General features: G+C 65.5%; 56 protein-coding genes and 1 pseudogene (2 of these 57 cut by a window edge). 16 read left to right on the top strand and 41 right to left on the bottom strand.

Features of this window, described 5'->3' with window-relative positions:
• Window positions 1-386, bottom strand: partial view of a GntR family transcriptional regulator gene (locus AB0M74_RS11160; protein ID WP_364904756.1) — the 5' portion only. The gene continues 265 nt to the left of window position 1, outside the view; only the first 386 of its 651 coding nucleotides appear in the window; the start codon lies at window positions 384-386; its stop codon lies off the left edge, out of view.
• 90 nt (window positions 387-476) lie between these two features.
• On the opposite strand from AB0M74_RS11160, the gene AB0M74_RS11155 reads away from it, so the two are divergent.
• The gene (locus AB0M74_RS11155; RefSeq protein WP_364904753.1) at window positions 477-1,007 is read left to right on the top strand and encodes a PadR family transcriptional regulator; all 531 of its coding nucleotides are present in this window, start codon (window positions 477-479) and stop codon (window positions 1,005-1,007) included.
• Window positions 1,008-1,026: 19 nt separating this feature from the next.
• Here AB0M74_RS11155 and AB0M74_RS11150 read toward each other — a convergent pair whose 3' ends face one another.
• From AB0M74_RS11150 to AB0M74_RS11135, 4 genes are all read right to left on the bottom strand, one after another.
• Window positions 1,027-1,776 carry a cobalt-precorrin-6A reductase gene (locus AB0M74_RS11150; RefSeq protein ID WP_364904840.1) on the bottom strand — a complete coding sequence of 250 codons (750 nt, stop codon included), beginning with the start codon at window positions 1,774-1,776 and terminating at the stop codon, window positions 1,027-1,029.
• Window positions 1,773-2,366 carry a hypothetical protein gene (locus AB0M74_RS11145; protein ID WP_364904751.1) on the bottom strand — a complete coding sequence of 198 codons (594 nt, stop codon included), beginning with the start codon at window positions 2,364-2,366 and terminating at the stop codon, window positions 1,773-1,775. The genes AB0M74_RS11150 and AB0M74_RS11145 overlap by 4 nt, the downstream gene beginning before the upstream one ends.
• A 99-nt stretch (window positions 2,367-2,465) precedes the next feature.
• Complete coding sequence (cbiE, locus tag AB0M74_RS11140; protein WP_364904748.1) at window positions 2,466-3,722, bottom strand: precorrin-6y C5,15-methyltransferase (decarboxylating) subunit CbiE; 1,257 nt, start codon at window positions 3,720-3,722, stop codon at window positions 2,466-2,468.
• A 218-nt stretch (window positions 3,723-3,940) separates the two neighbouring features.
• Complete coding sequence (locus tag AB0M74_RS11135) at window positions 3,941-4,702, bottom strand: SDR family NAD(P)-dependent oxidoreductase (protein WP_364904746.1); 762 nt, start codon at window positions 4,700-4,702, stop codon at window positions 3,941-3,943.
• A gap of 155 nt (window positions 4,703-4,857) precedes the next feature.
• Here AB0M74_RS11135 and AB0M74_RS11130 point away from each other — a divergent pair, with 155 nt between their 5' ends.
• Complete coding sequence (locus tag AB0M74_RS11130) at window positions 4,858-5,265, top strand: PPOX class F420-dependent oxidoreductase (protein ID WP_364904744.1); 408 nt, start codon at window positions 4,858-4,860, stop codon at window positions 5,263-5,265.
• Window positions 5,266-5,324: 59 nt separating this feature from the next.
• Here the strand turns inward: AB0M74_RS11130 and AB0M74_RS11125 are convergent, their stop codons facing one another.
• The gene (locus tag AB0M74_RS11125; RefSeq protein WP_364904741.1) at window positions 5,325-6,452 is read right to left on the bottom strand and encodes a Xaa-Pro peptidase family protein; all 1,128 of its coding nucleotides are present in this window, start codon (window positions 6,450-6,452) and stop codon (window positions 5,325-5,327) included.
• A 283-nt stretch (window positions 6,453-6,735) separates the two neighbouring features.
• On the opposite strand from AB0M74_RS11125, the gene AB0M74_RS11120 reads away from it, so the two are divergent.
• Window positions 6,736-7,707 (top strand): 5'-3' exonuclease, encoded by a 972-nt coding sequence (locus AB0M74_RS11120; RefSeq protein WP_364904738.1) that lies wholly within the window; start codon window positions 6,736-6,738, stop codon window positions 7,705-7,707.
• A 134-nt stretch (window positions 7,708-7,841) separates the two neighbouring features.
• Here the strand turns inward: AB0M74_RS11120 and AB0M74_RS11115 are convergent, their stop codons facing one another.
• The 7 genes from AB0M74_RS11115 to AB0M74_RS11085 form a co-directional block, all read right to left on the bottom strand.
• Window positions 7,842-8,612 (bottom strand): DUF4333 domain-containing protein, encoded by a 771-nt coding sequence (locus AB0M74_RS11115; protein WP_364904735.1) that lies wholly within the window; start codon window positions 8,610-8,612, stop codon window positions 7,842-7,844.
• A gap of 150 nt (window positions 8,613-8,762) precedes the next feature.
• On the bottom strand, window positions 8,763-11,468 hold the full coding sequence (locus AB0M74_RS11110; RefSeq protein WP_364904732.1) for an RNA helicase: 2,706 nt from the start codon (window positions 11,466-11,468) through the stop codon (window positions 8,763-8,765).
• Window positions 11,469-11,470: 2 nt separating this feature from the next.
• Window positions 11,471-12,424: a twin-arginine translocase subunit TatC gene (gene tatC, locus AB0M74_RS11105; protein WP_364904729.1), complete on the bottom strand. Its 954-nt coding sequence runs from the start codon at window positions 12,422-12,424 to the stop codon at window positions 11,471-11,473.
• 117 nt (window positions 12,425-12,541) lie between these two features.
• Window positions 12,542-12,808, bottom strand: a complete 267-nt coding sequence (gene tatA / locus AB0M74_RS11100) for a Sec-independent protein translocase subunit TatA (protein ID WP_364904726.1) — start codon at window positions 12,806-12,808, stop codon at window positions 12,542-12,544.
• A gap of 87 nt (window positions 12,809-12,895) precedes the next feature.
• Window positions 12,896-13,924 (bottom strand): 2-dehydropantoate 2-reductase, encoded by a 1,029-nt coding sequence (locus AB0M74_RS11095; RefSeq protein ID WP_364904722.1) that lies wholly within the window; start codon window positions 13,922-13,924, stop codon window positions 12,896-12,898.
• The gene (locus AB0M74_RS11090; RefSeq protein ID WP_364904719.1) at window positions 13,921-14,910 is read right to left on the bottom strand and encodes a YafY family protein; all 990 of its coding nucleotides are present in this window, start codon (window positions 14,908-14,910) and stop codon (window positions 13,921-13,923) included. The genes AB0M74_RS11095 and AB0M74_RS11090 overlap by 4 nt, the downstream gene beginning before the upstream one ends.
• Window positions 14,907-15,902, bottom strand: a complete 996-nt coding sequence (locus AB0M74_RS11085) for a YafY family protein (protein ID WP_364904716.1) — start codon at window positions 15,900-15,902, stop codon at window positions 14,907-14,909. The genes AB0M74_RS11090 and AB0M74_RS11085 overlap by 4 nt, the downstream gene beginning before the upstream one ends.
• Before the next feature lie 80 nt (window positions 15,903-15,982).
• On the opposite strand from AB0M74_RS11085, the gene AB0M74_RS11080 reads away from it, so the two are divergent.
• Entirely contained in the window at window positions 15,983-16,279 is a 297-nt protein-coding gene (locus AB0M74_RS11080; RefSeq protein ID WP_364904713.1) for an MTH1187 family thiamine-binding protein, read from the top strand.
• A gap of 90 nt (window positions 16,280-16,369) precedes the next feature.
• On the opposite strand, the gene pafA is transcribed toward AB0M74_RS11080, so the two are convergent.
• The 5 genes from pafA to dop form a co-directional block, all read right to left on the bottom strand.
• Window positions 16,370-17,728, bottom strand: coding sequence for a Pup--protein ligase (gene pafA / locus AB0M74_RS11075; RefSeq protein WP_364904710.1), 1,359 nt, complete (start codon window positions 17,726-17,728; stop codon window positions 16,370-16,372).
• A 184-nt stretch (window positions 17,729-17,912) separates the two neighbouring features.
• Entirely contained in the window at window positions 17,913-18,698 is a 786-nt protein-coding gene (gene prcA, locus AB0M74_RS11070; RefSeq protein ID WP_364904707.1) for a proteasome subunit alpha, read from the bottom strand.
• A complete protein-coding gene (prcB, locus tag AB0M74_RS11065) occupies window positions 18,695-19,492 on the bottom strand; it encodes a proteasome subunit beta (protein ID WP_364904704.1) in 798 nt (265 codons plus the stop codon). The genes prcA and prcB overlap by 4 nt, the downstream gene beginning before the upstream one ends.
• Before the next feature lie 65 nt (window positions 19,493-19,557).
• Window positions 19,558-19,752, bottom strand: a complete 195-nt coding sequence (locus AB0M74_RS11060) for a ubiquitin-like protein Pup (RefSeq protein ID WP_019047503.1) — start codon at window positions 19,750-19,752, stop codon at window positions 19,558-19,560.
• 161 nt (window positions 19,753-19,913) lie between these two features.
• Window positions 19,914-21,413, bottom strand: coding sequence for a depupylase/deamidase Dop (gene dop, locus AB0M74_RS11055; protein ID WP_364904700.1), 1,500 nt, complete (start codon window positions 21,411-21,413; stop codon window positions 19,914-19,916).
• Between the two features lie 212 nt (window positions 21,414-21,625).
• On the opposite strand from dop, the gene AB0M74_RS11050 reads away from it, so the two are divergent.
• On the top strand, window positions 21,626-22,855 hold the full coding sequence (locus AB0M74_RS11050) for a DUF418 domain-containing protein (RefSeq protein ID WP_364904697.1): 1,230 nt from the start codon (window positions 21,626-21,628) through the stop codon (window positions 22,853-22,855).
• A 127-nt stretch (window positions 22,856-22,982) separates the two neighbouring features.
• Here the strand turns inward: AB0M74_RS11050 and AB0M74_RS11045 are convergent, their stop codons facing one another.
• Window positions 22,983-23,393 (bottom strand): hypothetical protein, encoded by a 411-nt coding sequence (locus AB0M74_RS11045; RefSeq protein WP_364904694.1) that lies wholly within the window; start codon window positions 23,391-23,393, stop codon window positions 22,983-22,985.
• A gap of 326 nt (window positions 23,394-23,719) precedes the next feature.
• Here AB0M74_RS11045 and AB0M74_RS11040 point away from each other — a divergent pair, with 326 nt between their 5' ends.
• Window positions 23,720-24,505, top strand: a complete 786-nt coding sequence (locus tag AB0M74_RS11040; RefSeq protein WP_364904691.1) for a hypothetical protein — start codon at window positions 23,720-23,722, stop codon at window positions 24,503-24,505.
• 14 nt (window positions 24,506-24,519) lie between these two features.
• A complete protein-coding gene (locus AB0M74_RS11035; protein WP_364904688.1) occupies window positions 24,520-25,047 on the top strand; it encodes an NUDIX domain-containing protein in 528 nt (175 codons plus the stop codon).
• Here the strand turns inward: AB0M74_RS11035 and AB0M74_RS11030 are convergent.
• Entirely contained in the window at window positions 25,018-25,188 is a 171-nt protein-coding gene (locus AB0M74_RS11030) for a hypothetical protein (protein WP_364904685.1), read from the bottom strand. The two genes, AB0M74_RS11035 and AB0M74_RS11030, sit on opposite strands and share 30 nt — an antisense overlap.
• A 300-nt stretch (window positions 25,189-25,488) precedes the next feature.
• On the opposite strand from AB0M74_RS11030, the gene AB0M74_RS11025 reads away from it, so the two are divergent.
• Window positions 25,489-26,301, top strand: a complete 813-nt coding sequence (locus tag AB0M74_RS11025) for an AraC family transcriptional regulator (RefSeq protein WP_364904682.1) — start codon at window positions 25,489-25,491, stop codon at window positions 26,299-26,301.
• A gap of 9 nt (window positions 26,302-26,310) precedes the next feature.
• Here AB0M74_RS11025 and AB0M74_RS11020 read toward each other — a convergent pair whose 3' ends face one another.
• A complete protein-coding gene (locus AB0M74_RS11020) occupies window positions 26,311-26,658 on the bottom strand; it encodes a hypothetical protein (RefSeq protein WP_364904679.1) in 348 nt (115 codons plus the stop codon).
• A gap of 781 nt (window positions 26,659-27,439) precedes the next feature.
• Between AB0M74_RS11020 and AB0M74_RS11015 the strand changes: the two genes are divergently transcribed.
• The gene (locus tag AB0M74_RS11015) at window positions 27,440-27,826 is read left to right on the top strand and encodes a hypothetical protein (RefSeq protein WP_364904677.1); all 387 of its coding nucleotides are present in this window, start codon (window positions 27,440-27,442) and stop codon (window positions 27,824-27,826) included.
• Window positions 27,827-27,844: 18 nt separating this feature from the next.
• Here the strand turns inward: AB0M74_RS11015 and AB0M74_RS11010 are convergent, their stop codons facing one another.
• Window positions 27,845-27,994: a hypothetical protein gene (locus AB0M74_RS11010; RefSeq protein WP_364904674.1), complete on the bottom strand. Its 150-nt coding sequence runs from the start codon at window positions 27,992-27,994 to the stop codon at window positions 27,845-27,847.
• A 151-nt stretch (window positions 27,995-28,145) separates the two neighbouring features.
• On the opposite strand from AB0M74_RS11010, the gene AB0M74_RS11005 reads away from it, so the two are divergent.
• Both AB0M74_RS11005 and AB0M74_RS11000 read left to right on the top strand, forming a co-directional pair.
• Window positions 28,146-28,964, top strand: a complete 819-nt coding sequence (locus AB0M74_RS11005; RefSeq protein WP_364904671.1) for an alpha/beta hydrolase — start codon at window positions 28,146-28,148, stop codon at window positions 28,962-28,964.
• Between the two features lie 70 nt (window positions 28,965-29,034).
• Complete coding sequence (locus tag AB0M74_RS11000; RefSeq protein ID WP_364904669.1) at window positions 29,035-30,201, top strand: AraC family transcriptional regulator ligand-binding domain-containing protein; 1,167 nt, start codon at window positions 29,035-29,037, stop codon at window positions 30,199-30,201.
• 157 nt (window positions 30,202-30,358) lie between these two features.
• On the opposite strand, the gene AB0M74_RS10995 is transcribed toward AB0M74_RS11000, so the two are convergent.
• Window positions 30,359-30,907 (bottom strand): hypothetical protein, encoded by a 549-nt coding sequence (locus AB0M74_RS10995; RefSeq protein WP_364904666.1) that lies wholly within the window; start codon window positions 30,905-30,907, stop codon window positions 30,359-30,361.
• 2,162 nt (window positions 30,908-33,069) lie between these two features.
• On the opposite strand from AB0M74_RS10995, the gene AB0M74_RS10990 reads away from it, so the two are divergent.
• Window positions 33,070-33,600 (top strand): NUDIX domain-containing protein, encoded by a 531-nt coding sequence (locus AB0M74_RS10990; RefSeq protein ID WP_364904663.1) that lies wholly within the window; start codon window positions 33,070-33,072, stop codon window positions 33,598-33,600.
• A 265-nt stretch (window positions 33,601-33,865) separates the two neighbouring features.
• Here the strand turns inward: AB0M74_RS10990 and AB0M74_RS10985 are convergent, their stop codons facing one another.
• The 11 genes from AB0M74_RS10985 to AB0M74_RS10935 all read right to left on the bottom strand — a co-directional run bounded on the left by AB0M74_RS10985 (window position 33,866) and on the right by AB0M74_RS10935 (window position 45,431).
• Window positions 33,866-34,546 (bottom strand): TIGR00266 family protein, encoded by a 681-nt coding sequence (locus AB0M74_RS10985; RefSeq protein ID WP_364904660.1) that lies wholly within the window; start codon window positions 34,544-34,546, stop codon window positions 33,866-33,868.
• 92 nt (window positions 34,547-34,638) lie between these two features.
• Window positions 34,639-35,007, bottom strand: coding sequence for an arsenate reductase family protein (locus AB0M74_RS10980; protein ID WP_364904657.1), 369 nt, complete (start codon window positions 35,005-35,007; stop codon window positions 34,639-34,641).
• A gap of 18 nt (window positions 35,008-35,025) precedes the next feature.
• Window positions 35,026-36,561: a glycosyltransferase family 39 protein gene (locus AB0M74_RS10975; RefSeq protein ID WP_364904654.1), complete on the bottom strand. Its 1,536-nt coding sequence runs from the start codon at window positions 36,559-36,561 to the stop codon at window positions 35,026-35,028.
• A 138-nt stretch (window positions 36,562-36,699) separates the two neighbouring features.
• Entirely contained in the window at window positions 36,700-38,094 is a 1,395-nt protein-coding gene (locus AB0M74_RS10970; RefSeq protein ID WP_364904837.1) for an aspartate aminotransferase family protein, read from the bottom strand.
• The gene (locus tag AB0M74_RS10965) at window positions 38,091-39,233 is read right to left on the bottom strand and encodes an ABC transporter substrate-binding protein (protein WP_364904651.1); all 1,143 of its coding nucleotides are present in this window, start codon (window positions 39,231-39,233) and stop codon (window positions 38,091-38,093) included. Before AB0M74_RS10965 ends, AB0M74_RS10970 begins: the two co-directional genes overlap by 4 nt.
• Window positions 39,230-40,024, bottom strand: a complete 795-nt coding sequence (locus AB0M74_RS10960; RefSeq protein WP_364904649.1) for an ABC transporter permease subunit — start codon at window positions 40,022-40,024, stop codon at window positions 39,230-39,232. Before AB0M74_RS10960 ends, AB0M74_RS10965 begins: the two co-directional genes overlap by 4 nt.
• A complete protein-coding gene (locus tag AB0M74_RS10955; RefSeq protein WP_364904646.1) occupies window positions 40,021-40,980 on the bottom strand; it encodes an ABC transporter ATP-binding protein in 960 nt (319 codons plus the stop codon). The genes AB0M74_RS10960 and AB0M74_RS10955 overlap by 4 nt, the downstream gene beginning before the upstream one ends.
• Window positions 40,977-41,864 carry an ABC transporter permease subunit gene (locus tag AB0M74_RS10950; protein ID WP_364904643.1) on the bottom strand — a complete coding sequence of 296 codons (888 nt, stop codon included), beginning with the start codon at window positions 41,862-41,864 and terminating at the stop codon, window positions 40,977-40,979. The genes AB0M74_RS10955 and AB0M74_RS10950 overlap by 4 nt, the downstream gene beginning before the upstream one ends.
• A gap of 201 nt (window positions 41,865-42,065) precedes the next feature.
• On the bottom strand, window positions 42,066-43,103 hold the full coding sequence (locus AB0M74_RS10945; protein WP_364904641.1) for a TIGR03842 family LLM class F420-dependent oxidoreductase: 1,038 nt from the start codon (window positions 43,101-43,103) through the stop codon (window positions 42,066-42,068).
• A gap of 50 nt (window positions 43,104-43,153) precedes the next feature.
• Window positions 43,154-44,575 (bottom strand): dihydropyrimidinase, encoded by a 1,422-nt coding sequence (gene hydA / locus AB0M74_RS10940; protein WP_364904638.1) that lies wholly within the window; start codon window positions 44,573-44,575, stop codon window positions 43,154-43,156.
• Window positions 44,576-44,591: 16 nt separating this feature from the next.
• On the bottom strand, window positions 44,592-45,431 hold the full coding sequence (locus AB0M74_RS10935) for a nitrilase-related carbon-nitrogen hydrolase (protein ID WP_364904635.1): 840 nt from the start codon (window positions 45,429-45,431) through the stop codon (window positions 44,592-44,594).
• Between the two features lie 122 nt (window positions 45,432-45,553).
• On the opposite strand from AB0M74_RS10935, the gene AB0M74_RS10930 reads away from it, so the two are divergent.
• Window positions 45,554-47,002 carry an aminotransferase class I/II-fold pyridoxal phosphate-dependent enzyme gene (locus AB0M74_RS10930; protein WP_364904632.1) on the top strand — a complete coding sequence of 483 codons (1,449 nt, stop codon included), beginning with the start codon at window positions 45,554-45,556 and terminating at the stop codon, window positions 47,000-47,002.
• A 139-nt stretch (window positions 47,003-47,141) separates the two neighbouring features.
• A complete protein-coding gene (locus AB0M74_RS10925) occupies window positions 47,142-47,885 on the top strand; it encodes a peptidylprolyl isomerase (RefSeq protein ID WP_364904629.1) in 744 nt (247 codons plus the stop codon).
• Window positions 47,886-48,173: 288 nt separating this feature from the next.
• Here the strand turns inward: AB0M74_RS10925 and AB0M74_RS10920 are convergent, their stop codons facing one another.
• The 5 genes and pseudogenes from AB0M74_RS10920 to AB0M74_RS10900 form a co-directional block, all read right to left on the bottom strand.
• The gene (locus AB0M74_RS10920) at window positions 48,174-49,697 is read right to left on the bottom strand and encodes a glycosyltransferase family 39 protein (RefSeq protein ID WP_364904627.1); all 1,524 of its coding nucleotides are present in this window, start codon (window positions 49,695-49,697) and stop codon (window positions 48,174-48,176) included.
• A complete protein-coding gene (locus tag AB0M74_RS10915) occupies window positions 49,690-50,325 on the bottom strand; it encodes a TetR family transcriptional regulator (RefSeq protein ID WP_364904624.1) in 636 nt (211 codons plus the stop codon). Before AB0M74_RS10915 ends, AB0M74_RS10920 begins: the two co-directional genes overlap by 8 nt.
• 22 nt (window positions 50,326-50,347) lie before the next feature.
• Window positions 50,348-50,730, bottom strand: a pseudogene (locus tag AB0M74_RS10910) (GNAT family N-acetyltransferase); the annotation flags it as partial.
• Entirely contained in the window at window positions 50,731-51,990 is a 1,260-nt protein-coding gene (locus AB0M74_RS10905; RefSeq protein WP_364904621.1) for a carboxylesterase family protein, read from the bottom strand.
• A complete protein-coding gene (locus tag AB0M74_RS10900) occupies window positions 51,987-52,853 on the bottom strand; it encodes a VOC family protein (RefSeq protein WP_364904619.1) in 867 nt (288 codons plus the stop codon). Before AB0M74_RS10900 ends, AB0M74_RS10905 begins: the two co-directional genes overlap by 4 nt.
• Before the next feature lie 85 nt (window positions 52,854-52,938).
• On the opposite strand from AB0M74_RS10900, the gene AB0M74_RS10895 reads away from it, so the two are divergent.
• Window positions 52,939-53,898: an AsnC family transcriptional regulator gene (locus AB0M74_RS10895; RefSeq protein ID WP_364904616.1), complete on the top strand. Its 960-nt coding sequence runs from the start codon at window positions 52,939-52,941 to the stop codon at window positions 53,896-53,898.
• Between the two features lie 55 nt (window positions 53,899-53,953).
• On the opposite strand, the gene arc is transcribed toward AB0M74_RS10895, so the two are convergent.
• Entirely contained in the window at window positions 53,954-55,714 is a 1,761-nt protein-coding gene (arc, locus tag AB0M74_RS10890) for a proteasome ATPase (protein ID WP_364904613.1), read from the bottom strand.
• Window positions 55,715-55,894: 180 nt separating this feature from the next.
• Between arc and AB0M74_RS10885 the strand changes: the two genes are divergently transcribed.
• Window positions 55,895-56,407: a hypothetical protein gene (locus AB0M74_RS10885; RefSeq protein WP_364904610.1), complete on the top strand. Its 513-nt coding sequence runs from the start codon at window positions 55,895-55,897 to the stop codon at window positions 56,405-56,407.
• A gap of 83 nt (window positions 56,408-56,490) precedes the next feature.
• Here the strand turns inward: AB0M74_RS10885 and AB0M74_RS10880 are convergent, their stop codons facing one another.
• Window positions 56,491-57,069, bottom strand: partial view of a tRNA (adenine-N1)-methyltransferase gene (locus AB0M74_RS10880; RefSeq protein WP_364904607.1) — the 3' portion only. 255 nt of this gene lie beyond the right edge of the window; only the last 579 of its 834 coding nucleotides appear in the window; its start codon lies off the right edge, out of view — the gene reads right to left on this strand; it ends in the stop codon at window positions 56,491-56,493.

Genomic DNA, 57,069 nt, shown 5'->3' with positions numbered 1-57,069 from the left:
AAACGCGCGAAATCCGCGATGTCGGCCAGTTCCCGCTGCCGGTCGAGCGACTCCCGCAGGGCTGTGTCGAGCGTCGATCGGTCGACGGCGACCAGTGCACGCACGGCCCCCGTCTCCACGACGTACCTGGCGTGGGCCACATGCTCGGCCTCTGCCGGCGGAATCGGTACTACCAGCGCACCGCGCTTGGGGTAGAGCTTCATCCACCCCTCCGCTTCGAGCCGCAGGAACGCCTCGCGAACCGGTGTCCTCGACATGCCGAGGTCTGCGGCGATCTCACCCTCGCTGATCAGCTCGCCGCCCGGCAGCATGCCCGTGAGAATGCGTTCTTTTACCTCATGAAATGCGCGCTCGGCCGATGAATACGTCTTAGACACAAGTTGCATCTTAGGCGTAGACCGGATCGCGCATTCGCCCGCCCGTTGCCAGTCGTATAATATTCCACTATGGAACGTTGAGAGCGAAGGAGCTGTCCGTTGACGAATACCGCGACACAACGCAAACCGCTGAATTCAACGGCGGCGTCACTCCTCGGGTTTCTGCACGAGGGCCCGATGTCGGGGTGGGATCTGGTGTCCACCGCCCAGGACCGTATCGGCGATTTCTGGACGATAACCCAGAGCCAGGTGTATCGCGAGTTGGCGTCGATGGATGCGTCTGGGCTGGTCGAGAAGGGCGAGACGGGCGCACGGGAGCGAACCCCTTATCAGATCACCGATGCGGGCCGGGAAGCATTCCTGGAGTGGATTGCCCGAGATCCGGGCGGCGAGACAATTCGAGTGCCCTTGCTGCTGACGATGTCCTTCGGAGAACACCTCGACCCCGATCACCTCGACCAGATGATTGCCGCGAACCGGGAGATCCACCAGCAACGACTCACCCGCTATCTCGCCCGGAACTGCACCGGGATGCCGCCGCACCAGCGGGCCACGCTGGAGTTCGGCATCGGCTACGAACGCGCGGTACTCGAATGGTTCGACCGCCTGCCGAGCCTCCTCGGCCGCTGACAGCACGGGTAAGCACCACTCAAGCGCGGGAAGCGGACTGGGTATCCAACCACTGCACGGCGTCCGAAACGTTTTCCGCGACTATCGCGTCGACCGGGAGCGCAGGACGGTCGATCATGACGACGGGAATACCCGCGCCCCGAGCCGCGACGAGTTTGGCGTCGGTTCGATCGCCCCCGCTGTCCTTGGTGACCAGCACGTCGATGCGATGCGATGCCAGCAATAGCGATTCGGTCTCGACCGCGAAAGGGCCACGTGCAAGCAGTACTTCGTGATGTGGCGGCAGGTCGCCCACCGGCGGGTCGATCGCGCGGATCAGAAACCACGGCTCGGTCAGGCCGGCGAAGGCACCGACCCCCTGCCGGCCGATCGTCAGGAATACTCGATCGCCCAGTCCCGCAACGGCGGCTGCGGCGGCCGCGAGATCCGGCACGCGGATCCAGCGGTCCCCCGGCCCCTCGGACCAGCCGGGCCGACGCACATGCAGCAGCGGCAGATCCGCACTCGCCGCCGCGGTGGCTGCATTCGCGCTGATCGTGGCCGCAAACGGATGAGTCGCGTCGACCACCATCTCAATTGCGTTGGCTATCAGCCACTGCCGGAGACCATCGGCGCCACCGAAGCCACCGATCCGCACCACACCTTCGGGCAACAGCGGATCACTGACGCGTCCGGCGAGTGAGGAAACGATGTCGAATCCTCGCCCGCCGGAAACGATTTCGGCGAGTTCCCTGGCTTCCCAGGTACCGCCGAGAATCAGGACTTTCAGGGCTGACCACTGAAGTAGGCGATGCCCGCGTTGATCAGGTTCGGTCCGCCCGCGATGAGCAGGCCGATGAGCGCACCGACCGGCAGGCCGATGCCGAAGAAGAAGAACCCGATCACGGCGCCGATGAGGGCGCCGAGCGACGCGCGCTGCAGTTCGGCGAAGAACCAGTCCTGCGACGCACTGATCTCCGCCGCGGACGGCGCGGCAGCGGTCGGCTTGACCTCCGGCGTCAGCGTCAGCCGCTGCGTCGAGGGGTCGATGGTGGCCGCGATCGGGATGAGGTCCCCGTTGCCCACCTTGGCCGCGAGCGGGATGGAGGTGACGACCGCGCCCGCCTCGTTCTTCACCGTGACGTACTTCTGGTCGGCATCGAGGCTGAACGCACCGCCGGTCAGAGTGGTCACGATCGACTTGTCGACGATTTGCACCGCATAGCCGACGGTCTGATCCTCGCCAGTGACGGTCGGCGAGGTTGTCTGGTTCTGCACCGCAGGCGCCGGGGCCGCAGGCGCAGCCCCGGATGTGCCGGCCGCGATACCCGTGGCGGCGATGGCCAACAGCGAGGTGGCGGCAAACTTCTTGTACTTCATCAATCTCCCAATCAGGAACCGGATTTCCGATCACGCTCGGATCTCGGGCCCGACCCTACCTGTTCACCTCGGTCTGCATCACCGTTCCGATCGAGGCTTTCACAGCGAGTCCTTGCGTTCTTTGCGCACCGACCACTGCGTCACCGGCAGTTGCGGACGCCATGCCGTGAACGTCCCCAATGGTTCCGCCCGGTAGATCTGAAACTTGCGCAATTCACCGCCGTGGGTCTTTGCCCAGGTCAGCAGCAACGCTTCCGACTCCGCGGTCACCGCGTTCGCCACGAGCCTGCCGCCATGGCGCAAGTACGACCAGCATGTCTCGAGTAGGCCATCCTGGGTGATCCCACCACCGACGAAAACCGCATCAGGAGAGGCCAATTCGGTCGATCCGACCTCAGTGCGCACCTCCCCGCGCACGACGACGTGCGGGACACCAAGGGCGAAGGCATTGTCGGCGATCTGCCGTCGCCGGTGCTCGAGCCGCTCGAAGGCGACCGCCCGGCAACTCGGGTGGGTACGACACCATTCGATGGCGATGCTGCCCGAGCCGCCGCCGACATCCCACAGCAGCTCTCCCGGTGCGGGCGCGAGGGCCGCGATGGTCAGCGCCCGCACTTCCGATTTGGTGAGTTGCCCGTCGCCACCGAACAGCGCGTCCGGGAGGCCGGGAATCCTCGTAGCACGCGAGCCCTTCGAATCCGCGACGCATTCGATCGCCACGACGTTCAGCGGATCGCCTGCAGGCAGGTCCCAGCTCTGTGCGGTGGCCGCCCGAACCCGCTCGTCCGGGCCACCCAGCTGCGCGAGCACCGTCACCGTAGACCCACCGAATCCATTGCCGCACAACAGCTCCGCGATCCGCCCCGGCGTATGCTCATCCGCACTGAGCACCAGCACCCGCCGCCGATCCGCCAGCTCCGGCAGTACCGTCTCCACCGGCCGGCCGACCGCGCTGACCACCGGCGCCTCGGCCAGCGCCCACCCCAACCGCGCACACGCCAACGCGGCCGACGAAGGTTGCGGCAGCACCCGCAACGCCGCAGCGCCGAACAACCGCGCCAGCGTCACCCCGATCCCGTAGAACATCGGATCGCCGCTGGCCAGCACACAGATCCGGGCGCCCGCGTACTGCTCGAACAGCCCAGGCAACGCAGGCACCAGCGGCGACGGCCACGCCACCCGCTCAACCGATGGATCCACTGGCACCAAGGCCAACTGGCGCTGCGCACCGAACAACACCACGCATCCGGCGATCGCCTCCCGGGCTGCCCGCCCGAGTCCGTCCCACCCGTCGGCTCCGATCCCGACGACCGATATCACCGGACCCGTCCATGACACGACGTTCGCCACGGACATCTCGGCATCGATACTCGTTGTGACAGAGAATATTTCGGCTGATTCGATCGGTTCGACCGCCGAGCGCTCCGCGCTCGACCCAGCGTCGGGCTCGCCACCCCGAGACGACGGGCGGGCCGATCCGGCAACCGGCATCGACGTACTCCCCGACCATGCCGTACCCAACGCCGCCTCCGGCTGATCGCTCCCAGACGATCCGGCCGCGGTTGTCGACCCGGTCACCGAGGCATCCGCCGCCACACTGCCTGTGGCAGCAGGCGCATGACAAAGAACACCGGTTGCAGTACCCGCGGGCACCACACCCGAACTGCGCGGCGACGGAGACCATCGACCACGGCCGCGGCGACCTGGTCCGGCGTGCTCGAGAACGGGGCCGCGTCCATGCCCTCGGTCATCCGTCCGATCACGAAGCCGGAGCGAACCAGCAGCAGGTGAACACCGCTGCCGTGCAACGCATCCGAAAGCCCTCCGGCGAAACCGTCGAGTCCGGCTTTGGCCGAGCCGTACACGTAGTTGGCCCGGCGCACCCGCACCCCCGCGACGGAACTGAACACGACGATCTGGCCGCTGCCCTGCGTGCGCAGCAGATTCGCCAGCGTGGTGAGCACACTGATCTGGGCGAGGAAATCGGTATGCACCACCGCGAGCGCATGCGCCGGATCGCGCTCGGCGCGCGCCTGCTCTCCCAGCACTCCGAACGCGAGCACGGTCACCCCGAGTCCGCCATGCTCCGCCGCAAGCTTCTCGAGCAACGCGGGGTGACTCGCCGTGTCATCGGCATCGAACTCGACGCAATGCACCGCCGTCGCGCCGGCAGCCAGCACGGCCGCGCTCTCCTCGGCCAACTCCCCGCTACGCCGCGCAGCGAGAATCACCACCCGCCCCGGCGCCAATCGCCGTGCCACCTCGAGCCCGATCTCACTGCGCCCGCCGAGCAACAGCACCGGTCCGTCGGCAATCCCGCCACCTCGCAATCCCATGCCCACAGTTTGCTCCCCCGCCACTACGCACTGTGCGCCGACCATCCGACAATGCGACAGCACGCTCGCGACCGGTGATTCCGTGTGACCACGGATTCGCGCTGTCACCGACGGGCGCCACCAGCTCCCACATCGACCACGACTACGGTCGTGGGATGCCGACCAGTACAGCACAGCTGTCCCCGACCGCGCTCGAGTTCGTCACCGAGCGGCATCTCGCGACACTCACCACGTTGCGAGCAGATGGCACCCCGCACGTTGTCGCGGTGGGGTTCACCTGGGATCCCGAGGCCGGGCTCGCGCGGGTGATCACCAACGACGGATCGGTGAAAGTGCGCAATGTGCGCCGATCAGGGTACGCGGCGGTCAGCCAAGTGGACGGTATTCGCTGGCTTACCCTCGAAGGCCCGGCCACCGTCCTCGACGACCCCGACAGCGTCGCCGAAGCAGTCGATCGCTACGCCGGACGCTACCGCGTGCCCCGGGAGAACCCGACCCGCGTGGTGATCGCGATTCAGGTGCAGCGAGTGTTGTCGAGCAGCACACTCACGACTCGGAGCTGAGGTGCGCAGACCTCGGGCGACTACCGGGTGACGCTGCCATGGACTACGGGTGCCCAGGACTACAACACCGTCAGCCCGTGTGGGCGATTGTTCATCGATTCGCAGCCGTCCTGGGTGACCACGACGATGTCTTCGATCCGGGCGCCCCATTCGTCACGGAAGTAAATGCCGGGTTCGATGCTGAATGCCATGCCCGGCTGCAGGATCAGGTCGTTGCCCGCGACGATGTAGGGCTCCTCGTGTACGGACAGGCCGATGCCGTGACCGGTGCGATGTAGGAAGGCAGAGCCGAAACCTGCGGCGGTCAAAGGGTTTCGCGCCGCGGCGTCGATCGATTCGGCCGTTACGCCGGGGCGGACCGCGGCGACCGCCAAGGCCTGGGCCTGTTCCAGCTCAGCGAATTGCGCCGCCACCTCCGAGCTCGGTTCGCCGAGCACGTAGGTGCGGGTCGAGTCGGAGTAGTAACCGGGCTCCACCGGACCACCGATATCGATCACGACCACGTCGCCCTGTTCGATGACCCGCTGCGACACCTCGTGGTGCGGGTCGGCGCCGTGCGGGCCGCTGCCCACGATGACGAACGCGGCAGCGGTGTGGCCCTCCTCGACGATCGCCGCAGCGATGTCGGCGCGCACCTCTGCCTCGGTGCGCCCGGCGCGCAGCCACTCACCCATCCTGGCGTGCACCCGATCGATCGCCGCTCCGGCCCTGCGCAGCGCGTCGATCTCCGCGGCGTCCTTGACCATGCGCAATTCACGTAGCACGGGCGTAGCCGAAACCGGTAGGCCGCTAAAGGATTCCGCCAACGGCAGCAGGTGCAGTGCGGGCATCGCATCGGTGACGGCGACCCGAGAACCGACGTGCAGCGCCGACTTCACCAACTGATACGGATCGGTGCCGTCGACCCAATCGAACACCGGCAAGCCGAGATCGCCCGCCGCCGAGCCCTCTAACGATGCCAGCTCCAACTTCGGGATCACCACCGAGGGCGCAGCACCATCGGCCGGGATCACCAGACAGGTGAGCCGCTCGAAGGATTCGGCCGCCGACCCGATCAGGTACCGCAAATCCGGTCCCGGCGTGATCAGGAGCGCATCCAGATGAGCGGCCCGCATCAGTTCGACGGCCCGCTCGAGCCGATTACCGTAGACATCCGCCGCGAATCGTGACTCCGTGTGCGAGCTCATACCCCTCGACGTTACCCGCCACAGCTGCCCGGCAGACCATTTACCCCGCTTCTGCGACCGCAGCCCCCGGTCGCGAGCTCACCGACCTGTGGCGGCGCAACACTGTTCATGGATCGTCGGCCCAGCGTACGACGACCATGTGTACGGCGAAGCCCGTTGCCACGGCTTCGACGCCGGTCTTACGCGCAGCGTCCACGCGTCAACCCTGGATTGCCGGTGCCGAAAGCCGAGTCGGTAGCGCAATCACGGAGGCTTGTCGGGATGGGCAGGTAGCCTCACCAGCGTGACTTCAGCCGCGACTTCCGGTGGACCCCTGCTGCTGCTCGACGGAGCGAGCCTATGGTTCCGCGCATTCCATGCGATCCCCGAGAAGATCACCGCACCCGACGGCCGATCGGTGAACGCGGTGCGTGGTTTCACCGACATGGTCGCGTCGCTCATCGGCAAGCATTCGCCGAGCAGGTTGGTTGTCTGTCTCGACCTGAACTGGCGGCCTGCTTTCCGAGTGGAGCTGGTGCCCTCCTACAAGGCGCACCGGCTCGACACATCGACGGACGCCGCTCCTGGCGCCGAGGAGGTGCCGGATCGGCTCACCCCGCAGGTCGAGATGATTCTGCAGGTGCTGGCCGCGGCAGGCATCGCGACCGGCGGCGCGGAGGGGCTGGAGGCCGACGACGTGCTCGGAACGCTCGCCACGCGGGAGCGCACCGACCCGGTAGTGGTCGTCAGCGGTGATCGTGACCTGCTGCAGTTGGTGCGCGACGAGCCCGCACCGCAGGTGCGGGTGCTCTATGCGGGTCGCGGACTGGCCAAGGCCGAACTGTTCGGTCCTGCCGAAGTCGCCGCGAAATACGGTGTACCCCTGGCGAATGCGGGACGAGCCTACGCGGACATGGCGACGTTGCGCGGTGACGCATCCGATGGCCTGCCCGGGGTGGCGGGCATCGGTGACAAGTCCGCCGCGCTCTTGATCTCCCGATTCGGTTCACTGGAGGCGCTGCAAACCGCCCTCGACGATCCGACCGCGGATCTTTCGCAGGGTGTGCGCGCCAAGCTGCGGGCCGCCGAAACATATCTGAAAGCCGCCGCTCCCGTAGTCCGCGTGGTCTGCGATGCCGATGTCGAGCTCTCCCGACCGGATACGCTCCCCACAACTCCTGCGGACCCGCAACGTCTGCGCGAACTGGCCACCGAATACAACGCCGAAAGCCCCATCGCGCGCCTGGTCACCGCCTTGACGGCCGCCGCCTCCTGACCTGCCGCACAGCGAATTCGGACGGAGTGCGCCTCCATGCCACGGCGGTAAAGGCTTGCGCCAGGCGGCATTCCGCCCGGGCTCGGTGACTCACCAGGCGCCCGCGCCGCAGCGCGAGCGTCCCGGTACCCGAGTCAGTTGGGACGGCCGACCTCGTAGGTGCCGTCGTCCTTGGTGATCTTGACGGTGACCTTCTTCTGCTCACCGCTGACCTTCAGGGTGCAAGTGAAGGTCGCGTCGACCTCGACCTTCTGGCCGGCGGGGCAGGACACATCAGCGACATCCTGGATGCCGTAGGAGTCCGAAAGCACCTTCTTGACGCCGTCCTGCACCGCGGCGTTGTCGAGCTCGTCCTTGCTGGTCAGCACCAGCACCAGCGCGATGATGGCACCGACCACGAGGACCGCGCCGACAGCGAGGCCGATGATCAGGCCCTTGCCCTTGCCACCGCTCTGTGTGGGGATCTGCTGACCCTGCTGACCCCATTGCGGTTGCTGACCCTGCTGACCCCATTGCGGCTGCTGGCCCTGCTGACCCCAGTCCTGCTGCGCAGGCTGCTGCGGCTGCTGCCCCCAGTCCTGCGGACCCGGCTGGCCAGGCTGCTGACCCCACTGCGGCTGATTCGGCTGGCTCGGTTGCTGGCCCCACTGCGGCTGATTCGGCTGGCTGGGCTGCTGGCCCCACTGCGGCTGATTCGGCTGGCTCGGTTGCTGACCCCACTGCGGCTGCGGAGGCTGCGACTGATCCCACTGCTGGGTCGGCGGCGCAGTCTGCGGCGTCTGCGGCTGGCCCCACGGCGACGGCGACGCGCCGCCGGGGGTCTGCTGTCCGCCCCACTGCTGGGTGGGGTCGTTGCGTCCCTCCCCGGGACCAGGGGCGTCGTTCGGTCCGTATGGGCCGCTCATCTGCTTGCCTCCACTCGCATCGTTGTACATACGGTAGCCCCCCGCGTGAGACTCGTCGCAGAACAGGACCAATCCCATTTCCGAACCGATCCTGTCCGACTCCTCCGCCACGGTCGGTACGCGAAAGAAATCAAATCACAATCGAATCGGCTACGCCGCGTCCACCGCAACGACACCCCGCCGGATTGCCCGCACCGCCTTCGCCGCGGTCCCGGCTATCTCCGGATCGTCGGCGGTGCTGTGGATCTGATCGAGCAGGTCGATCACCTGCCTGCACCAGCGCACGAAATCGCCCGCCGACAGCGGGGTGCCCCGATCGCCACTCGCCAGCAACGACTCGGCCAACCCATCGCCGTGCGCCCATTTGTACACACCGGTGACGAATCCGAGATCCGGTTCGCGGGTCGGCTGCAGCTTGTGGCGCGCCTCGTCCGAACGCAGCTGCGTCCACACACCGACCGTGCTGCCGACCGCCCGCCGGATCGGCTCCGTCGGTCCGCTCGCGCCGAGATATCCACCCTCCTGGCGTGATTCGTAGACCAGGATGGACACCACGGCGGCCAGTTCGGCGGCTCCGAGCCCACGCCACAGCCCTTGGCGCAGGCATTCGGCGACGAGCAGATCGCTTTCGGCATAGATCCTGGCCAGTCTGCGCCCCTCCGAGGTCACCTCGCCCTCGTGCACGAAACCGCGCTCTTCGAGCAGTGCGAGAATCCGATCGAAAGTACGGGCCAGCGAGTTGGTCGTCGCGGCAACCTTCTGGCGCATGGTCTCGGTCTCGCGCGCCAACCGGTTGTAGCGCTCGCCGACCCGGCTCATCTGCTCGCGATCGGCGCGGGTGTGCGCCGGATGCGCGCGCAGGCTGCGCCGCAGTGTGTCCAGGTCCCGATCCTCGGCCGCCTTGGAGCGCTGGCCACGCCGCTGGCGGCCAGGCACCGAGATTCCGGTGCTGCGCAGCGCCGAGGCCAAGTCACGGCGGATGCTCGCGGTCCGGTGATCGACCCGGCGAGGCAGACGCATATGACCGAGCGCCTTCGCGGGCACCGGGAAATCGGCAACCGACACCCGGCCCGCCCATTTGTCCTCGGTGAGCACCAGCGGGCGCGGGTCGCCCGGGGTCGCATCCGGCTCCAGGATGACCGCGAGCCCGGCCCGGCGCCCGGCCGGAATCGCCACCACATCACCGCGTCGCAGCGACGTCAGCGAGCTCACCGAAGCGCCGCGGCGGTCGGAGCGGTTCTGCTGTTCGAGCTGCCGTTCCCGTTGTTTGATCCGTTCGCGCAGCGATATGTATTCCAGGAACTCACCGTCCGCACCGCCGAGCTGGGTGCGCAGCTTGCGCAACTGGTCTTCGTTGCGTTCGATGCCGCGCACGAGCCCCACCACCGACCGGTCGGCCTGGAACTGCGCGAACGAGCGCTCGAGCAGGGCGCGAGCCTCCGCGGCGCCCATCCGGTCGATCAGGTTGATCGACATGTTGTAGCCGGGCCGGAACGAACTACGCAGCGGATAGGTCCTGGTCGAGGCGAGACCGGCCACCGCACTGGTGTCGACCTCCGGCTGCCACAGCACCACCGCGTGGCCCTCGACGTCGATGCCGCGGCGGCCCGCACGGCCGGTGAGCTGGGTGTATTCGCCAGGGGTCAGCTCGGCGTGCGACTCACCGTTGTACTTGACCAGGCGCTCGAGCACCACCGTGCGCGCGGGCATATTGATGCCCAATGCCAGTGTCTCCGTAGCGAATACGGCCCGCACGAGCCCACGTACGAACAATTCTTCGACGGTGTGCCGGAAGGCGGGCAGCATCCCGGCGTGATGCGCGGCAAGCCCGCGGTGCAGCGCCTCGCGCCATTCCCAGTAACCGAGCACCTCGAGATCGTCTTTCGGCAGATCTCCGGTGTGCTTCTCGATGATGGCGTCGATCGCGTCGGCCTCGTCGTCCCTGCTCAGGTCCAGCCGCGAACGCAGGCACTGCGCCAGCGCACCATCACAGCCCGCTCTGCTGAAAATGAAGGTGATCGCGGGCAGCAGCCCTTCGTCGTCGAGCTTGGCGAGCACTTCGGGCCGCGGCAGCGGGCGGAAGTCTCGGCGCGGCCCACCGCCGCGACTGTTGCGCGGTCCACCCCAGCTGTTCATCCGGTCCGCACTCTCACGCTGCCGGATATAGCGGACCAGATCTTCGTCGACGAGGATCTTCTGCTCGCTGGAATCGGTGTCGAACAGATCGAACATCCGCCGCCCGACCATCACGTGCTGCCACAGCGGTATCGGGCGGGTCTCATCGACCACCACGGCGGTGTCGCCCCGCACGGTCTCCATCCACGCGCCGAATTCCTCGGCGTTGCTGACCGTCGCCGACAAGCTGACCAGCCGCACATCAGGCGGCAGATGCAGGATGACCTCTTCCCACACCGCGCCGCGGAAGCGGTCCGCCAGATAGTGGACCTCGTCCATCACCACGAAGGCCAGTCCGCGCAGCGCATCCGAGGAGGCATAGAGCATGTTGCGCAGCACCTCGGTGGTCATCACCACCACCGGCGCATCCGGGTTGATCGACTGGTCTCCGGTGAGCAGACCCACCTGATCGCGGCCGTGCCGCTCGGTGAGATCGGCGAACTTCTGGTTGGACAGCGCCTTGATCGGCGTGGTGTAGAAGCACTTTCCGCCTGCGGCGAGCGCCAAGTGCACCGCGAATTCACCGACGACGGTTTTGCCTGCACCGGTCGGCGCACACACCAGGACGCCGTGCCCGCCCTCGAGGGCCGCACAGGCGTCGCGCTGAAATGGATCCAGGGTGAAACTCAGCTCGGCGGAAAACTTTGCCAGCTCGCCTACCTGCGACCGGTGATATGACACCGTCAGAGGGTATCGGAGTAGTCCGACATCGGTCGCCCGGATTTCTCCGTCGGTTCGACGATCGACTCGGCGGGCCGGATCGGCTCGGGGCCGCTGAGCGAGGAGGCTTCCTCGTCCGAGAGCGCCGCAAGACTTTCGCTTTCCTTGCGTGCACGACGCCGATCGTTGATCCGAGCGAACTGCACGGCCACCTCGAACAAGACTGTCAGCGCCAGGGCAAGCGCCAGCATCGAGAACGGGTCCTGCGGAGTCACGATGGCGGCAAAAACGAAGAGCCCGAAGATCAGTCCGCGCCGCCAGGCCTTCAATCGGGCGTAGGTCAGCACCCCGACCAGGTTCAATCCGACGATCAGCAACGGTGTTTCGAAGCTGATGCCGAAGATGATCAGCAGCTGAATGATGAATCCGAAATATTGCGAACCGCTCAGCGCTGTGATCTGCGCGTTGTTGCCGATGCTCAGCAGGAAGCTCAACGCATGGGCGACAACGACATACGCCAGCACCGCACCCGTGGCGAACAGCACGGTGCCCGACGCGACGAATCCGACCGCGTACCTGCGCTCCTTGGCGTACAGACCAGGGGTGATGAACGCCCACAACTGGTACAGCCAGATCGGCGCGGCAAGCACCACGCCCGCCGTCATACCCACTTTCAAACGCAGCATGAACTGCTCGAACGGGGCGGTCGCCAACAATCGGCAGGCGCCGTCCGGCGTGAGCGAGGCTCGGGAGGAGGCGGGCAGCGAACAGTACGGCCCGAGCAGAACGTCGCCGAGACTCTCGAGGCCGAAGATCGAATGCGAATACCAGAAGAAACCGAACAACGTGGTCAGCAGGACTGCGGCGATCGAAATCAGCAGTCGACTGCGCAGCTCTTGCAGATGCTCGACCAACGACATGGTGCCGTCGGGATTCGTCCTGCGTTTGCTGTGCCGAGGATCGAACGGGATTCGCATGGTGGTGTGTTGGCCCCTGGGTTGGTTGTGCCCGCGTCGGCGGCGGCGCCGCGGATTCGTCGGGCAGCAGCGCTATGCCCGGAGTGAGTGCGACTCACCCCGGCGCTGAAGCTCGACTCAGACCGACTTCGGCGTGGTGTGGGGCTCCGCGACGGTCGCCTGCGGTTGGGCGATGGTCGCCTGTGGCAGCTCCTGGACCGGTTGCTGAACCGGTGCCGCGCTCGCCGGCGCGGTGCTCTCGTTCTGCATCTGGCTGACCTCGCTCTTGAAGATGCGCAACGACCGGCCCAGGCTGCGGGCGGCGTCGGGCATCCGCTTCGCGCCGAAGAACATCACGAAGAGCCCGGCAATGATCAGCCAGTGCCAGATGCTCAGACTGCCCATGGTTAACCTCCCAAGAATGTGGTAGCTCTGATGCTACCGGACCATGACGTGGGCGAACTCCCGCGTCGACACTCGTTTGCCCAGCGTTCAACCCCTGCCGGTGGCAGCCGCAGCCTGCAACTGGTCCCACAGTTCGGGGCCCGTCCAGGTGCGCCGGTCGCCGTGTTCGGCAGCCACGATCAATTCGATCAGGCGTTGATTCACCGGTGTCGGTGTGCCGACCATGGCGCCGAGGCTCACAATTTCGCCGCACAGCCACGAAATCTCCGTCTTGCGGCCGAGCGCGAGATCATCGGCCATCGACGAGCGTGCGACCGGGTCGATGGCCAGCACCTGGCCCGCCACCCGGCGAAAGATCCCGTCCGGAGCGGTCAGCAGCCGCACCATGAGCTGCGGCGGCAGCGGGGTCAGCCTAGCCGGGCGAATTCGCGCTCGGTTCATCGCAGCCAGCGCTTCGCCCTGAGCGAGCGCCAGACAGCGGCGGTAGTTCCGGTCGGCGAGTTCTTCACGCAGCGGCCTGCCCGACAGTGCGTTGATGGGATTGTTCAGATTCAGCAGCAGCTTCGCCCACTGCACAGGCAGCAGGTCGGGATGACGGCGCAGCGGCAGCCCCGCCTGTGCGAAGAGCTCGACGAAGTGCGCCAATGTCGGATCGTCCTGCACAGCGAGCCCGCCGTCGGTGCCGCGATGAAAGTGTCCGTCCGTGTGATGGACGATGTTGAACATCACCATGCCCGCAAGCACCACGCAGGTGGGTAGGACATCCCGGATCACGGTGTCGTTGCCGATGCCGTTCTGCAGGCTCAACACCACGGTGCCCGGGCGAATCTTGCCCGCCAACTCGCGCACCGCCTCAGAAGTCGCCGCCGACTTCACGGTGACGAGCACCAGATCCGCTGACTCCACGTCCGTCGGCTCGGTGGCGACACGGAACCCGTCCGCGGCCACCACGTCCTCGCCGCCGTCGAGGTCGGTCAGGTGCAGCCCGGATCCGGTGATCTCATCGATCGCGCGACGTCTGCCGACAAACGTCACGTCCGCGCCTGCCGCCGCCAGCTTGCCGCCGACGAAGGTGCCGACGCTCCCGGCGCCGAGCACCATCACGTGACAGGTCACACCGGCCCGACTTCCGCTGATCCGGTTTCTTGATACGCCGCCAGCGCGGCATTCGAGCGCTCACGCACGGCGGCGACCAACTCGGGCGGCCCGAGCACCGTGACACCCGAGCCGAAGCCGAGCAGCAACCGCGCCATCCAATCCAAGGTGGCGAACCGCATGGTCGCCTCCAGACTGCCATCGGGATGCACGGCCAGCCGATGCATCGGATACTGATCGAGCACCCAGCCGTAGTCGCCGCGAATCCGTAAGCGGGCCAAGGGAACCGCGGGATCGTCCTGGAACAGATCGAGTGCGGCGGACTCTTCGGTCGCATGGCGGGGCGGGCGTGCCTGCTCAGCCAATTCGGTCGCTGCCTCGATCCGGTCGAACCGGAACAGCCGCACCCCTTCGGCCTGCCTGCACCACGCCTGAAGATAACTGTTGTTGTCCACCAAGACGATTCGAATGGGATCGACGACCCGTTCGGACACCACATCGCGACTGGCCGAGTAGTAGACCAGTCGCAACGCATGCTGACGAGCCAGCGCAGAGCGCACCGTCGCCACCGCGGGCGCCTCGACCGGCGCGCTCGACGACTCCCTCAGCCCCACGCCTTCGGCAGCTCCACCGTGGGAGATGGCCGATTCGATCTTCGCGATCGCCGCGTGCGCAGCGGTCGGATCGACCATGCCGGGCATGTCCACGATCGACCGTAAGGCGACAAGTAAGGCCGTGGCCTCGGTGGAGGTCAGCCGCAGCGGACGGTCGATGCCCGCCGAGAAGGTGACCTCGATGCTCTCCTCGGAGAACGACAGGTCGATCAGGTCACCGGGTCCGTATCCGGGCAGCCCGCACATCCACAGCTGATTCAGGTCGCCCATCAGCTGCTTGGTGGTGACGCCGAGATCGACAGCCGCCTCGGCGGCGCTGATGCCGGGATGGGCGATGAAATACGGGATCATGTTCAGCAACCGCGAAAGCCGAACCGACAACCGTGAGCTCACGCTGTCACCTCCGTGCGATCGAAAACCGACCGCAGCCTCGCGACGACATCGGCACGCAATTCCTCCGGCGCGAGCACCACCGCATCGGGTCCGAGACCGGTGATCAACCGTGCCAACCAGTCGCGGGAACGAACAGGCAGCTCCACCACGACACCGTGACGGGCACCGATCATCCGGTCGCCGGTGATCCGGCCGAGCCTGCGAATTTCCCTGCCGCGATCGTCGGCCACCCACACGGTGGCCGAGCCGGTCACCGGGGCGCTGCCGGTCACAGTGTCGACGATAGCGCGCAGGTCTACACCATCAGGCTTGCTGACCACATTCGGCGGGCCGTAGGCGGTCACATCGTCGCCGATCCGCGAGAGCCGGAAGCTACGCACCGCGTTCCGGTCCCGGTCATGGCCGACGAGATACCAGCGGCCGTGGTGGGTAACCACACCCCACGGCTCCACATCACGCATGAGATAGGGCGCGTTGACCGCGCCGCGGTGTTCGAACCGGACCGCCTGCCCGGCGTCGATGGCCGTGAGCAGTTTGCCGAGCACCGGTTCCGAGCCACGGGTCCGCGCCGGCACCGCGGGCACCGACGCCACCGCGGCATCGGTTTCGACGTGTATCCCGGCCGCGCGCAGTTTGAGCAGCGCGCCCTCGGCCGCCGCGGCGAGCTCCGGCGACTCCCACATCTGCACGGCGACCGCGACGGCCGCGGCCTCCTCGCTGGTCAGATCAATCTCGGGCAGCTCGTAGGCGTCGCGGTTGATCCGGTAGCCCTCCATCGTGGAGTACCGACTCACCGGCCCCACCTCGAGCGGAATGCCCAGGTCACGCAGCTCGTTCTTGTCCCTTTCGAACATCCGGCTGAACGCTTCGTCGCTGACCGACTCCTCGTAGCCGGCGACGTTGTCCCGAATCCGCTCCGCGGTCAAGAACTGCCGGGTCGACAGTAGCGCGATGACCAGATTCATCAGCCGCTCGACCTTGGATATCGCCACCCGAACAGGGTAATGGGCAGGGCGGCGCATCGGCGCGGCGGCGCACTATTCGCGCGCTACGGACGTGTCACACTTGTCGGATGATCGTCGCTTTCTCCGTGACTCCGCTCGGCACCGGCGTCGATGTCGGCCGTGCCGTGGCCGAGGCGGTCCGGGTGGTACGGGCCAGCGGACTGCCGAACCGCACCGACGCCATGTTCACCTCCATCGAGGGCGAATGGGACGAGGTGATGGATGTCGTGAGGCAGGCCACCGACGCCATCCTCGCGGTCGCGCCGCGGTGCAGCCTGGTGCTCAAAGCCGACATCCGGCCCGGCGTCACCGACGCGATGACCACGAAAGTCGAGAAGGTCGAGCGGTACCTGACCGAGTCCTAGCCACCGCTGTTCGCTTCGGCCACAAGAGTTTTCGTGGACAGCGAGCGGGGCTCGGGTTCCGAGGAACCCGGGCCCCGCTCCGGCTGCTCGCTACATCGAGGCGATGAGCCGATCGACACGCTCGTCGACCGAGCGGAACGGGTCCTTGCACAGCACGGTGCGCTGCGCCTGGTCGTTCAGCTTCAAGTGCACCCAGTCGACGGTGAAGTCGCGACCCGCCTCCTGCGCGGCGGTGATGAAGTCGCCGCGCAGCTTCGCCCGGGTGGTCTGCGGTGGGGTGTCTACCGCGGCGTCCACGGCCTCGTCCTCGGTGACCCGCTTAGCCAGGCCCTTGCGCTGCAGTAGGTCGAAGACACCGCGGCCGCGCTTGATGTCGTGATAAGCCAGATCCAGCTGGGCGATCTTCGGATCCGACAGCTCCATGCTGTAGCGGTCCTGATAGCGCTGGAACAGCTTGCGCTTGATCACCCAGTCGACCTCGGTGTCGACCTTCGCGAAGTCCTGCGCCTCGACCGCGTCCAGGGTCCGCCCCCACAGGTCGACGACTTGGTCGACGTGGGGATCGCGATCGCGGTTGCGCAGGTGCTCGACGGCGCGTGCGTAGTACTCGCGCTGAATCTCCAGGGCGGTGGCCTGCCTGCCGCCCGCCAGCCGCACCGGGCGCTTGCCGGTCAGGTCGTGGCTGACCTCACGGATGGCGCGGATCGGGTTGTCCAGGGCGAAGTCGCGGAACGAGACCCCTGCCTCGATCATTTCCAGCACCAGCGAGGCTGTGCCGACCTTGAGCATGGTGGTGGTCTCGGACATGTTCGAGTCGCCGACGATCACGTGCAGACGGCGGTACTTCTCCGCGTCCGCGTGCGGCTCGTCGCGGGTGTTGATGATCGGTCGCGACCGTGTGGTCGCCGAGGACACACCCTCCCAGATGTGCTCGGCACGCTGCGACAGGCAGAACGTGGCCGCCTTCGGCGTCTGCAGGATCTTGCCCGCCCCGCAGATCAGCTGGCGGGTGACCAGGAACGGCAGCAGCACGTCGGAGATCCTGGAGAATTCACCAGCCCGGACCACGAGGAAGTTCTCGTGGCAACCGTAGGAGTTGCCCGCCGAATCGGTGTTGTTCTTGAACAGGTAGATATCACCGCCGATGCCCTCCTCCGCGAGGCGCTGCTCGGCGTCGATCAACAGCTCCTCCAGCACCCGCTCGCCTGCCCTGTCGTGGGTGACCAGCTGCGCCAAGTTGTCGCACTCGGCCGTGGCGTACTCCGGATGCGACCCGACATCGAGGTAGAGCCGAGCACCGTTGCGGAGGAACACGTTCGAGCTACGGCCCCAGGAAACTACCCGGCGGAACAAATACCGGGCTACCTCGTCGGGGCTGAGCCGGCGGTGTCCGTGGAAGGTGCACGTCACACCGAATTCGGTCTCGATCCCCATGATTCGTCGCTGCACACCATCGACATTACAGCCATGTCAGGTACTCGCGTGGGGGTGCGGACAACCCGGATGCATACGTCTTCACAACGATTTCGCACGTCGACGCAACATTCGATGGAAAAGTACCGGCTACGAACAAAGCCCCCGGTATTCCGTGGGACGGAATACCGGGGGCCTCGATGACCGGATTCGGCGACGGTCACTCCGACTTCGGAGCGTCCTCCGCTTCCGCCGCGGCGGTCGCTGCGGCGGCCTTGCTCTTGCTGCCCGATTTGCTGCCGGCCAGCAGCCCTTCCAGGGCGGTGTCCGAAACCCGGCGGAACGCCCGCCGCGGCCGGGCCTGCTCCAGGGTGGCGACCTCGAGCGAGCTCACCCCGAGTACGCGCTTCTCTTTGTCCGCGCCCTCGGGAACCCCCGCCGTCAGTGCCTTGACGGCCACGCCGACGGCCGAGGACAGGTCCAGACCGGACTGATAGGACGCCTTCAACGCGGTGAGGATGGGCTCGGTCGTACCACCCATCACCACATATTCGCGCTCGTCCACGATCGAACCGTCGAAGGTGATCCGGTAGAGCACCGAGGTCGGCGTCTGCTCCGGATACCCCACCTCGGCCACACAGATCTCCACCTCGTACGGCTTGAGCTGGTCAGTGAAGATCGTGCCGAGAGTCTGCGCGTACGCGTTGGCGAGGCCGCGACCGGTGACATCGCGCCGGTCGTACTGATAACCCTTCAGGTCGGCCTGCAGGATGCCGCCGCGGCGCAGCGCCTCGAACTCGTTGTACTTGCCCACCGCGGCAAACCCGACGCGGTCGTACAACTCGCTCACCTTGTGCAGCGTCGCCGACGGGTTCTCGGCGACGAACAGCACACCCTTGTCGTACACCAACACGATGACACTGCGACCACGACCGATGCCCTTGCGCGCAAGTTCGGTCTTGTCGCGCATGATCTGTTCGGCCGACGCGTAATACGGCAGTGTCATGCTTGCGCACTCCCTTCTTCCGCGGCCTCGCGGTCGGCAACGATCCCGCGCGCGATCTCCGCCAACCGCTCCTCCGGCACCAGATCGGCGCCCTCCTCGTTGACGACGATCGCCGTCGGATAGATGCCGCGCACGATGTCGGGACCGCCGGTGGCGGTGTCGTCGTCGGCCGCGTCGAAGAGCGACTCGACGGCGATGCGCAGTGCGCGGCCCTCGTCGATTCCCTTGGCGTACAGCTTCTTCAGCGACGACTTGGCGAAATTCGAACCGGAACCGACAGCGGTGTAGCCGAAACGTTCCTCGCTGCGGCCGCCGACCACGTCGTAGGAGACGATCCGACCCGCTTTGTCCGGATCGGTGGCGTATTCGTCGTAGCCGACGAGCACCGGGACCACCGCAAGACCCTGAAGTGCCGCGGGCAGGTTGTCCCGCACCATCTTCGAGAGCTTGTTGGCCTTACCGTCGAAGGTCAGCGAGACGCCTTCGATCTTCTCGTAGTACTCGAGCTCCACCGCGAAAAGCCGCACCATCTCGATGGCCATACCCGCGGTGCCCGCGATGCCCGCCGCCGAGTAGGTGTCGGTGATGTACACCTTCTCCATGTCCCTGCTGGCCAACAGGTTTCCCATGGTGGCCCGCCGGTCACCGGCAATCAGCACGCCACCGCGATAGGAGACCGCGACAATGGTGGTCCCGTGCGGAGCCAGGTCCTTCGCGGTGGTGCCACCGGAACTTCCGGTGGCACCCTCTATCGCGGCGAATCTGTTGCCGGGCAACAGTTCCGGTGCGTGCATGCGGAGATGTTCGGTGAATGACGAGAGCGCGTGTCCCGGGTGGAGACGCAACGGGTCACCTGCTGTCACTGGCCACCCTTCTGCACGTACGCACGAACGAAGTCTTCCGCGTTCTCCTCGAGCACATCATCGATCTCGTCGAGCAGGTCGTCGGTCTCCTCCGCCAGCTTCTCGCGGCGCTCTTGTCCGGCGGCGTCTACGCCCTCCGGACCCTCATCCTCGTCGCCGCCCCCGGCGCGCTTGGTCTGCTCTTGTGCCATGGCAGCCGACCTCCTCTGTCCTCATCATGACCAGGGCTCATGGTCCGAGCACGGCCCTGATCATGAGCAATGTCCGTGCTCGTCCTTCAACACTACCCAGCGACACCGACACGGTGTCGTATTCTGAGCCGATGTGCGGCCGAGTCGACACCGGATCTCACTCAGGTGGTCAACTGTTCGACGAGCTCGGCGGCGGTGTTGACGCCGTCGAGCAGCTTGCCGACGTGCGCCTTTGTCCCGCGGCGCGGCTCTAGCGTCGGGATGCGCACCAGCGAATCCCCGCCGAGATCGAAGATCACCGAATCCCAGCTCGCGGCAGCGATATCGGCGCCGAAGCGACGCAGGCACTCACCGCGGAAGTAGGCGCGGGTGTCGGTGGGCGGCTTGGTCATCGCATCCAGAATCTGTTGCTCGGTGACAAGACGTTTCATCGATCCGCGTGCCACCAGGCGGTTGTAGAGCCCCTTGTCCAGCCGCACATCGGAGTACTGCAGGTCCATCAGGTGCAGTTTGGGTGCGGCCCAGCTCAGGCCCTCACGCTTGCGCATCCCCTCGAGTAGACGCAGCTTGGCGGGCCAGTCGAGCAGGTCGGCGCATTCCATCGGATCGCGTTCGAGCAGGTCTAGCACCATCGCCCAGTTCTCGATGATGTCGTGAACCCGAGGATCGTCGTTAGCGCTGCGCGCCACGTACTTCTCCACCCGGTCCAGGTAGATGCGCTGCAAGGCCAAGCCGGTGAGCTCACGGCCGTCGGTGAGCGCCACTGTGGCACGCAGGGTGGGGTCGTGCGAGATCTGGTGCACCGCGGTGACGGGGCGGGCCAGCTGCAGATCCGACAGGTCCTCGCCCGCCTCTATCAGGTCGAGCACCAACGCGGTGGTGCCGACCTTGAGGTAGGTGGACATTTCGGCCAGGTTGGCGTCACCGATGATGACGTGCAACCTGCGGTACTTGTCGGCGTCGGCGTGCGGCTCGTCGCGGGTGTTGATGATGCCGCGCTTGAGCGTGGTCTCCAAGCCGACCTCGACCTCGATGTAGTCGGCACGCTGGGACAGCTGGAAACCGGCGTGGTCACCGGACTGGCCGATGCCGACCCGACCGGAACCCGTGATCACCTGGCGCGACACGAAGAACGGGGTCAGGCCGACGATGATCTGATTGAACGGGGTTTCGCGGCTCATCAAGTAGTTCTCGTGGGTGCCGTAGGAGGCACCCTTGCCGTCGACATTGTTCTTGTACAACTGCAGCCGCGGTGCGCCCGGCACGCTCGATGCATGCCGCGCCGCGGCCTCCATCACCCGTTCGCCTGCCTTGTCCCAGATCACCGCGTCCATAGGGTCGACGACCTCGGGTGCGGAGTATTCGGGGTGCGCATGGTCAACATACAGTCGGGCACCGTTGGTGAGGATCATATTCGCCGCGCCGACCTCGTCGGCGTCGATCACCGGCGCGGGCCCGTTCATCCGACTCAAGTCGAAGCCGCGCGCATCGCGTAGCGGCGACTCCACCTCGTAATCCCATCGAGTTCGCTTCGCGCGCGGCACGCCCTCCGCCGCCGCATAGGCGAGTACCGCCTGGGTGGAGGTGAGGATCGGGTTGGCGGACGGCTCGGTGGGAGTGGAGATGCCGTATTCGACCTCGATGCCGATGATGCGCTGCATAGCGACGAGCCTAGTGTGCAGTCGGCGCAGGCCGTCGACAGTCCCGCACTTGGACGAATGCGGCTGCGCCCTGATATCCCCGGGCTGCGAAAGTCCGCCGTCGCCATCCGCGCTCGGTCGATGGCATCGACCATCCGGCGGACCTCGATCTCATACCGTGGGTGGTACTTACGGAGGACCCGCCCGGACCCGATGAACGCGATATTCGGAGCATGACCGAATCGATTGCCGACCCCCACTCGGGTACCGCGGGGCGGCACCGCACAGCGGACGAGCCGAACACGGCGGCACCGACTCCCGACGCACCCTCGCGAGTCGTCGCGCTGGATGTGCTGCGCGGCATCGCCATCCTCGGCACGCTCGGCACGAACATCTGGATTCTCACCGACGCCGAGGGCCTCGTCGGCTACCTCGACGAGCTACACACCGACGCGACCGGCTGGATGTGGGCCGAGCGCCTCATGCAGCAGGTGGCGCAAGGTAAGTTCCTCGGGCTGCTCACCATCATGTTCGGCATCGGACTTGCCATCCAGCAGGGTTCGGCCGCGCGAGCAGGCCGCCGCTGGCCGGGCAGCTATCCGTTACGGGCCGGGCTGCTCTTCCTCGACGGACTGCTGAATTTCTTGTTCATCGCCGAGTTCGACGTGCTGATGGGGTACGCGCTCACCGGACTGGTCGTCGCCTTCATCCTCGCGACAAGCGAACGCGGGCAACATCGTTGGCTGATCATCGCGGCGGGCATCCACGTCACGATGTTGACGGTGATCGCGGTCGGCATGGCGTTCGATTCCCGCCCGGAATCGGGGCCGAGTTCAGCACTCGACCCGAATCCCTATGCCGACGGATCGTTCTTGGATCTGGTCCTGTTCCGGCTGGAGCACGCGGGCATGTTCCGGCTCGAGGCGATCTTCGTGTTTCCCATGTCGATCGCACTGTTCCTGGCCGGCGTCCGGCTGTTCCGGGCCGGAGTCTTCCGACCCGAAGGCGCACGAATCCGCAATCGGCTCATGATCGCCGGGTTCGCGGTGGCGGCTCCTCTCGATCTGATCGTCGGTGTACTCGGCGGGGGGAACATGCTGCTGATCACCCGATACGGCACAGCACCGTTCGTCTCGTTCGGCATCTTGGCACTGGTGGCCGAGTTCTCGTTGCGCCACCCGCGTGTCGGATTCCTCGGCCGACGCCTCACCGACGTCGGCCGCACCGCGCTGAGCTGCTACATCCTGCAGAACCTGGTGGCGTCGATCCTGTGCTACGGCTGGGGTTTCGGCCTGGCCGCCCGGGTGTCGCCTGGTGCTCGCATCCCGTTCACAGTCGGCATCTATCTGCTGGTCGCGCTGACCATCGTCGCCTTCGCGCACCTCTGGCTGCGCCGCTTCGAGCGTGGGCCGGTGGAGTGGCTGTGGAATACCAGTTACCGCGCCCTCACTCGCGAACGCTGACCGGTGCGGTCAGCCGCTGAAACGGACTACTCGACCGGTGTTGTTCGCGCCGTTCGCAGGCGCGATCAACCCGCGCAGGCCGGGATCGTCAGAATCATAGTTGCGATGATCGAGCCGATTCGCCGTGTCACCGCCGTCGCCCTTCTGCGTTGTGTTGCACCAGAAATGCTTCGATCAGCGCGCCACGCTGCTCGGCCGTCGCACGCTCCAACTCGATGGTGTCACCGCCGATCGTGACCGATATCTTGCGGGCCGCGGCCTGCCGGTCGAGCCAGTCACGCAGTGTCTCGATCACCGTGGTGAAAACTCCACAGGACGCGCTCAATGCGATAACCAATGCGCCCACCGTGACAGCGTCGGCCGACTTCGCCGCGTCCGGCGCCGGACCGTCGCGAACCAGCGCCACCGAATCGATGCCGAGTTCGAACAGTTCCGCGCGTAATTGCCGCGTGAGACGGCCCACGTCGGTATAGAAATCCGCCGTAAGGTCCATGACAATTCTTGCCGTCAGCAGGTGTGCTGCGCCGCCCCCGTTCATTCGACCACCTCCAGCGGCCATATCGTCAGGCACACATGTTCTCGCACCGAACCTGACGGCACAAGGCTTTCACCGAAAGCCTGTCATGTGGTCGCCGGATCTAGACCGAACGGCGGCCATCGCCGCGCACACATCATCGGCGGATGACATAACCACACCTCGAAATACCCGCGCGACGAGGAAGTGCCGCCTACCTACCGGGTAGCGGGCGGACCGGAATACGAGTACGCGGCTACTCGTGCCCGCCGCGGGACTGCGCCGGATTCTTACCCTGCGTCACCGATCCCGCGTCGACGTATCAATTCCACCGGCACTGGAGGAGCGTCATGTCGGATCCGGCACGCGCAATGAGTAAAGATGATGCTTTCGCCGAACTCGAAAGCCTCGCCACCGACGGCGTGATCTTGTTCGAGGGCATGGCGTCGCCGAGCATGGTCAGTTTCGAGGGCCATGATCCGGGCACTGGAAACTTGATGCCAGGGAATGTCGCCGGTGTCATAATCCGAAACGGCAACCATAACAACACGCCCAATGCACCGGACCGGCTCGATCCGCGAAATGCACTGGCAATAGTACGATTCTGCCATTTCCTCTCCAACAATTTCGGCGTGACCGACATGGTCCATTTCGGGCTCGACGGCGGTGGATTCAACGCCGACGGCTCACCGCGCACCGACTGCCACGGTCAAGGCCGGGCCTGCGACTTCGCCGGGGTGACGATGCCGGTCGGCGGCGTGATGCGCACGATCACCGTGACGAAGCACTGGGGCACCGTCGCCACCTCCGCAACTCCTGGCGGTAGCTGGCCCCCCGGCACAGGCGGCAACGTGCACTACCGCCTCGACGAGGTCGACGCACAGCCGCTCGGCGACGACCCCGACGGCAATATGTTCATCGCCGATTTCTTCCGCAGCGTCTACGGCTTCATCGCCACCGAATGGCAGGACACCTCCGACGGGGCGGACCCCGCAGGCGTCACCACCGCGATCGGCGACAGCAGCTTCATCATGCACCCGGACCACCCGGCGTCGCACCCATTGCCCGCCAAGAACGGCCGCGAGGCGCATTTCAACCACATTCATATGCAGATCGGCAAAACCGGCACGGAATAGCTACCGTCGACGGTGTGACACTCGCCGATCGGTATCCCTTGCTACACACCCCCACTCGCTGGGAGTGGGGCGGCCTGGACGTCCAGTTCTCGACCGACCCGCCGCCGGATGACCTCGTGACAAACATCCACGTCGTCTGCTTCATCGGCAACGACATCGTGCTGTGCCGCGACGACCGCGACGTGTGGCTCGTCCCGGGCGGCACCCGAGAGGCGGGTGAGAGCATCGACGAGTGCATGCGGCGCGAACTGCGCGAGGAGGCGGGCGCCCGGCCGGTGGGCTCGGTCCGGTGGCTCGGCGCCCACTACGCGACCTCCGATCAGCCCGCGCCCTATCGCGATTGGCAGCCGCACCCGCACAAGGCATGGTTGTGGTGCGCTGCCGACGTCGTCCTGGAATCCGCGCCCAGCAATCCCGATGATGCCGAGAACATCACCGAGGTGCGCGCATTCCCGATCCCCGAGGCCATGCGGCTCGCCCGCACCGACGGTGATCACATGGCCGAATTGCTCTCACTCGCCGTGGAACTCCACCGCCAGTAGTTCACCCTGGGCGCGCGCCAAGGGATTCCGTGCGGATAGCAGATCACCGACAAGAGTGTCGCGGTCCGGTGGCACGCCGAGGCCGCGGACGTTTCCTTCGAGCAACTCACCGACATGGAAGCCCGATCGCGTGCGCGGCAACGGCGTAGCAGGTTCCGCTGTTGTCAGCGGTGACGTGATCCACGTTCACCGACTCCGGATGACCCGGGCGGAATCGAGCCTTCGAGTACCTGAGTTCGGTCGAACCGCTGGACGACGTCCAGGGGTGGTTCACCCGCAGCGACGACTTCCTCGTTGCGCACCCGCCCCTGACACCCCGCGGTCCGGCCGTTGGTCACCGAGTTCCTCGATAGGGTTGCCGATACCCTGACAACCGCCGTGCGCCCGCGATAGTCTCGGCGGGGATCCGAACCGGGATTCGCAGTCTGCCGGGAGCATCCGATGATGAAGGCTCTGGTTACCTCGACCTCACCTCGATCCGCGAGCGCTGCCGTCGGCCCGCCCGGCGACGCGCGCACCGAAGGTACCGCGTTGCTCCGGGCAGGCGTGCTCGCCTTCGGCGGTTCGATCGGCCCGACGGCATTGCATGCCCATCACACCGTGCAGATCGTCGCCACCTGTACCCCGGTGATCGTGGTGGACGCCAGCGGTATTCGCCATCAGGGCACCCACGTGATCGTGCCGGCCGACGCGCCGCACCGGATCGCCGCGGGCGCCGAGCGCGGCACGGCGATCTACCTCGATCCCGAGACAGCCGCGGGCGCGGCTGCCGACCGCAGGGCACACACCTACGGTTGGGCAGACAGCGCCCACTCGCTGCCGGTCGATCCGACGGGGGCGGCACTGGCCGACGTGGTGGCCGATGTGGTCCGCGATCTCCAGCACGACGAGCACCACACCGGCAGTGCCGCACGCCATGCCGCGGTGACCGAAGCGCTCGGGTTGCTTCCCACGTTGATTCGCAACGGTCCGGTCCGCGGCGCCGATGTCGCCCGCAGGCTCGGTATTTCGGCGACCCGGCTGACCAATCTGTTCACCGAACAGATGGGAATCCCGATGCGTCCCTATATCCTCTGGCTGCGCCTGCACGTCGCGGTGACCCGGGTCCGATCCGGCGACGACCTGACCGCTGCCGCCCGCGCCGCGGGCTTCGCCGACAGCGCCCAGCTCACCCGCACCTGCCGCCGCACCTTCGGTCTGCCCCCTTCGGCGCTGAGCGGCCACGTCGACTGGGATCTGGGCGAGGAGACCTAGCCGCAGGGATCAACGGCACCGGGTGAACCAGGCCGTGGATTCACCCCTGCAGAGCAGTACGAGGACCGCCAGCGACAGACCGAGACCGAGAAATCCCGTCAGTGGGCCGATCGCCACCAGCCCGAGGCAGACGAAGGCTTCGACCGCAGCGAGAGCGACACCGATCACCTGGATCGGTCGACCGAAGATGCCGAAGACGAACGCAACGACGGCAAGCAACCAGGCGAAGGAATATCCGAACACCATGGCGCCCACCAATTCGACGTTCTCGGCTCGCCAAGCAATAGTCGTGAGTGCGGCCCCGAAGGCACCGAGAGACCAGGCGGCCACCTGGGCCGAACGAACGGTTTCCGGCATCCGCTGCCGACTATCGGGCTGCGAGATTCTCGCTCGTGTGAAAGGGACCCCACATTCGGCGCCGCCGCGACGATTCGATTCGTCGGGGACAGATTCGTCACTCAATGCGTACTCCTCCATTCACCGGTCAAACCCTCGACACCTGTGTGGAGCTCCCGCGAACCATAACTTCGGCGCATGTGCTCGCCGACACGACGCGCTCGAAGATTCGGGACGCAGCGCGATGTGCGATACCAACCGGGTACGCCCGGGGAATGTTCGCGCGGGTTCAGCGTCCGCTACTACGCCGCCTCAACATCGACGCCCTTACCACCCTCCCGGATTTCCGCCCGGTCCTGCCACCGGCCCGAACCCAACGCCACTTTCGGGGTTCGCACGAGTCACCGAAGGCAAGGTGCATCGGCGGGCCACCAAAAGGTCCGTGGCGAAGGCGAAGCTTCCTCATGCCGATACATCCCCGATTGAGAATTTTCAGCTCGGTGCGGTCCAGTCTGCGGCCGATTCTGTTCTCCCACATCTGGATGAACCGTTGCCTGGTATACACCCTCCTGGTCACTGGGTCGCCATTCTGATCGACCTCCCGGATGCGGGGCGCGAGCGGAGGCCGGGGCGGCTGTGCGGAGCGGGGCGAATATGCCGGGCGCGGCGGATTGCGGGGCGGGGCGGATATGGGGGACGGGGCGGCACACGGAACGTGCTGGCGATACCGCAGTCGCCCACGGCCGATCGGCCGGCACTGCGTTCGGCGGTGCGCGCGTTCCCCGCTGCCGAACCTTCTGTCATGGCCGGCATCAATGTGTTCGCAGAGCAGGAACACAATGACGACGATCGTTTACCGGGCACGGGCGATGGTCGCGTGACCCCGGCGGACATAGTGTCAGCGACGAGGAGATCGATGGATTCCTCGCGGCTGCGCCAACTGCACATGCACGGGCTGCTGCCATTCGTTCGTGGGGCTCGGAACACGACCCAAGACAGCGAGTACGTTGAGTCCGGCGGCGAGGCAGCGCCGCACGGTTTCGTCGAGAACGAACGGGTTGTTCTAGGTACTGCGGTAGTGAGTGCAGACCACGGCCATCGTCGTCGCTTGAAGGGTCTGACCGATCACCGATTCGATCGCGGCGGCGATATCTCGCCGACCGATCCGATCCTCGACTGCGGCATCTGATCTCATCTCGCCTCTGTATTACGGTTCCTGCACGTGCGGATCTGCGAACAGGCCATCAGCGACCACGCTCACGTCGGAGCCGATAACAACGCCGACACCTGTGTCAATATTGTTACGTCGCAATGTTTTTCGCACATGAAACTCCTCTACACGGGCGTTCTCGTCCATGTGAGGAATGGGCTACGCGTCCTAATTCGAATCACCAACCGCTCGAGCAGGCGGCGGCTCGCCCCTGAGGGAGCGCGCTTACCCGAGAGGTAATCGACTTCATGATCAGAAGCCGCAACGATGTTGCGGTACCTGATGATTGGAGAAACCGATGCCCTACTTCGAATCGCACGACGGCACCACGCTGCATTACCAGGACTGGGGCACCGGGCAGCCGGTGCTGTTCATGGCCGGTGGGTGGTTGTGCAGTACCTCGTGGGAACTTCAGATGCTGCCGCTGTCGAAGCAGGGCTTGCGGTGCCTGTCCTACGACCGGCGTGGGCACGGCAAGTCCGACTGGGTCGGGCACGGGTACGACTACGACACCCTGGCCGAGGATCTGGCTGCCTTCCTGGAGCATCTCGATCTGCGCGCGGTCACCGTGGTCGCACATTCGATGGCGGGCGGTGAACTCATCAGGTACCTGACGCGGCACGGCAGCGACCGGATCAGCCGGATCGCGCTGGTCTCGGTAACCATGCCGTTCCTCGCACAGGCCGACGACAATCCGAACGGCGTGGCCAAGGCCGTCTTCGACGCGGTGGGCGCGGCCCGCGCCGCCGACCGTCCGCTGTGGATGGAGCTGAACGCCCAGGCGTTCTTCGCGACGCATCTGGGCAACCAGGTGTCCTCCGCGCGAATCGCGTGGATGGCGCAGAAGTGCATGGACTGTTCGCTGCTGGCGGCGGACGAGATCATGCAGACGATCTACAACTCAGATTTCCGGGACGAGTTGCACGCGATTACGCTGCCTACGCTGGTCATTCACGGGGACGCCGATGCCTCGGCACCCATCGACCTGTGCGGACGGGTAATCAAGGATCTTGTCCCCGGCAATATCTACAAGGAATACCCGGCCACCGGGCACGGCATCATGATCTCGCACGCCGCGCAGCTCAACGCCGACATCGTCGATTTCATCAAAGCGTGAGATCAGCCGAGCGTGAGCGCCTCGGTCCTGGTGGCGGACAGTCCGATCATGCCACCTTGACGCCACATTCGTGCGTGACCGCGCCAGGGATCTGACCCGCCTGCCGGTCTGGCACTGCACGATCGATGCGAAGAAGCAGAAAATCACTGGCCTTAGCGACGACATAATCATCCTGCGCGAGGTGAAACTCGTTCCCGTTCCAGATCGGAAGTCAACAGGGGTTGTGGCCGGGACAATTGCGAACAAGAATTCGGGTATGGAGACGTTCGACAGCGTCCTCATGTCCAGGTTTGTGCTCGGAGCTGTACCGTTGGATTACTCGCATAGGCGGTCTCTGGCTGAGCAGTCCGACGTGCCGGGATGGAGGCTCGACGCAGCCAGCTCGATGGTACCCGCCGATCGCTACCTGCGATTATGGGAAGTTCTCGAACACATGGTCGAGAATAGTGCTGTTGGGCTGGACGCGGCCGACTCGCATGTGGCGGGGCAGTTCGGATTGACCGATTACCTGTTTCTGACGGCGCCCACGCCTGCTGAAGGATTCGCTGTGACCGAGCAATACATGACGGCCTTGACAACCAATCATGTCGTCACCGTCGTCGATGGCCCAGAGGAGGAACTGACCGTAGACGTCTCGTTGATCAACGGTGAAGGCCGAGGCCGTGACCTGGCCATACAAGCCGCGATCGGCGTCGTGATCACGAAGGCTCGCCACGTCACCGGGCATGAGATCAATGCGGTGAGCGTCCGTTTCCAGCAGGAGTCTCCGCCCAGATATTCACGCTTCCGTGAGCTTTTCGGAACTGATCGAGTCGATTTCGGCGCTGTCACCAACCGCATTACCTTCCGAACAGCTGACCTCATCCTCCCGTCTCGCTCGGCCGATCCGATGATGGCAGCTGTCGTGTTGCGGGACGCTGACGCGAAACTGCATCCTGTGGCCGTGACCTGGCGCGACCGTCTCCATGTCGAGTTGCTCAGGTTGCTCGGCGAAGGCCCGGTCAACGTAGACCATCTGGCTCGGCGCCTACTCACCAGCCGCCGTAGCCTCCAGCGGCGACTTTCCGAGGAAGGAACGTCGTGGAGAAACGAACTCGATCGAGCACGGAAAGCTCATTTGCAGACTATGGGCGGCTCGATGGCCAGCAAATACGAGGTCGCACGCAGCCTCGGATACTCCGATGTGCGTTCTGTTGATCGAGCTTATAGGCGTTGGCCTTCTTTGGAGTGCGGGTGACGTTGACATACAGTGTCCAGTAGCGCTCGCTGGAAATGCGTGCACTTGCGAGTTTCTGAGAATCTACTGGTCGAACGGTGGCGACCGCAGTACCGATGGCGCTATTTCTAAGAGACATCGAGCATCGCGCCTTAACGAATGAACGCGTATATAAAGTTCACCTCATCCCGCTGGCCGATTCACCTGCCTGTATTCTGGCAGAACCCAGTGGCAGCCGGAGATTCCGCGCTTTTATTTCTTTTACCATTTCCGAGTAGCCCTCGATAGCCTCGCCTGTGTGGAACCAAGCTTCATGCCGAACTTCCTCATCCCTCGCACGCAGCACTAACCACCATGCTTCGGCATAGGCTCTGGCGATGTGCGCGATCACCTCGCCCAAGGAGTGCGTGTGCTTACGTGCGCTTTTCGGTCGCGGCAAATAGCGCGCTGCCCACTCATCGATCTCCTCTACAACTCGACCGATCGCATGCCGAATTTGCCCACAGTCGGAGCCTGTCGGTTGTACCGGCGTGCCGCATTGAGAAGGTATCAATGCGGCATGCAGGTCGCTCAGCTCGCGCGCCCACTCACTGAGTGGTGACATGCTGCTGGGATGACCAGCGATCGCTCGGAACAGCTGCCCGGACTCCGGCAGGGGCACCGCGTCGTCCACCAGACCCAGCGCGCTAGCTTGCTCGACATCCGGTAGACCTGTGTTCAGGTACATCGCTTACCGCCTCTCCCAGCACATTCCCACGCCGTGGTCTGAGTCCCCCATCAGCTCGAGACACGCACCAGTGGAGTGTCGCGACGGTGTCGTGGCCGATTGTTATCGTCGACCGTTCCCGATCGCGTCATCTTCCCCGTGACGCACGCCGCTCCGGCACACACGGATGGCTCGGCATGCCCCATGAGGCGAGCCAGCTCTCGTCTGCGCTCGATCAACGGCAACACCCGCAAGTGACGGCTCCCGTTCCGCACCGTGAGCAGTACCAGCCGCAAGGTCGGATCCTCCCGGTTATCGGGGTGGGTTGGTTGTTTCCCAGCCTATGGGGTGGGAAGCCCTCGCACATCGGTAAGCCTCACCAGAACTGTGCAGACATACCTACCTACGTGCCACACCATGCTCCCTCCACCACGGAGCCGAGTGGACATCTCGCCGGCCATTGGCACGAAAAGGCACCAGAGTGGCGCATTACGCCATCGATTCGCTCGAACCCATCGTCGATTATTGATGGCAAGCGACACACAATCGAAGGACGAGCGCGATGGAAACCATCGTAGGAATACCCGAACAAATCGGCGCGTGCTGCGTGACACGGGAGGCGGCACTGCGGGCACTGTTTCGAGCGAGGTGGGGCCCCAACATCAACGGCCAGCCCGGAAACCACCTGCCGGCCCGAGCCATCGACACCAGCGCGTGCGGCCCGAACGGTATTCCCGCCTGCCGCCGCGACAGCGCTGCCGATGAACCTCACCGTTGGGTGACAAGCGATGTCTCGGAATGAATTCCGATCGATGCCGGAGCGGTGCGGTGACGAAAGTTCGACTGCTGCGGCGGTGCAGCTTCCGGAGCCCACGCAGCTGTTGCGGGCGATCTCGGGTCGCGCCGACGAGACCCCGCCGGTGAGCGCGTGGGCGCGACAACTTCGCGTCCTACATTTTGCACTATTACCGTTTCACCATGGCAACCAGAGGCAGGTGGACGGTCTTGGTTGCGAGCAATTACACGCAGAAATCGACCGGATAGTGGGCGAAATCGATGACTGGACGGCGCGAAATGTGCCCCGAACGAAAAGTGCACGCAAGCACACACATTCGTTGGGCGAGGTGATCCAGAACATGGCTCGAATCCACGCATCGGCTGGCTGGGAATTGATGCACACCGAGAACACCGAAATTCCGCAACGGACATGGCTTCAGCTGAGCGAAGCGTTCGAAGGTTACGCCGCACTGGTTCACGAAATACGCGCACGACACCTCCAGCTACCGCTGGGGTCGAGCAACATCCGGCGTGCGCGAGCCGAACGGGCCCACAGAGCCTCATCGAATTCTCGCCGATAGCCACAAGACCCGACAGGTTGATGTACCAAGGAGATAGTAATGGACCACAAAACGGAGTGCGAACTGCACCAGGATTTCATCCGCTGGACGGAGTTGGTGGACCGTGCCGCACACGCAGAGAACGATGTCGACAGGGAGAGGCCCGCACTGAGCGCCGCGGAGCTGGAGCGCAAGTGGATCTCGATTTCCCGGGAATATTGGGACACTATGCGCGACCTCCACCAAAAATTCGGGGAGGATACGTACGGATTTCCGCACGCGGTCACATCCAATACCAGCCGACGAACCAACCGAGTTGCCGCCGTCAAGCAGTCGCACAACTCATCGAATACGCGAGGACGGACCTGGCGAGCCACGCGAGCATCGTCGATGCAACCGCAGGAGACATCCTGAGGTCGGCCATTCCTGATTCGTCGGTCTCTGTGCGCGGGCCCATGCTCGGCAATCGCCACGGCAACGAAGCCGATGGCGGTTCACAATGAAGTGAAAGTCCAGACCGATGTATCAAACGATCACAGATCACAAAGAAGGAGGTATAAATGAAAAAGATGACCTGCCCGAAATGCAATAGAACGCTGGTCACCAAAACGGAACAAACCCGACGACGACACACTCACTGCCGGTAACCGTCCAATGCACGATTGGCGATTGACGATTGGAAAGTTGTGGCCGGTTGGCTCAACCCTGGCCAGACTCTCCGCACAGGAAAAATGGGAGCGGAGTAGCGGCAGTCACCGACTGCGGCACGCCCAGGTAGCCAGATACCATCACCTCGGATCCGACGCCGGCCACCGTCTATAGGCTCGATCAAAGGAATCTCGACCCGTGTCAGCTCAACCGAACTCCGAGGTCATCGCGGTCTACGACCAGGCAGGAAACGTAGTCGGCACGGCCGACCGCGCCACGGTCTATCGTGACGGAATCTGGCACGCCAGTGCTGGTGTGCTCGTTCGCTCCGGCGACGGCACGCGCATCTATGTGCACCGTCGCACCGACACCAAGATGGTGTTCGCCGGCATGCACGATTGCTTGGCCGGTGGTGTCGTCGGGCCCGGCGAAACACCCACGCAGACCGCGGTCCGCGAACTGGCCGAGGAATTGGGCATCACGCTGCCCAGGGGGACGACCCTGCCGCTGCTGCGCACGATTTCCTGGGATGGCGAATGGCACGGCAAGCCGATGCGCTGCCATCTGTTCGCCTATGAATTGCGCTACGACGGTCCCCTGCGACATCAGCCCGAAGAGATCGCCGACGGCTGGTGGTGGACCGACGCCGAACTCGCCGCCCACCTGGCCGATCCGACCTGGCCTTTCGTTCCCGACACCCGCATCCTCATCGAGGGGGTGCTGGGGTGACTCCCCTGGTCGTCCCGGCCGCCGGAGGGAGCCACCTTTACGGTGGATTCCCACGGCCGCCGGGATGACATCGGCCGCAGAAGCTGCCGCGGCAGCTCAGCCTGCGCTGCCGCTGCCGACCTTCAGGATGGATTCGAAGATCGCGGCCACGACTTGGAGCAATTCCATATTTCTTCCCTAGCTTCGTGCGGTGCGGAACGTTGACGAAGCTGGAAGTCTCGACGATGGAGATGTCCGGGAGGTAACCAGCGCGTGAAAAGCCTGCTCAGCTCGACGAGGCGACCGATCCCGCCCATGCGGCGAAAGCGCCGGGGTTACGGGTCTGCAGCAGCACCCGGCCCGGTCCGATGAAATCGAAGACGAACCCCTCACCGGATTTCAACGACTGGATCGACCGCCCGGAGACCGCGCGGCGAATGGTGAAATTCATCGCGAGGTCGTAGGCCACTACGTGTCCGGTGTCGATGGTGATCGGTTCGCCCGGCTGCAGATCAATCACGTCGATCGCGCCGAACACGCCGACCACGATCTCGCCGTCGCCGTGCGCGCGCAGCCCGAAGCCGCCCTCACCGCCGAATAGATTCGCGAAGCCGCCCCATTTGCTTTCCACCTGCACGCCATGAGAATTCGCGATCCAGCCGCCGCGGCTGATGAAGAACGGGCGGTCCGGGGTGATCTGCAGATTCAGCATGTCGCCGGGCAGCGCGGGCGCCACATCGACCCAACCACCTTGCGGGGGCGCGGTGAACGTGGAGACGAAAAACGATTCACCCGCCAGCACCGAGCGCTTCAACCCGGCCAGAATCCCGCCTTCGGCCTTGGCCTGCAACGTGACTCCCGCCGAATGCGCGACCATTGCGCCGCTTTCGACCCGCATCGGCTCGCCACCCGCGAGGAAGCATCGCGCGACGGTCGACGCGGGATTGTGACGCAGTTGTACCTTCATATTCGCCGACCCTACCGCCTCCCGACGACAGCCGCGGGGCGGGATACACGCCCGTCAGGGCGGCCGATCCCGCCGTCACACCGTCGTCGGTGTCACTCCAACGATCGCAGGGCGGCGTCGTCTCGCGCGACCACGCCACCACCGTCCGGGGTCAGCACGATCGGCCGCTGGATCAGCGTCGGATTCGCGGCGAGCGCCTCGATCCAGCGTTCCCGGTCGGCCGGATCGCGGCCCCATCCGGACATGCCGAGTTCCTTGGCGATCTGCTCGCCGGTGCGGGTGATGTCCCACGGCTCGGCGCCGAGTCGCCCCAGTACGGCGCGCACTTCCTCGGCCGTCGGCGGATCGTCGAGGTAACGCCGGACCGTGTACTCGACGCCGGCCTGATCGAGGAACGCGGTGGCATTGCGGCTCTTGGTGCACCGCGGGTTGTGCCAGATCTCGGTCTGTCCTGAAGTCATGGACGCACACTATCGCCTTCATAGATGCATCCAGACCGGCCACACCTGTGACCACGGGTGGCGTAGTCCGGTGCACTTCCAGATGGTGACGTTCCGGGTGTTGCCCTCGTATCCGAGTCTGCTGTCGACCTTGCCCACAGGTGCTATCTGATCGAAGTTCCAGCGCAGGAAGGCCTCGTTGACACCGACGGCGAGTACCACGGTGGCCGAGTCGGGCGGCGTGCCGAAGTAGCCGTAGCCGCGGCTCGGGCTGTAGATCGGGGGCAGTCGGTCACGGGCGAATTGGTCCAATGCACTTGCCTGCCAATAGGTATCGGTCACCACGATGGCGCCGGCCTGTTCGTCGGGAGTCAGCGAGTCGTAGGCGTCGCTGACCGCCGTCGTCAGCTCCGGCCAGCCGAACTCGCCGTAAACGCCGATATTGATCATCGCCTCGGCGTCGTCGGCGGGCGGATCGACGTGTGCAGCGTCTTGCCATGGAGTCGACATCAGCACGTAGGCCGCCGCCACCGCGGCGAGCGCGATGCCGCCCCCTGCCAGCCAGCGGCGCGGCACGAGACGCAGCCGCCCGGCCAGTTCGGCGAGCCCGACAGCGCCCGCCGCGAGCACGACGCCGTACATTCCGGCCACGTAGTAGATGCGGCCGCCGATCGCGAGGAAGATCGCGACCAGCAAAAGCAGGCTCACCCCGAGGAACCGGTAGGGACGCAGCGAGACGTGCCACAGCAGGGCACCCACGCCGTAGACCAGCAGGACCGCGCCCAGGTATCCCGCTGAGAGCAGGGCGAGCGGCACGAACATCACCCGGCCACCGAGAATCCCCTGTTCACCACTGATCACCGTGCCCATTTCCAGTTGCGGCCAGTCGTGCCGCGCCTGCCAGATCAGCGTCGGCACCGTCACGACGACCACGATCAGCCCGCCGAGCCACAGCAGCGGCCGCCGCACCAGCTCGCGCGGCCCGAACGCCAGCGCGCTGACCGCGACGACGATCCAGAAGAACGGGATCAGCCACTTCACCTGCATATCGACCGCGGTCACCAACGCCGCGCACAGCAGCAGCCGGTCGCGTCGCGTGCGTACCCACCGCACCACCAGCCAGGTGATGATCACCCACAGCACGGTGTCGACGGCATTGGTGGTGAGCATTTTGCCCTGCAACAGCAAGAACGGCGAGGTGGCGTAGGCGACGGCGGCGAACAGTTGCGCGCCGCGACCGCCGCCGAGCTCGCGAGCGATCATCGCGCACAGCACAATCCCCAGCACGGTGAGCGCGACCACCGGCAGCCGCAACACGAAATAGGACCCGGGCGCGATGGTGTCCATCAGCCGGGCCAGCATCGGCAGCACCGGACCTTGATCGGCATAACCGAAAGACAGTCGCCGTCCCGCGGCGAGGAAGTAGAGCTCGTCACCGAAGTAGTCGTAGCGGCTGATGGAAAACAGCAGCACACCCGCCGAAACCGCGGCAACGACGGCGATGCCCGTGGTCGCCGGAGTTGGGCGCGCTTCGAGCGCGGTGTCGAGCACGTGACGATCTTCGGTGTCGGCCACGCCAGCTCCTGACGGAGTTCCCAGTCGGATGCCTCGAATGTAGCGGGAAACGCCCGTCGGGGTGTTCACCGGACGGGCAAGTCCGGTGCGTGGCGTCCGCGCGGGGTCGTGGTGGCCTCGACCCCGCATCGACAATCGTCAGGATGCGCCGACGTATTCGTCGGCCACCTCCAGCACCTCGTCCACGATCTCCAGGCCGGTCCGGATTTCGTCCGCCGAGGTGGTGAGCGGCGGTGCGATCTGAAAACGATTGCCCGCATTGAACGGCCACAGTCCGCGCGCCTTCGCGGCGGCGGTCACCCGAGTCATCGGCTCGGCGGCCTCGCCCGCAGCCGCGAACGGGATCAGCGGCTGCCGGGTATCCGGGTCGCGCACCAATTCCAGCGCCCAGAAGAAGCCGAGGCCGCGCACCTCACCAACGCTCGGATGACGAGTGGCCAACTCTGCCAAACCTTTTCCGAGCACGTCAGATCCCACCGACCGCACATGGTCGAGAATGCCGTCACGCTCGAATACCTCGATCGAGGCGATCCCTGCCGCGCAGGCCAACGGATGACCCGCGTAGGTGAGCCCGCCGGGGTACACCTGGTCGTCGTAGCGCTGCGCGATCCGCTCGGCGATCAGCACACCGCCGAGCGGGACATAGCCGGAGTTCACGCCCTTGGCGAAGGTGATGATGTCGGGCTCGACCCCGAACGCCTGTACCGCGAACCACTCCCCGACCCGACCGAAGCCGACCATTACTTCGTCGGCGATGTAGACGATGCCGAATTCGTCGCACAGCGCGCGTACCCCGGCCAGATAGCCGGGCGGCGGGACGAGGACACCGTTGGTGCCGACCACCGTCTCCAAGATCAGACCCGCGATGTGCTGCGGGCCCTCCAACTCGATCACCTGACGCAGATGCTTCAGCGCCGCGGCGGTCTCCGCTTCAGGACTGCTCGTGTCCCACGGTGATCGGTAGGGGTAAGGCCCGAAGAATCGCACCACGTCGACATTGGTCGGCTCCGCGCCCCAGCGCCGCGGCTCACCGGTCAGGCCGATGGCGACACCCGTGCCGCCGTGATAGGAGCGGTAGGCGGCGAGCATCTTGGTGCGGCCGGTGAAGCTGCGCGCCAACCGCACCGCGTGCTCGACGGCCTCCGCACCGCCGGTGGTGAACAGCACGCGGTTCAACTCACCGGGTGCGCGTTCGACGATCAGCCCGGCCAATTCGCTGCGCGCTTGATTACCGACCGTCGGCGAGATGGTCGCTAGTTTCTGGGCCTGCGCAATGATCGCAGCGATCATATCCGGATGCTGGTGGCCGATGTTCACGTTCACCAGCTGGGAGGAGAAGTCGAGATATCGCTTGCCGGAGTCGTCCCAGAACCACGAACCCGACGCACCGGTGATCGGTGTCGGATTCGCGCCCCCCTGCGCCATCCACGGATAGAAGACGTGATCGGTAGTCATCTCCGGTCGCTCCGCTCTTGCCCTTCGGCATCCATCGCTCGATCGTCGGCGCTCGGCTCCGGCCGACGCTCCACCTATTTACCGCCCTCGGTCAACGTCACCTGACTCGGCGCGAAACTCAGGCCGGTGATGTCGATCCCGCCGGACTTCAGCAAGTCCAGCGCTTTCGTAACGTACTCGTTGGTGAAGGCACCGTCGTCGGGATCCGTCTTCAGGACCGTGGCACCCTCTTGGTTACGGGTTTCCTTGGCAATCTTCACGGTGCGCTCCCAGGCGACCTGATCGATGAGCCCGACGCCGGCGGGTGCGGGCCAGATCAATTTGTTCACCTCGTTGATCTGCCACTGCTGGTGCGTCGCACCCAGCGTGCTGCCCGCGGCGACAGTGATGTCACGGCACTTGTCGACATTGTCGCGGCAGAAGACCCAACCCTTCAGCGAGGCCGCGATGAACTTCACCGTCTGGTCCTGATACTTGGCATCCTTCAGCTTTTCGGTGTTCGCCCAGATCGCGTCCTGGAGCATGGCGACGCCCTCGTCGTTCCAGTCGATCGCGGCGAAATCTTCTGCGGTGTAGAGCTTTCCGGTTGCCGGGTTCTTGGTCTCCAGCAGCTGCGCGTATTCGTTGTAAGACATGGCCTGTGCGGCATTGATGTCCTTGGCGAGGAAGGCATTCATATCGAATTGTTGCTGGACCAGCTTGACGTCCTTGGCCGGGTCGATGCCCGCCTTGGTCATGCCGGCGAACAGCTCGAACTCATTGCCGTAACCCCAGTTGCCGACGATCTTGCCGCGCAGCGCCGCCGGTCCAAAGATATTATCGGACTTGAAGGAGACCTGTTTGGTGCCCGAACGCTGGAAGACCTGGGCGACATCGGTGATGCCCGCACCGGCCTCGCGTGATGCCAGCGCCTTCGGCACCCAGGCAATGGCGTAATCGGCCTGGCCCTGAGCGAGTACGGTCTGCGGCACGATGTCGGTGCCCCCGTCGAGGATCTCGACCGACAGGCCCTGTTCCTTATAGAAGCCCTGATCGACCGCCGCCAGATAGCCTGCGAACTGCCCCTGCTTGAACCACTGCAGTTGCAGGCGGACCTTCGTCAGTCCGTCGACGGTCGTCGTCGAGCCGTTTTCGGTGGTACTGCAGCCGGTCAGCGCCGCGGCGACCAGCGCTGCCAGCGCTAGACAGGCGCGCAATCGTTTGGGGGTGGGTGTCATTTCGCTCTCCAAAAGGTGTTGCGGGGTCGTCGGGTGAGTTGTTCGAGCAGCAGGACCGCGGCCAGGAAGATCAGGCCGACGAGCATGGCGCCCGCCACATAAGCCCAGGCCCTCGGATATGCGGTATTGGCCGCGGCCGAGGTGATCCGGCTGCCGAGGCCGTTCTGCAGACCGCCGAAGTATTCGGCGATGATCGCGGCTATCACCGCACCCGGCGCAGCGATGCGCAGACCGGTGAACAGATACGGCATGGCCGCGGGCAGCCGAACGGTCCGGGTGATCTGCCAGCCGCCCGCCGCGTAGGAGGTCATCAGGTCCGACTGGACCTGCGGAACCTGACGCAGTCCGCGCGCGGTGCTGACGAACATCGGAAAAAACACCACGATGGTGACGACGATGCGGCGGGGGGTGTCGGTGGTGGTGGAGTACATCGAATTGAGCAATGGCGCGAGCGCGACGATGGGGACCGCCGCCGCTGCGGCCGCCAGGGGCGTGAGTAGACCATCGACCAGCCGGAAGCGCACGGCCAGCATCGCGGCGGCGATGCCGAGCGCCGCGCCGAGCAGCAATCCGATGAGCGCGTTCTTGCCGGTCGCGCTCGCGGCGTCGACGATGCGACCGAAGTTGTCGGTGAACTCGCGCGCGATGGCGGTCGGCGCGGGGAGTAGGAACGAGGGCACGCCTGCGGCGACGGTCAGCAATTGCCACAGCGCCAGACCACCGACACCGAACACCAAGGGCGGCAACGCCGTCCGCAGCGGTAGCGCACCGGCTGAGAGCGCCGCTTTCATCGCGGGTCCCTTCCGACCACCGCGGCGTCGGCGCCGTGACCCTCGCGCAATGCCGCGCGGACCGCCGCTACCGCATCGAAAAACGCGGTGCTGGAACGGACATCGTCCCCGGCCGCGGCGAGGTCGCGGCCCCAGCCATCGGTCGCGACGACGTCGGTGATGCGACCGGGGCGTGGTGACATGACCACCACCCGATCGGAAAGGAACACGGCCTCGGGGATCGAGTGCGTCACAAAAACCACAGCCGCACCGGTCTCACCGGCAATCCGCAGCAGCTCACCCTGCATTCGTTCACGCGTCATCTCGTCGAGCGCACCGAACGGTTCGTCCATCAGCAGCAGCGACGGCTTACGGGCCAGCGCCCGCGCGATCGCGACGCGTTGTTGCATGCCGCCCGACAGCTCCGCGGGGTAACGGCGCGCGAAATCGGTCAGCCCGGCCATGTCGAGCAGTTCCGCACTGCGGGTCCGACGCTCGGCCTTCGGCACCTTGTGCAACTCCATCGGCAATTCGACATTCGCCTGCACCGTGCGCCAATCCAGCAACCCCGCCTGTTGGAAGGCGATGCCGTAATCCTGGTCGATTCGGGCTTGCCGTGCGGTCTTGCCGTGCACCGCGACGGTGCCGCTGCTGGGTTGCTCGAGATCCGCGATGATCCGCAGCAGCGTCGACTTGCCGCAGCCGGATGGGCCGATCAACGAGACGAATTCGCCCGCGGCCACAGTCAGCGACACATTCGACAGCGCGGTGACAGCACCGGCGGCGAAGATTTTGCCGACATGTGCCAGGGAGACGGCTGCCACCGACTCGACAGCGCCCACCGCACCAGCCGGGCAATCGACTGTCGTGCTCAGGTCCCCGGCCTCGGCCGCTCCGTGCTGCGGCAGGGCACCATCCGACGCAGCCTCCGGCGAGGTTGCACCGTCCGCTGCTTCCCGGTCTGCCTTGGCGATCAACGGGTACCTCCTGAAGAGCTGCGCGCCCCGATCGGGCGGCTGTAACGACGTAATACGAACTCGGCCAAGCCGACCACGGCGGTGACCGCAACGCCGAGCAGGGCGGCGGCGAAGACAGCCGCGTACAACCGCGAGGCATCCCCGGTGGCCTGCTGCGCAAATACGATGATCTGACGACCGATACCGCCCGCGGTCCCCGTCGATATCTCCGCGACCACCGCACCGATCACCGAGGCCGCCGCTGCCAACCGCAGTGCGGGAAGGAAATGCGGCACCGCAGCAGGAAATCGCAAGTGCACCAAGGTCTTCCACCAACTCGCCGAGTAACTGTGCAGCAACTCCACCGAAGCCTTCGGCGGGGCCTGCAAACCTCGCAGCATGCCGACCGCGACCGGGAAGAAAGCGAGGTACGCGGCGATCACCGCGATGCTCATCCACGGCTGCCACGGCTCGCCCGCGATGACGATCTTGCCGCCCCACCCCGCGACGAGGGGAGCCAAGGCGATCAGTGGAACCGTCTGCGAGACAATGATGTACGGCAGCAGCCCGCGCTCGACAAAAGCGTAACGTTGCATCACCACGGCCAGCGCCACCCCGACGACAGTGCCGAGCAACAGCGCCAGCAGTGCCAGTTCGAAGGTGAATCCTGCTGTTCGCCACAGCGTTCCACCCACTGTGCCGGTACCGTCCTTTTCTCCGAGCACGGTGATCACCGACCACACATGAGGCAGGGCGGCATCGCTGGTGCGCGGCAATATCCGTTGATCGCCGATGCGCACGCCGCCTTCGGGCACTGCGAACTTCACCAGTTCCCACAGTCCGACAACCAGCATCAGCACGCCGATCGCGTACCCGGCCCGCCGTGCCCGCCATGCCACACTCATCGTGCACCCACCGACACCAGCATCGGCAGGGCATCCCGCTCCGGGAGCCCACAGAGCGCGTTCGGAGGAAACCGCCACTGTCGAGTCGTCATCGCGCCTCCACCGACACTGTCGCGCTTTGCGTGGCATGCTCGGCGAGCCTGCGCCGAATCAGCTCGACGCACGCTGCCGCGAGTGCCGCGGCAGCGGCTATCTGGGCGATCACTCGGCCGCCGCGGTCGCGGTGACGTGGTGCGCGATACGCGCAATGACCGACTCGCCATAGGCTTCCAGCGTCGCGGTCTTCGCGTCGTGCTGGAGGTAGACCGCGAACTGATCGACGCCGAGCTTCTCGAGTTCACGTAAACGGGCGACTTGATCGTCGGGCGTGCCGATCAGGCAGAAGCGATCCACAATGGCGTCCGGCACGAAATCGGCATGGGTGTTGCCCGCCCTGCCGTGCAGGTTGTAGTCGTAGCCCTGCCTGCCCGCGATGTATTCGGTCAGGGCGGCCGGAATATCGCCGCCGGTCCCGTATTTCGTGACGATGTCGGCAACATGGTTGCCGACCATGCCGCCGAACCAGCGGCATTGCTCACGTGCGTGGGCGGTCGCGGCCTCGGAGCCGTCGGTGACATAAGCGGGTGCGGCCACACAGATTTTGACCGCGCTGGGATCACGCCCGACTCGCTCGGCCGCCGCCCGCACCCGGGCGATGGTCCACGCGGTGATGTCCGGATCGGCCAGTTGCAGGATGAAGCCGTCGGCTACCTCGCCGGTCAGGTCGAGGGCGCGCGGACCGTAGCCGGCCACCCACACCTCGAGCCGTGAGGCGCCCGCCCAGGGAAAGCGCACCACGGTGTCACCGACACGAGCGCTGCGACCGTTGCCGAGTTCCCTGATCACCGCGATCGCTTCCCGCAGGGTGGCCAGGGTGGCCGGCCTGCCACCCAGCGTCCGCACCGCCGAATCGCCACGGCCGATACCGCAGACGGTCCGGTTGCCGAACATGTCGTTGAGCGTCGCGAAGGTGGACGCTGTCACCGTCCAATCTCGGGTGGCCGGATTCGTCACCATCGGACCGACGACTACTTTGCGGGTGGCGGCGAGGATCTGGCTGTAGATGACGTACGGCTCCTGCCACAGCAGATGCGAGTCGAAGGTCCACACGTGTGAGAATCCATGCGTCTCGGCCTGTCTGGCCAGCTCGACCACCCGCGAGGCCGGGGGTGTGCATTGCAGCACCACGCCGATGTCCATTATGCGGCACTCTCCGTTTCGAATCAGGTGCGTCGTGTTGCGGACGCGCGTCAGATCAGGTTTTGCGACAGCTCGCGGATGATGAACCGACCGTGCCCCTTACGGCCGAGGTATTCGCCGCGATCGATGACCACCCGGCCGCGCGAGAGCACCGTGTCGACATGGCCATCGATCTCGAAGCCCTCCCAGGCCGAGTGGTCCATGTTCATGTGATGGGTCTTGCCGAAACCGATGCTGGTGTGCCCGTTCGGGTCGTAGATCACGATGTCGGCATCGGCGCCCGGGCTGATGACTCCCTTGCGCGGATACATGCCGAACATTCGGGCCGGAGTGGTGCAGCAGACCTCCACCCAGCGTTCCCGCGAGATCCAGCCGTTCTTCACGCCCTGGAACATCAGATCCATCCGGTGTTCCACGCCGCCGATCCCATTGGGGATCTTGCTGAAATCTCCGACGCCGAGCTCCTTCTGGTCCTTCATGCAGAACGGACAGTGGTCGGTGCTGACGGAGCTGACGTCACCGGTGCGGATATACCGCCACAGCTCGTCCTGATGCCCCTCGGCGCGCGACCGCAGCGGCGTCGAGCACACCCACTTCGCACCTTCGAAACCCGCTGCACCCAAATGTTCTTCGAGTGAGAGGTACAGATACTGCGGACACGTTTCGCCGAAGACGTTCTGCCCGTTGCCGCGTGCGGTGGCGATCTGTTCCATCGCCTGCTTGGCCGAGACGTGCACGACATACAGTGGCGCGCCGGTCAACTGGGCGAGCATGATTGCCCGGTGGGTGGCCTCCTCCTCCATCTGCCACGGCCGTGAGACACCGTGGAAGTACGGCGAGGTCTGGCCGCGGGCGAGCGCCTGCTCGACGAGCACGTCGATGGCGATTCCGTTCTCCGCGTGCATCATCAGCAGCGCGCCGAGATCACCCGCCGCCTGCATCGCCCGCAGGATCTGGCCATCGGTCGAGTAGAAGACGCCGGGGTAGGCCATGAACAGCTTGAAGCTGGTGACGCCCTCGGCCACCAGTTCACTCATTCCCTTCAGTGATTCGTCGTTCACCTCGCCGATGATCTGGTGGAATCCGTAATCGATAGCGCATTGCCCCGCGGCCTTCTCGTGCCAAGCACCGAGCGTGTCCTGCACTCGCTCTCCGGGCTTCTGCACCGCGAAATCGACGATCGAGGTGGTACCGCCCCAGGCCGCGGCTGTGGTGCCGGTCTCGAAAGTGTCGGACGCCTCGGTGCCACCGAAGGGCAGTTGCATATGGGTGTGCCCATCGACACCGCCGGGGATCACATATTTGCCGGTGGCGTCGATCACGACGTCCGCGGATTGCGTGAGGTCGGCGCCCAACGCGGTCGCACCGGGTTGTAGAACGGCGATGATGGTTTCGCCGTCCACGAGCACGTCGAGCAATTGCGATCCGGTCGCCGAGACGACCGTGCCGCCGTGGATGAAGGTCTTTGTCATACGAGTCTCACCGGCCTCAGGGTGCTACCAACGGTCCATAGGAATCGGGGCGACGGTCGCGGTAGAAAGCCCACCGGTCGCGCACCGTCTTGATCAGGTCCATGTCGAGATCGCGGATGACCACTTCGGGGGCCGTGTCGGAGGCGACCTCACCGACGAACTTACCCTCGGGATCGACGAAGTAGCTGGTTCCGTAGAAATCGTCGTCGCCGTATTCGGCCTCGATGCCCACCCGGTTGATCGCGCCGATGTAGTACTCGTTGGCGACTGCGGATGCCGGCTGCTCCAATTTCCACAGATATCCCGAAAGGCCGCGCGAGGTGGCCGACGGATTGAATACGATCTCCGCGCCCGCCAAGCCCAGCGCCCGCCAGCCCTCTGGGAAATGTCGGTCGTAACAGATATAGACACCGACCTTGCCGACCGCGGTGTCGAACACCGGCCAGCCCAGGTTTCCCGGCCGAAAGTAGAACTTTTCCCAGAACCCGTTGACGTGCGGGATATGGTGCTTACGGTACTTGCCGAGATAGCTGCCGTCGGCGTCGATCACCGCCGCGGTGTTGTACAGCAGCCCGGGCTGCTCCTGCTCGTACACCGGCAACACCATGACAAGGCCCAATTCTTTTGCCAGGGCGGCGAATCGTTCCGTGGTCGGACCCGGCACCGATTCCGCATAGTCATAGAACTTCGCGTCCTGCAACTGGCAGAAGTACGGGCCGTAGAACAACTCCTGGAAGCAGATCACCTTCGCGCCCTGTGCGGCGGCCTGACGCGCATAGTCCTCGTGCACTTTGATCATGGACTCTTTGTCGCCCGTCCAGTTCGTCTGGACGAGCGCCGCTCGAACGATTCCCATGCTTTGTTATACTTCACTCTGATCCAATTCGGTTGTGTTACAAGATTGCGGAAACAGTTTCGTGGCCGTAAACCTCGATGCCGAAGATGGTTGCGGTCCGGTGTCCGAAGCAGAATGAGCGTGTGACAATCGAGCCCGCGACAACATCCCGCGCATCGAACAACAGCGCGGCGACCGCTCCGGCCGTTGTCTCACCGGCCGAGTTCACCGCGGATCTCGACGATCGCACCCCGGCGGGCATCGCCGCCGTCGTGAGCCGCCGGATCCGTTCCGGCGCACTTCAACCCGGCTCCCGACTGCCCACCGTCCGCGAAGTCGCCAGAGAGCTACGGGTATCACCTTCTACGGTGAACCAGGCCTGGCGGGCGCTGGCCGCGACCGGGGCGATCGTCGCCCGCGGACGAGCAGGCACCTTCGTCGGTCAACCCGAAACCGTACGGCACACCATCGTGACCGGCCGTTACCAGCGCCTGTACCCACCGACAGACAGTGCGTTCCGTGTCGATCTGTCCCGCGGCACCCCCGATCCGGATCTGCTCCCCGATCTCGCCGCCGCGCTGCGCGACATCGCCCGTCATGGTGACGGCGACCTGGCCGCCGACTATATGGGCGAGGCGGTGTTGCCCGACCTCGCCACCAAGGTGCGCACCGACTGGCCCTTTCGCGCCGAGCGTCTCGCCGTCCTCGACGGCGCACTCGACGCCGTCGATCGGCTGCTCACCACACACATCCGACTCGGCGATGCGGTCGCCGTCGAAGACCCGTGTTTCCCACCGTTTCTGGACCTCTTGGCCCGCATCGGCGCCCGCCCGATACCGGTTCGCATGGACGAATCCGGTTTACTACCGAGCGATCTGGCTCGCGCTGTCGGTCCGCATGCCGCCACCGCTGTGCTTCTGCAACCCCGCGCACAGAACCCGACCGGCGTTTCACTCACCTCCGGCCGGGTCCGTGAGCTGTCTGCCATCCTGCAGAACACCGCGACCCTGGTGATCGAAGACGACCACTCGGCCGGAATCGCCGCGGCCCCATTGCGCTCCCTCGGCAGCAGGCTGCCCCAGCGCACCGTGCACATCCGGTCGTTCTCGAAATCTCACGGCGCCGACCTGCGTCTCGCGGTGGTGGGTGGACCCGCCGAACTCCTTGATCCCGTCGTCGAACGTCGTATGCTCGGACCCGGCTGGACCAGCCGCCTGCTGCAACGCGTCCTGCTCAGCATGCTCGACAACGAAGATGCCATGCACGCCGTCGCCGCGGCCCGCGCCGAGTATCGAAGACGCTCGACCGAACTGCGCCGCGCGCTGTCCCGCAGCGGCATCACCATCGCCCGAAACGACGGCATCAACCTCTGGCTCCCGGTCGCAGACGAGAACGCGGCCATGATCTCGCTCGCCGCCGCGGGTATCAAGGTCGCCCCCGGGAGACCCTTCGAAGTCCGCGACCACCCCGTCTCCGACCACTTGCGCATCACCATCGCGGCCGTTACCGACAGCGATCTCGACTGGCTGACAACGGAATTGGCCGCCGCCACCACCGCCGCACCGACCTATCGGCGGGTCCGCCGGGCCTGAAAGCACGGCAACTAGGCCGGGTGCGCTCGCGGCCGATCGGCGCCGCAAAGCACCAACCTGCCACGCGCTGCGGGGTGAGATGAAATGATCGCCCGGAGCATCGTCCGGTGCGCAGACCGACAGAAGGAGATTCCGACCGGTGAGCAGCGAACTGCAGGCCCGAGAACTCGACCACATTCGGCGCAACCGGCAGCATCGCCGAATCGGCGTCCCCATGTTCGCGGTACGCCTGCTCGGCGTCCTGACCGCCGGGGCCGCGGTGGCGGTTCTCGCCGCGGGGGGCGTCTCGGCCGACACCGGGGTACGACTCGAAAAAGCAACAGGCGCGGGCTGTTCCGAGCCGGCAGCGGGCCAGCCCAACGGCAAGCAGTGGCAGGCCGAGCCCGGCATGGCCATCGATACCAGCGCCGGATACACAGCCACGCTGGAAACCACCTGCGGCACGGTGACTATCGCGCTGGAGGCCGCTCAGGCGCCGCGCACGGTCAACTCCTTCGCATTCCTGTCCGGCGAGCAGTACTTCGACCACACCAAATGCCACCGGCTGACCACCCAGGGCATCTTTGTGCTCCAGTGCGGTGATCCGACCGCCTCGGGCATGGGCGGCCCCGGCTACAAGTTTCCCGACGAGAACCTCGCGGGCGCGACCTACCCTGCGGGCACGGTCGCGATGGCGAACGCCGGACCCGGCACCAACGGCAGCCAATTCTTCCTCGTCTATCAGGACACCAGGCTGCCCGCGAACTACACGCCGTTCGGCCGGATCATCGGAGGCCTGGACGTGCTGGGCAATATCGCCGCCGCGGGTGTCCAGGACGGGTCGGGCGACGGCGCCCCTGCCACCGACGTGATTCTCGATTCGGTGACCACCGTCCGCAACTGAGTCCGAACGCCCACGAACACCGACAGCCCACCCGACCTCACGGTCGAGTGGGCTGTTCGCGTAGTGGCCGCGACTTACTGCGCGCTTCCGGACGACAGCAGGTTCATGATGGTCTTGACCAGAACCTCGGCCAGAAAATCCGATGCAGAACCGGACATGTGTGTACTCCTCATCTTCGAGCGACTTCTCGGCGGGTCGACCACCGCCCTCGAACTGAAACACGTTATGGCTTGTTCAGATCCACCAGTCCCACTGAGTGCGATCGCTATGGCCGTAGGAGGCCACGCTTCAGTCCAGGCGGAGCATGTCCGGCCACGCCTGCGACCACATCCGACGCGGCTGTTCACAACGCCAGATCGTGACGTTGCGAGTGACGCCCGGGTATCCCAGGCGAGCATCCACGCGACCGACCGGTGTCACGGTCTCGAAAATCGAGTGCAGGTCCATTTCGTCGCCGCCGACCCAGAGCACCGTCGTCGCGGCATCCGGTGGCGTACCGAAATAGCCGAAGCCGCGGTTGGGGCTGTAGATCTCAGGCAGCCCATAACGCTCGCGATCCACGTCCAGCGCACTCGCCTGCCAGTAGGAGTCGACGATGACGACCGCCTTCTCGCGCGCAGACTGCGGCAGTCCGTGGTAGGCGTCGGCGGTGGTCCGGCGCAGCTCCGGCCAGCCGAACTTGCCGTATACCGAGATCTGCAGCCCGGCCACGGCCTGACTGTCCACCGGATCGATCGTCGACTCGGATTTCACGGGCAACGAAAACACCACTACCGCAACCGAAATCGCGACGAGTGGAACGGCGACGAAGGGTCGCCAGCGTGCGGCGCTCTGCGTCCATCGCACCGCCCCTGCCGCCATGACGGCCGCGTAACAGCCAACGGCGTAGTACGGACGGCCATTGGTGATCATGAAAGCGACGGCGAGCAGGATCGGCAGCAGGCCGAGGAAGCGATACGGGCGCAACGGTTCCCAGCGAAACAGCGCCAGGACGCCCGCGACGAGCAACACCGCGCCGAACACCCCGGCCGCCGCGACGGCGAGCGGCAGCCAGGTATAGCGACCGCCGATCACGTCCTGTTCCGCGGCGACGACCGCACCGAGGCGCAGTTGCGGCCAGTCGTGACCGGCCTGCCAGATCAGGCTCGGCACGGTAGCCGCGGCCACGATTGCCGCACCCAGCCACAGCGCCGGGCGTCGCAACAGTTCTCGTGGACCACAGACCAACACACCGATCGCCACCGCGACCCAGAAGAACGGGATCAGCCATTTCACCTGCATGTCGATCGCGGTCACCACGGCCGCCCACACCAGGAGGCCGTCCTGGCGGGTGCGGACCCACCGGATCAGCAGCCAGCTGATCAGCACCCATAGCGCGGTGTCGATGGTGTTGGTGGCCAACTGGCTGCCCTGCACCAGCAGGAACGGCGAGGTCGCGTACGCGGTCGCGGTCAATAGCTGCGCGGTACGGGAGCCGCCGAACTCCCGCGCGATCTGCGCGCTGAGGAAGATCGCGGCGATCGTCACCAGCACTGCCGGAATCCGGAGTGCGATCAGCGATCCCGGTGCGATCAGATCCATCAGTCGTGCGATGGCGGGTAGCAGCGGACCCTGGTCGGCGTATCCGAAGGCGAGCCTGCGCCCGGCGGATACGAAATACAGTTCGTCACCGAAGAAGCCGTAGCGCCCGAGGGTCGCCAGCAACGCAATGGCCGACACCAGGGCGATCGCCGTGACACCCCCGAGCGCATACGGCTGCTGCGTCTCGGTTCCAGCACCTTCCCGCACCTCGCTTTCCGCCATACTAGTCATCGTCCTCCACCTTCCGCGTCGCCAAATCGAACAACCTCCTCAAATGCGCCGAGTACTTGCCCATGTCGAAATCCGGTTCCCGGATCGAGCGTCCCGCCGCGCTGTCGATGGAGTCGCGGATCGACTTGGCCATGATCACCACATCGAACGTGCCGAAAACCCCGATGTTCTGCCCCTCGCGCAGCATCTCCACCAGCGGCTGGAGCACCTCTCGCTCACCGTCCGGATTGGCGAACACCGACTTCCCTTCCGCATCACGAAGATTCACCACTACATCGGTCATCGCCGCGACGTAGTTCTTGTTCGCGTCGATGAACGCCAGATTCGAATCCACATATGCCAGAAGCCGATTGCGGGGCCCCTCGGCCGCGGCGATCACCGGAACCATGTACTCCGCGCCGGACACATACAGCTGGACAACCAACTGCATCATCAGATCGTCTTTGCCCTCGAAGTGATAGGAGATCACCCCTTTCGAGATGCCGGCATGCTTGGCGATCCGCGCCAAGGACGCCTTCCCGTACCCGACCTCCGAGATCACCTCCACTGCGGAGGCAATGATCTGCCGCCGCCGCGCCTCCTCGATAAAGGACCGCTGCTGGCCGGTCGGATTATTTTCTGGCCGCATGGCCAAATTTTAGCACGATCGGTCAGCGAGGGTGTCGCCACATCGCCCACAACGTCGAGCCGCCGCCGGCCACCCCGACCCGATCGACGACTGAGAAGCCGAAGCGCTCGTAGTAGAGAACGTGGTCCGGGTGGCCGGATTCCAAGTAAGCCGGGCACTGATCGGCGTCGCATTGATCCAGGCGATGTTGCATCAGCGCTCGCCCGTACCCGGCTCCGCGCACCTGCGGCTCGCTGCCGATCGCCGCGAGGTACCAGTGCGGCTCGGGCGGGTGGCTGCGCGTGAGGCGATGTCCACGCCGCCCGCGGCAAGGTGGTGGTGGCGTGTCATGGCCGCGAAGAAGCGAGTCAGGCCGTGTGCCCGTTTGTCCTCGCGCGACCACAACCAGGTCATGATCGGGTCGTTTCACTGGACGGCCTGACCTACGAAGTGATGGGTTGTGCCGCGCGTCCAGCCCGGATCACCATGCCGGACGAAGCCGGTCCAAGCGCCACGGACCTCAATGAGGAGTCCGGCCGGGCGCACACCGCTGAGCATCGGTGTACGGCGCCATGCCGCCGCGTGGCCGAGCAGGAACGGCAGCTCGATGCAATGGCAGGCACCGAACGGGCCTGCGCCGGGATGCCAATCGAAGCGGTACAGCCACGGTGGCTCGCCACGGTCGGTGAGCGACTTCGCCAGCTGCCGCGACGGCTCGTTGAACATCCGGTCTGTCACGGTCGCCACAGCATTCCGATCACCTGCGAAGAACGCTGCCGCCTCGTCGCGTGTGGTGCCCATGAGGATCTCGACCCGGTCCGCACCACGCCGCCCGACCGTCTCGACCGGATCGGCGGCGACTATCGTGCCGTCTGCGACGAGCTGGAACGGCGGTACCGGGTTGGTCGGGCCCGCCGTGCGGCGCGCGACCGCGCCTTGCGCTGCGAGCAACCGCGCCACCGGCACGTCGATGATCCGCTCGGCCCGGCCCGGACCGATCCCCAACTCCCGCAACAATATTCCCGCGATCTCCGATGCCACGTCGGGTGCTGCCGGGAGCATGCCGAGAGGCGCACTCTGCACGATGGCGCGGCGAAACAGACCCCGTGCACAGTTCCCGGACAGCAACGCCAGAATCGAGGTCGCGCCCGCGGATTGTCCTGCGACGGTGACCCGCTCGGGATCACCGCCGAAGGCGGAGATGTTCTCGCGCACCCAATTCAGCGCCGCGACAGTGTCCGACAGCCCCATGTTGCCCTCACACACCCCGGGCAGACGCAGGTAGCCGAGCGCGCCGAGCCGATAGTTCGCGGTCACCACCACGACTTCGCTCTGCGCCGCGAATTCCGCGCCGTCGTACCACGCCAGCCCACCCGAGCCGGTGAGGAATCCGCCGCCGTGCACGAACACCAGGACCGGATGGCCGCTGCCCGCGGGCGCCCACACGTTCAGCGACAAGCAGTCCTCCGACTGCGGTGCTGTGTCCGGCCCCATCACCCGCGCCAAGCGAGAGGGCGGCTGCGGCGCGGCCGGGCCGGGTGCGATCGCCTCGCGCACCCCCGGCCACGGCGTCGCGGCCCGCGGTGGCCCAAATCGTGTGGCACGAGCGAACGGTATGCCGAGGTAGGCGCCAACCTGTCCGTCGGAGACACCGCTAACACGGCCAGAGGCGATCTCGACGATCATCGCGCCACGAAGTACAGGCCGGCACCGTAGGCGTCACGCGCGGAGACGAAGAACCCGCCCGAGGCGGACCGCGTCTCGGTACCTGCGCTTTCCACAATCCCGCGGGCATGATGCACGTCGTCGACCTGGATGGTCATCGCAGCGAGGCAGGACCGCGCGACGAGGGATTCGCCGGGCAGTACATCCGACATGTCCGTGGCGCGAACCAGCTCCAACCGCACATCCTTTCGCTCCAGCACTGTGCGCAGACCCTCCGACCTGGAATCGGTTTCCAGCACCCGGCAATACCGCTCCACGACCGCGTCGAACTGATCGTCGGCGGCCACGATCAGCACGGCCGAGATGCCCCGGGCGCCGTTCGGGTGGTCGAGGTAGCGCGGCTGGTGCACATACCGCCTGGTGAGGTGCTGGGCGATGCCGATGTGGCCCTCGACGGTGGTGCGCGGATCGATGTGCAGGGAGCGGGCCCGCATGGTGCGGGTGCCCTCCTCGGTGTCGACATCTCGTTCCACATCGAGGACGCCCGAGGTGCGCAGCCCGGCGGCGGTCAGTGCACGGTCGACGCCCTCGGCGTTGTCGGTGTCGAAGTTGAGGATCTGGAAACCGTCGGCCATCGACTTGGTGCGCCACGGATCCGGCGCGGACTCGTCGACAATGCCGAGCAGCTCTATGTACGAGCCGCCGAACAACAGGCAAGCATTGGCCGTGCACCCCGGCTGTGGTGGCTCGCCCGGCCGCTCGCTGAGCAGGTGGCGAGAACGCGGACTCGCGGCGAAGCCGAAGGAGCGGTACGTACGTTCCAGTCCGTCGAGGTCGCGCGTCAGAATTCCGGTGTGGTGAAAGGCGTTGATGCTGTATGTCATGGGCCGATTCTGCGATCGCCGCGGCCAGCGAGACCCCCAGCACGAGGCGCTACGCCGGTATCCGACACTCACCTACCCTGGACCGGTGGAATCGGACACGCACCACCCACTCGACAATCTCGACCTGCAGCTACTGCACGCGCTGCAGATCGACGGGCGCGCATCGTTCAGCAAGATCGCCGAAGTACTCGGCGTCTCCGACCGCACCGTCGCCCGGCGCTATGAACGGCTGCGCGCCGCGGGAAAGCTGCGGGTGACCGGCGCGACCGACAGCGACCTATCCGGTGCGGCCCAGTGGGTGGTGCGGCTGCGCGTGCTGCCGCACGGAACCGAAGTCTTGGCCCGCGCACTGGCCCGGCGCCACGACACCGCTTGGGTCACCACAATGTCGAGCGGCACGGAGATCGCCTGTGTCTTTCATGTCCCCGACGGTGGGTCGGCACCACTGGCGGCGCTTGCCCGCCACCCACAGGTCCGCGACGTGTCCGCACAACAACTGCTGGCCCAACTGATGGACGGGCGTTGGCGTGGCCGCACCTCAGCGCTCACTGGCTCTCAGATCGATGCACTGCGGCCACCACCTGCGGACGAGGCTGCCAAGGTGTCCCTGATCGAGCTCGACCGCGCGCTGGTCCCGGCGCTCGCGGTGGACGGCCGCGCCACCTACCCCGACCTGGCGCGCAAGCTCGGCTGGTCGGAATCCTCGGTCCGACGCCGCCTGGAAGAACTGCGGCGCGCCCAGGTGCTGCGGCTCGACGTCGAAGTCGATCCCGTGGTGTTCGGCTACTCGACGCAATGCGTGCTCTGGCTGACCGTGGCGCCGGCCCATCTGATCGACGTCGCTCGCGCCCTGGCCACCGACGACGAAGTGGCGTTCATCGGCGCGATGACCGGTGTGCACAACCTGATCGTCATCACGGTACTGCGAGATTCGGCGGCCCTCGCCACCTACCTGACCGACCGGATCACCACAGTGAACGGCATCGTAGGCATGGAAGCGACACCGGTCACCTCCTATGCCAAACGGACCGCGCCCCGGCACTGATCGTCACACACCAAAAGGCCGCGCTCCCATGGAAAGCGCGGCCCTCGATCTCGACCTACAGGTACTGACCCGTATTCGACTCGGTGTCGATCGCGCGACTGGCCGAGGCGTTCTTGCCGGTCACCAGCGTACGGATGTAAACGATCCGCTCACCCTTCTTACCTGAAATGCGAGCCCAGTCATCGGGATTCGTGGTGTTGGGCAGGTCCTCGTTCTCGGAGAACTCGTCCACGATCGAATCGTAGAGATGCTGGATGCGCAGACCCGGGCTGCCGGTGTCGAGCACCGCCTTGATGGCGTACTTCTTGGAGCGGTCCACGATGTTCTGGATCATGGCACCGGAGTTGAAGTCCTTGAAGTACAGGACTTCCTTGTCACCGTTGGCGTAGGTGACCTCCAGGAAGCGGTTGTCCTCGCTCTCGGCGTACATCCGGTCGACGACCCGTTCGATCATCGCTCGGATGCACTTGGCCTTGTCGCCGTCGAACTCGGCGAGATCGTCCTGGTGTAGCGGCAGGAACTCGGTCAGGTACTTCGAGAAGATGTCCTGCGCCGATTCCGCGTCCGGCCGCTCGATCTTGATCTTCACGTCGAGACGACCGGGTCGCAGGATCGCGGGGTCGATCATGTCCTCGCGGTTGGAAGCACCGATCACGATGACATTCTCGAGGCCCTCGACACCGTCGATCTCCGACAGCAACTGCGGCACGACCGTGGTCTCCACATCGGAGGACACGCCCGATCCGCGCGTACGGAAGATCGAGTCCATCTCGTCGAAGAACACGATCACCGGCGTGCCTTCGGACGCCTTCTCCCGTGCCCGCTGGAAGATGATCCGGATATGGCGCTCGGTCTCACCCACGAACTTGTTCAGCAGCTCGGGGCCCTTGATGTTGAGGAAGAACGACTTCGCTTCTTTGGCATCTTCACCACGGGACTCGGCGATCTTCTTGGCCAGCGAGTTGGCCACCGCCTTCGCGATCAGCGTCTTGCCGCAGCCGGGCGGACCATAGAGCAGCACACCCTTGGGCGGGCGCAGCGCGTACTCACGGAACAGCTCCTTGTGCAGGAAGGGCAGTTCCACCGCGTCGCGGATCTGCTCGATCTGGCGACCGAGGCCACCGATGTCGGTGTAGTCGACATCGGGTACTTCCTCCAGCACGAGGTCTTCGACCTCCGCTTTGGGAATGCGCTCAAAAGCAAAGCCCGCCTTGGTATCCACCAAGAGCGAGTCGCCAGGGCGCAGCTTGCGAATGGGCGAATCGGGGTCGTCCATATCGTCGACCTCGGCGACCTTGGCAAGCGGACCCGCCAACCACACCACACGCTCTTCATCGGCGTGGCCGACGACAAGTGCCCGGCGGCCGTCGTCGAGGATCTCACGCAGGGTGCCGATCTCGCCGACCTTGTCGAAGTAGTTTGCCTCGACAACCGTCAGTGCCTCGTTGAGGCGGACGGTCTGGCCGTATTCGAGGGTCGTGGTGTCGATGTTCGGTGAACACGTCAACCGCATCTTGCGACCCGAGGTGAACACGTCGACCGTCTGATCCTCGTACACGCCGATCAGAACGCCGTATCCGCTCGGTGGCTGACCTAGCCGATCGACTTCCTCACGCAACGCGACCAGCTGCTGCCGCGCTTCCTTGAGTGTGTCCATCAGCTTGCCGTTGCGAATGGTCAGCGAATCGATGCGGGCTTCCAATTCCCGTGCATGATCCGGCGAATCGGCAAGTTGCCTTCGGAGTGCAGCCGCTTCGGCGCGTACCGCCTCGAGCTCTCTCCAGGCCGCCGAATCCGAATTCTCGATGGGGCTCATGTGCTGCTCCTCCCAGTCCCGGTCTATCAACGCTACCGGGCGTGAACTGTTCTCGCTTTCCGACATGGTTTCGTCGTGATCACATCTAGGCTGCGGCCAGCGGCCGGACGAACCATGTTAGCCTGCCCTAACCTGCTTCCGGCGACCTATTTCGCCGACTGAACCGAAAGGTTGCTGACGATGCTCCTTCCCGCCAGGACACTGCGCGTTTCCGTGGCTACCGCCGCAGCGGCCATCATCGTTACCCTCGGGCTGACCGCCTGTGGCTCCGACGACAAGTCCGACACCGCAACGGCGACAACCACCAGCGCGGTGGCCACCAGCACCGACCACGGTGCACACGGCGCCGCCACGGCGCCGACGGCCGACGAGTTGAAGGCGACCCTGGCGCTGATGGCCGACCCTGCCAAGTCGACTGCCGAGAAGACCGCGATCATCGTCGACGGCGACAAGCGGACCACCAATATCGACCAGATGAACCAGGCGCTCGCCGGCTACGGCACGCTCACCTTCGCCGTCACCGACGTCAAGGTCGAAGGCACCACCGCGACCGCACAGGTCGTCATCACCTCCCCACACGGAGCCGCCCCGGCCATGCCGATGACCTGGGAACACGTCGATGGCAAGTGGAAGCTCTCCGATGCCACTGCGTGCACCATGCTCGGCTTCGCCCAGGCGCCCTGCACGCCGTAGCGAGCACGGACCCGAGGCCGCCCTCGCCCGATACAACGGGACGAGGGCGGTTCTGTGTTCGATCGGTCATGTCGCTCGCTACATCAGCCCTTGGACGGCCTGCGCTGCGGCTTCGGCGTCACGGTGCCCTCGGCCAGGCGCCGTGCGCTCACCAGGAACGCGGTGTGACCCTGCATGCGATGTTCCGGCCGGACCGCAAGACCGACCACATGCCAGCCACGCACCATCGATTCCCATGAGCGCGGCTCAGTCCAGCACTCCTGCTCGCGCAATGCCTCCACGACTTTCGACAGCTGTGTGACGGTGGCCACATAGACGATCAGCACACCGCCGGGCACCAGTGCCTTACTCACCGCGGGCAGCGCATCCCATGGGGCGAGCATGTCGAGCACGACGCGATCGACCGGCGGACCGTCATAGGCCGCGACGTCCGCAACGGTCAGCGACCAGTTAGCCGGACGTTCGCCGAAGAACGTTTCGACATTGCGTACGGCGTGCTCGGCGTGGTCATCGCGGATCTCGTAGGAGATAACTTCGCCTTGCGGACCGACCGCGCGAAGTAGCGAACATGTCAGCGCGCCGGAGCCTGCCCCGGCCTCCAACACCCGCGCACCGGGGAACATATCGCCCTCGTGCACGATCTGCGCGGCGTCCTTCGGGTA

The sequence above is a fragment of the Nocardia sp. NPDC051463 genome (genome assembly GCF_040681975.1).
Classification (GTDB): Bacteria; Actinomycetota; Actinomycetes; order Mycobacteriales; family Mycobacteriaceae; genus Nocardia.
The sequence above is the reverse complement of the archived record's forward strand: the minus strand, read 5'-3'. Positions and strand labels throughout refer to the sequence as shown.

Coding starts and splice junctions, on each gene's coding strand:
- cbiE (WP_364904748.1), bottom strand. CDS start 3,722: ATGTCCGTGGCGAACGTCGTGTCATGGACGGGTCCGGTGATATCGGTC.
- AB0M74_RS10920 (WP_364904627.1), bottom strand. CDS start 49,697: ATGACTAGTATGGCGGAAAGCGAGGTGCGGGAAGGTGCTGGAACCGAG.
- AB0M74_RS11050 (WP_364904697.1), top strand. CDS start 21,626: ATGACCGAATCGATTGCCGACCCCCACTCGGGTACCGCGGGGCGGCAC.
- AB0M74_RS11010 (WP_364904674.1), bottom strand. CDS start 27,994: ATGGACGAGAACGCCCGTGTAGAGGAGTTTCATGTGCGAAAAACATTG.
- AB0M74_RS11080 (WP_364904713.1), top strand. CDS start 15,983: ATGATCGTCGCTTTCTCCGTGACTCCGCTCGGCACCGGCGTCGATGTC.
- AB0M74_RS11005 (WP_364904671.1), top strand. CDS start 28,146: ATGCCCTACTTCGAATCGCACGACGGCACCACGCTGCATTACCAGGAC.
- AB0M74_RS10885 (WP_364904610.1), top strand. CDS start 55,895: ATGCTCCTTCCCGCCAGGACACTGCGCGTTTCCGTGGCTACCGCCGCA.
- AB0M74_RS10965 (WP_364904651.1), bottom strand. CDS start 39,233: ATGACACCCACCCCCAAACGATTGCGCGCCTGTCTAGCGCTGGCAGCG.
- AB0M74_RS11145 (WP_364904751.1), bottom strand. CDS start 2,366: ATGAAGTACAAGAAGTTTGCCGCCACCTCGCTGTTGGCCATCGCCGCC.
- hydA (WP_364904638.1), bottom strand. CDS start 44,575: ATGACAAAGACCTTCATCCACGGCGGCACGGTCGTCTCGGCGACCGGA.
- AB0M74_RS10900 (WP_364904619.1), bottom strand. CDS start 52,853: ATGACATACAGCATCAACGCCTTTCACCACACCGGAATTCTGACGCGC.
- AB0M74_RS11040 (WP_364904691.1), top strand. CDS start 23,720: ATGTCGGATCCGGCACGCGCAATGAGTAAAGATGATGCTTTCGCCGAA.
- AB0M74_RS11060 (WP_019047503.1), bottom strand. CDS start 19,752: ATGGCACAAGAGCAGACCAAGCGCGCCGGGGGCGGCGACGAGGATGAG.
- prcA (WP_364904707.1), bottom strand. CDS start 18,698: ATGACACTGCCGTATTACGCGTCGGCCGAACAGATCATGCGCGACAAG.
- AB0M74_RS10995 (WP_364904666.1), bottom strand. CDS start 30,907: ATGTACCTGAACACAGGTCTACCGGATGTCGAGCAAGCTAGCGCGCTG.
- dop (WP_364904700.1), bottom strand. CDS start 21,413: ATGCAGCGCATCATCGGCATCGAGGTCGAATACGGCATCTCCACTCCC.
- AB0M74_RS10985 (WP_364904660.1), bottom strand. CDS start 34,546: ATGAAGGTACAACTGCGTCACAATCCCGCGTCGACCGTCGCGCGATGC.
- AB0M74_RS10935 (WP_364904635.1), bottom strand. CDS start 45,431: ATGGGAATCGTTCGAGCGGCGCTCGTCCAGACGAACTGGACGGGCGAC.
- AB0M74_RS10945 (WP_364904641.1), bottom strand. CDS start 43,103: ATGGACATCGGCGTGGTGCTGCAATGCACACCCCCGGCCTCGCGGGTG.
- AB0M74_RS10960 (WP_364904649.1), bottom strand. CDS start 40,024: ATGAAAGCGGCGCTCTCAGCCGGTGCGCTACCGCTGCGGACGGCGTTG.
- AB0M74_RS11020 (WP_364904679.1), bottom strand. CDS start 26,658: ATGCCGGAAACCGTTCGTTCGGCCCAGGTGGCCGCCTGGTCTCTCGGT.
- AB0M74_RS10980 (WP_364904657.1), bottom strand. CDS start 35,007: ATGACTTCAGGACAGACCGAGATCTGGCACAACCCGCGGTGCACCAAG.
- tatA (WP_364904726.1), bottom strand. CDS start 12,808: ATGGGCAGTCTGAGCATCTGGCACTGGCTGATCATTGCCGGGCTCTTC.
- AB0M74_RS11015 (WP_364904677.1), top strand. CDS start 27,440: ATGGCCGGCATCAATGTGTTCGCAGAGCAGGAACACAATGACGACGAT.
- tatC (WP_364904729.1), bottom strand. CDS start 12,424: ATGCGAATCCCGTTCGATCCTCGGCACAGCAAACGCAGGACGAATCCC.
- AB0M74_RS11025 (WP_364904682.1), top strand. CDS start 25,489: ATGATGAAGGCTCTGGTTACCTCGACCTCACCTCGATCCGCGAGCGCT.
- AB0M74_RS11045 (WP_364904694.1), bottom strand. CDS start 23,393: ATGAACGGGGGCGGCGCAGCACACCTGCTGACGGCAAGAATTGTCATG.
- AB0M74_RS11130 (WP_364904744.1), top strand. CDS start 4,858: ATGCCGACCAGTACAGCACAGCTGTCCCCGACCGCGCTCGAGTTCGTC.
- AB0M74_RS10915 (WP_364904624.1), bottom strand. CDS start 50,325: ATGCGGCCAGAAAATAATCCGACCGGCCAGCAGCGGTCCTTTATCGAG.
- AB0M74_RS11125 (WP_364904741.1), bottom strand. CDS start 6,452: ATGAGCTCGCACACGGAGTCACGATTCGCGGCGGATGTCTACGGTAAT.
- arc (WP_364904613.1), bottom strand. CDS start 55,714: ATGAGCCCCATCGAGAATTCGGATTCGGCGGCCTGGAGAGAGCTCGAG.
- AB0M74_RS10950 (WP_364904643.1), bottom strand. CDS start 41,864: ATGAGTGTGGCATGGCGGGCACGGCGGGCCGGGTACGCGATCGGCGTG.
- AB0M74_RS11135 (WP_364904746.1), bottom strand. CDS start 4,702: ATGGGATTGCGAGGTGGCGGGATTGCCGACGGACCGGTGCTGTTGCTC.
- AB0M74_RS10905 (WP_364904621.1), bottom strand. CDS start 51,990: ATGATCGTCGAGATCGCCTCTGGCCGTGTTAGCGGTGTCTCCGACGGA.
- AB0M74_RS11115 (WP_364904735.1), bottom strand. CDS start 8,612: ATGAGCGGCCCATACGGACCGAACGACGCCCCTGGTCCCGGGGAGGGA.
- prcB (WP_364904704.1), bottom strand. CDS start 19,492: ATGCACGCACCGGAACTGTTGCCCGGCAACAGATTCGCCGCGATAGAG.